Source organism: Sphingomonas echinoides ATCC 14820, from assembly GCF_000241465.1.
In the GTDB taxonomy this organism is placed as follows: Bacteria; Pseudomonadota; Alphaproteobacteria; order Sphingomonadales; family Sphingomonadaceae; genus Sphingomonas; species Sphingomonas echinoides.
Genome location: NZ_JH584235.1, coordinates 1,198,758 through 1,249,485, shown reverse-complemented (window position 1 = coordinate 1,249,485; position 50,728 = coordinate 1,198,758). Strand labels below are relative to the sequence as shown.

Annotated in this window: 51 protein-coding genes (1 of these 51 running past the window's edge); 30 read left to right on the top strand and 21 right to left on the bottom strand. The window is 64.7% G+C overall.

The window, feature by feature from the left end:
* Positions 1-66: 66 nt before the first annotated feature.
* From ON00_RS05975 to ON00_RS05950, 6 genes are all read left to right on the top strand, one after another.
* On the top strand, positions 67-996 hold the full coding sequence (locus ON00_RS05975; RefSeq protein WP_010403999.1) for a D-alanine--D-alanine ligase: 930 nt from the start codon (positions 67-69) through the stop codon (positions 994-996).
* Entirely contained in the window at positions 993-1,955 is a 963-nt protein-coding gene (locus tag ON00_RS05970; protein ID WP_010403997.1) for a cell division protein FtsQ/DivIB, read from the top strand. The genes ON00_RS05975 and ON00_RS05970 overlap by 4 nt, the downstream gene beginning before the upstream one ends.
* A 33-nt stretch (positions 1,956-1,988) precedes the next feature.
* Complete coding sequence (gene ftsA / locus ON00_RS05965; protein WP_010403994.1) at positions 1,989-3,251, top strand: cell division protein FtsA; 1,263 nt, start codon at positions 1,989-1,991, stop codon at positions 3,249-3,251.
* A gap of 112 nt (positions 3,252-3,363) precedes the next feature.
* Positions 3,364-4,833 carry a cell division protein FtsZ gene (gene ftsZ, locus ON00_RS05960; RefSeq protein ID WP_010403991.1) on the top strand — a complete coding sequence of 490 codons (1,470 nt, stop codon included), beginning with the start codon at positions 3,364-3,366 and terminating at the stop codon, positions 4,831-4,833.
* A gap of 248 nt (positions 4,834-5,081) precedes the next feature.
* Entirely contained in the window at positions 5,082-7,112 is a 2,031-nt protein-coding gene (locus ON00_RS05955) for an SPOR domain-containing protein (protein WP_010403989.1), read from the top strand.
* 16 nt (positions 7,113-7,128) lie between these two features.
* Positions 7,129-8,298 carry a deoxyguanosinetriphosphate triphosphohydrolase gene (locus tag ON00_RS05950; RefSeq protein ID WP_010403985.1) on the top strand — a complete coding sequence of 390 codons (1,170 nt, stop codon included), beginning with the start codon at positions 7,129-7,131 and terminating at the stop codon, positions 8,296-8,298.
* A 68-nt stretch (positions 8,299-8,366) separates the two neighbouring features.
* On the opposite strand, the gene ON00_RS05945 is transcribed toward ON00_RS05950, so the two are convergent.
* Positions 8,367-8,654 (bottom strand): hypothetical protein, encoded by a 288-nt coding sequence (locus tag ON00_RS05945; RefSeq protein ID WP_010403983.1) that lies wholly within the window; start codon positions 8,652-8,654, stop codon positions 8,367-8,369.
* A gap of 214 nt (positions 8,655-8,868) precedes the next feature.
* Between ON00_RS05945 and ON00_RS05940 the strand changes: the two genes are divergently transcribed.
* The 4 genes from ON00_RS05940 to ON00_RS05925 all read left to right on the top strand — a co-directional run bounded on the left by ON00_RS05940 (position 8,869) and on the right by ON00_RS05925 (position 13,221).
* Positions 8,869-10,398: a DUF1800 domain-containing protein gene (locus ON00_RS05940; protein WP_010403980.1), complete on the top strand. Its 1,530-nt coding sequence runs from the start codon at positions 8,869-8,871 to the stop codon at positions 10,396-10,398.
* A gap of 4 nt (positions 10,399-10,402) precedes the next feature.
* A complete protein-coding gene (locus tag ON00_RS05935; RefSeq protein WP_010403979.1) occupies positions 10,403-11,551 on the top strand; it encodes a DUF1501 domain-containing protein in 1,149 nt (382 codons plus the stop codon).
* Between the two features lie 61 nt (positions 11,552-11,612).
* Complete coding sequence (gene ubiM / locus ON00_RS05930) at positions 11,613-12,794, top strand: 5-demethoxyubiquinol-8 5-hydroxylase UbiM (protein ID WP_029622471.1); 1,182 nt, start codon at positions 11,613-11,615, stop codon at positions 12,792-12,794.
* A 28-nt stretch (positions 12,795-12,822) separates the two neighbouring features.
* On the top strand, positions 12,823-13,221 hold the full coding sequence (locus ON00_RS05925; RefSeq protein ID WP_010403975.1) for a group II truncated hemoglobin: 399 nt from the start codon (positions 12,823-12,825) through the stop codon (positions 13,219-13,221).
* A 14-nt stretch (positions 13,222-13,235) separates the two neighbouring features.
* Here ON00_RS05925 and ON00_RS05920 read toward each other — a convergent pair whose 3' ends face one another.
* Positions 13,236-14,960 (bottom strand): aspartyl protease family protein, encoded by a 1,725-nt coding sequence (locus ON00_RS05920; protein ID WP_245535620.1) that lies wholly within the window; start codon positions 14,958-14,960, stop codon positions 13,236-13,238.
* Between the two features lie 259 nt (positions 14,961-15,219).
* Between ON00_RS05920 and argS the strand changes: the two genes are divergently transcribed.
* The 8 genes from argS to tatC all read left to right on the top strand — a co-directional run bounded on the left by argS (position 15,220) and on the right by tatC (position 21,533).
* Positions 15,220-16,944 (top strand): arginine--tRNA ligase, encoded by a 1,725-nt coding sequence (argS, locus tag ON00_RS05915; protein WP_010403970.1) that lies wholly within the window; start codon positions 15,220-15,222, stop codon positions 16,942-16,944.
* Positions 16,944-17,621, top strand: coding sequence for an SPOR domain-containing protein (locus ON00_RS05910; RefSeq protein ID WP_010403969.1), 678 nt, complete (start codon positions 16,944-16,946; stop codon positions 17,619-17,621). Before argS ends, ON00_RS05910 begins: the two co-directional genes overlap by 1 nt.
* An 80-nt stretch (positions 17,622-17,701) precedes the next feature.
* The gene (locus ON00_RS05905) at positions 17,702-18,751 is read left to right on the top strand and encodes a glycoside hydrolase family 3 N-terminal domain-containing protein (protein WP_010403968.1); all 1,050 of its coding nucleotides are present in this window, start codon (positions 17,702-17,704) and stop codon (positions 18,749-18,751) included.
* On the top strand, positions 18,751-19,482 hold the full coding sequence (locus tag ON00_RS05900; protein ID WP_010403967.1) for a segregation and condensation protein A: 732 nt from the start codon (positions 18,751-18,753) through the stop codon (positions 19,480-19,482). Before ON00_RS05905 ends, ON00_RS05900 begins: the two co-directional genes overlap by 1 nt.
* Positions 19,479-20,066 carry an SMC-Scp complex subunit ScpB gene (scpB, locus tag ON00_RS05895; RefSeq protein WP_010403966.1) on the top strand — a complete coding sequence of 196 codons (588 nt, stop codon included), beginning with the start codon at positions 19,479-19,481 and terminating at the stop codon, positions 20,064-20,066. The genes ON00_RS05900 and scpB overlap by 4 nt, the downstream gene beginning before the upstream one ends.
* 26 nt (positions 20,067-20,092) lie before the next feature.
* Complete coding sequence (locus ON00_RS05890) at positions 20,093-20,329, top strand: Sec-independent protein translocase subunit TatA (protein ID WP_010403965.1); 237 nt, start codon at positions 20,093-20,095, stop codon at positions 20,327-20,329.
* Positions 20,330-20,346: 17 nt separating this feature from the next.
* Entirely contained in the window at positions 20,347-20,757 is a 411-nt protein-coding gene (gene tatB / locus ON00_RS05885; protein ID WP_010403964.1) for a Sec-independent protein translocase protein TatB, read from the top strand.
* Positions 20,754-21,533 carry a twin-arginine translocase subunit TatC gene (tatC, locus tag ON00_RS05880; RefSeq protein WP_010403961.1) on the top strand — a complete coding sequence of 260 codons (780 nt, stop codon included), beginning with the start codon at positions 20,754-20,756 and terminating at the stop codon, positions 21,531-21,533. Before tatB ends, tatC begins: the two co-directional genes overlap by 4 nt.
* A gap of 57 nt (positions 21,534-21,590) precedes the next feature.
* Here tatC and ON00_RS05875 read toward each other — a convergent pair whose 3' ends face one another.
* The 3 genes from ON00_RS05875 to ON00_RS20520 form a co-directional block, all read right to left on the bottom strand.
* Positions 21,591-21,725, bottom strand: coding sequence for an entericidin A/B family lipoprotein (locus ON00_RS05875; protein ID WP_010403958.1), 135 nt, complete (start codon positions 21,723-21,725; stop codon positions 21,591-21,593).
* Positions 21,726-22,012: 287 nt separating this feature from the next.
* Complete coding sequence (locus tag ON00_RS05870; RefSeq protein WP_010403956.1) at positions 22,013-23,599, bottom strand: sensor histidine kinase; 1,587 nt, start codon at positions 23,597-23,599, stop codon at positions 22,013-22,015.
* A 7-nt stretch (positions 23,600-23,606) separates the two neighbouring features.
* Positions 23,607-24,008, bottom strand: coding sequence for a hypothetical protein (locus tag ON00_RS20520; protein ID WP_209613533.1), 402 nt, complete (start codon positions 24,006-24,008; stop codon positions 23,607-23,609).
* 37 nt (positions 24,009-24,045) lie between these two features.
* On the opposite strand from ON00_RS20520, the gene ON00_RS05865 reads away from it, so the two are divergent.
* The 3 genes from ON00_RS05865 to ON00_RS05855 all read left to right on the top strand — a co-directional run bounded on the left by ON00_RS05865 (position 24,046) and on the right by ON00_RS05855 (position 25,785).
* Positions 24,046-24,852, top strand: coding sequence for a response regulator (locus tag ON00_RS05865; protein ID WP_010403955.1), 807 nt, complete (start codon positions 24,046-24,048; stop codon positions 24,850-24,852).
* A 69-nt stretch (positions 24,853-24,921) separates the two neighbouring features.
* Positions 24,922-25,062, top strand: a complete 141-nt coding sequence (locus ON00_RS20850; RefSeq protein ID WP_010403951.1) for a hypothetical protein — start codon at positions 24,922-24,924, stop codon at positions 25,060-25,062.
* Between the two features lie 78 nt (positions 25,063-25,140).
* Complete coding sequence (locus ON00_RS05855; protein WP_010403948.1) at positions 25,141-25,785, top strand: sigma-70 family RNA polymerase sigma factor; 645 nt, start codon at positions 25,141-25,143, stop codon at positions 25,783-25,785.
* 6 nt (positions 25,786-25,791) lie between these two features.
* Here ON00_RS05855 and ON00_RS05850 read toward each other — a convergent pair whose 3' ends face one another.
* Entirely contained in the window at positions 25,792-25,980 is a 189-nt protein-coding gene (locus ON00_RS05850) for a hypothetical protein (RefSeq protein WP_010403946.1), read from the bottom strand.
* Positions 25,981-26,068: 88 nt separating this feature from the next.
* Between ON00_RS05850 and ON00_RS05845 the strand changes: the two genes are divergently transcribed.
* From ON00_RS05845 to ON00_RS05815, 7 genes are all read left to right on the top strand, one after another.
* Positions 26,069-28,738: a bifunctional [glutamine synthetase] adenylyltransferase/[glutamine synthetase]-adenylyl-L-tyrosine phosphorylase gene (locus ON00_RS05845; protein ID WP_010403944.1), complete on the top strand. Its 2,670-nt coding sequence runs from the start codon at positions 26,069-26,071 to the stop codon at positions 28,736-28,738.
* The gene (locus ON00_RS05840; RefSeq protein ID WP_010403943.1) at positions 28,735-29,205 is read left to right on the top strand and encodes a peroxiredoxin; all 471 of its coding nucleotides are present in this window, start codon (positions 28,735-28,737) and stop codon (positions 29,203-29,205) included. Before ON00_RS05845 ends, ON00_RS05840 begins: the two co-directional genes overlap by 4 nt.
* Before the next feature lie 223 nt (positions 29,206-29,428).
* Positions 29,429-30,622 carry a M23 family metallopeptidase gene (locus ON00_RS05835; RefSeq protein ID WP_010403942.1) on the top strand — a complete coding sequence of 398 codons (1,194 nt, stop codon included), beginning with the start codon at positions 29,429-29,431 and terminating at the stop codon, positions 30,620-30,622.
* A 62-nt stretch (positions 30,623-30,684) separates the two neighbouring features.
* Entirely contained in the window at positions 30,685-31,026 is a 342-nt protein-coding gene (erpA, locus tag ON00_RS05830; protein ID WP_010403941.1) for an iron-sulfur cluster insertion protein ErpA, read from the top strand.
* 30 nt (positions 31,027-31,056) lie between these two features.
* Positions 31,057-31,827 (top strand): exodeoxyribonuclease III, encoded by a 771-nt coding sequence (xth, locus tag ON00_RS05825; RefSeq protein WP_010403940.1) that lies wholly within the window; start codon positions 31,057-31,059, stop codon positions 31,825-31,827.
* Between the two features lie 41 nt (positions 31,828-31,868).
* Positions 31,869-32,669 carry a transporter gene (locus ON00_RS05820; RefSeq protein WP_010403938.1) on the top strand — a complete coding sequence of 267 codons (801 nt, stop codon included), beginning with the start codon at positions 31,869-31,871 and terminating at the stop codon, positions 32,667-32,669.
* 182 nt (positions 32,670-32,851) lie between these two features.
* Entirely contained in the window at positions 32,852-33,106 is a 255-nt protein-coding gene (locus tag ON00_RS05815; RefSeq protein WP_010403936.1) for a hypothetical protein, read from the top strand.
* Positions 33,107-33,169: 63 nt separating this feature from the next.
* Here the strand turns inward: ON00_RS05815 and ON00_RS05810 are convergent, their stop codons facing one another.
* The gene (locus tag ON00_RS05810) at positions 33,170-34,327 is read right to left on the bottom strand and encodes a GNAT family protein (RefSeq protein ID WP_010403933.1); all 1,158 of its coding nucleotides are present in this window, start codon (positions 34,325-34,327) and stop codon (positions 33,170-33,172) included.
* A gap of 122 nt (positions 34,328-34,449) precedes the next feature.
* Here ON00_RS05810 and ON00_RS05805 point away from each other — a divergent pair, with 122 nt between their 5' ends.
* Positions 34,450-35,550, top strand: a complete 1,101-nt coding sequence (locus ON00_RS05805; protein ID WP_010403931.1) for a fatty acid desaturase family protein — start codon at positions 34,450-34,452, stop codon at positions 35,548-35,550.
* Positions 35,551-35,647: 97 nt separating this feature from the next.
* Here ON00_RS05805 and ON00_RS05800 read toward each other — a convergent pair whose 3' ends face one another.
* From ON00_RS05800 to ON00_RS05750, 11 genes are all read right to left on the bottom strand, one after another.
* The gene (locus tag ON00_RS05800; RefSeq protein ID WP_010403929.1) at positions 35,648-37,732 is read right to left on the bottom strand and encodes a catalase; all 2,085 of its coding nucleotides are present in this window, start codon (positions 37,730-37,732) and stop codon (positions 35,648-35,650) included.
* Between the two features lie 90 nt (positions 37,733-37,822).
* Positions 37,823-38,920 (bottom strand): LPS export ABC transporter permease LptG, encoded by a 1,098-nt coding sequence (gene lptG / locus ON00_RS05795; RefSeq protein WP_010403927.1) that lies wholly within the window; start codon positions 38,918-38,920, stop codon positions 37,823-37,825.
* Positions 38,917-40,128 (bottom strand): LPS export ABC transporter permease LptF, encoded by a 1,212-nt coding sequence (gene lptF / locus ON00_RS05790; RefSeq protein WP_010403925.1) that lies wholly within the window; start codon positions 40,126-40,128, stop codon positions 38,917-38,919. The genes lptG and lptF overlap by 4 nt, the downstream gene beginning before the upstream one ends.
* A gap of 90 nt (positions 40,129-40,218) precedes the next feature.
* Positions 40,219-42,174 (bottom strand): ATP-binding protein, encoded by a 1,956-nt coding sequence (locus ON00_RS05785; RefSeq protein WP_010403923.1) that lies wholly within the window; start codon positions 42,172-42,174, stop codon positions 40,219-40,221.
* A 50-nt stretch (positions 42,175-42,224) separates the two neighbouring features.
* Positions 42,225-43,487, bottom strand: a complete 1,263-nt coding sequence (gene spt, locus ON00_RS05780; protein ID WP_010403922.1) for a serine palmitoyltransferase — start codon at positions 43,485-43,487, stop codon at positions 42,225-42,227.
* A gap of 4 nt (positions 43,488-43,491) precedes the next feature.
* Positions 43,492-43,734, bottom strand: a complete 243-nt coding sequence (locus ON00_RS05775; protein ID WP_010403920.1) for an acyl carrier protein — start codon at positions 43,732-43,734, stop codon at positions 43,492-43,494.
* Between the two features lie 60 nt (positions 43,735-43,794).
* Entirely contained in the window at positions 43,795-44,700 is a 906-nt protein-coding gene (locus ON00_RS05770; RefSeq protein ID WP_010403918.1) for an NAD-dependent epimerase/dehydratase family protein, read from the bottom strand.
* Between the two features lie 22 nt (positions 44,701-44,722).
* A complete protein-coding gene (gene proB / locus ON00_RS05765) occupies positions 44,723-45,841 on the bottom strand; it encodes a glutamate 5-kinase (RefSeq protein ID WP_010403917.1) in 1,119 nt (372 codons plus the stop codon).
* A gap of 49 nt (positions 45,842-45,890) precedes the next feature.
* A complete protein-coding gene (locus tag ON00_RS05760) occupies positions 45,891-46,451 on the bottom strand; it encodes a Uma2 family endonuclease (protein ID WP_010403915.1) in 561 nt (186 codons plus the stop codon).
* Between the two features lie 44 nt (positions 46,452-46,495).
* Entirely contained in the window at positions 46,496-47,539 is a 1,044-nt protein-coding gene (gene obgE / locus ON00_RS05755) for a GTPase ObgE (RefSeq protein ID WP_010403913.1), read from the bottom strand.
* 35 nt (positions 47,540-47,574) lie between these two features.
* Positions 47,575-48,156 (bottom strand): TetR family transcriptional regulator, encoded by a 582-nt coding sequence (locus ON00_RS05750; RefSeq protein WP_029622467.1) that lies wholly within the window; start codon positions 48,154-48,156, stop codon positions 47,575-47,577.
* A gap of 56 nt (positions 48,157-48,212) precedes the next feature.
* Between ON00_RS05750 and ON00_RS05745 the strand changes: the two genes are divergently transcribed.
* Positions 48,213-49,073, top strand: coding sequence for a metal-dependent hydrolase (locus ON00_RS05745; protein WP_010403909.1), 861 nt, complete (start codon positions 48,213-48,215; stop codon positions 49,071-49,073).
* 117 nt (positions 49,074-49,190) lie between these two features.
* On the opposite strand, the gene ON00_RS05740 is transcribed toward ON00_RS05745, so the two are convergent.
* The 3 genes in view from ON00_RS05740 to ON00_RS05730 are tightly spaced (each overlapping or abutting the next) and all read right to left on the bottom strand, a layout consistent with a single transcriptional unit that may run on beyond the window.
* Complete coding sequence (locus tag ON00_RS05740; protein WP_029622466.1) at positions 49,191-49,946, bottom strand: phosphoadenylyl-sulfate reductase; 756 nt, start codon at positions 49,944-49,946, stop codon at positions 49,191-49,193.
* Positions 49,939-50,463 (bottom strand): DUF934 domain-containing protein, encoded by a 525-nt coding sequence (locus tag ON00_RS05735; protein WP_083834067.1) that lies wholly within the window; start codon positions 50,461-50,463, stop codon positions 49,939-49,941. Before ON00_RS05735 ends, ON00_RS05740 begins: the two co-directional genes overlap by 8 nt.
* On the bottom strand, positions 50,456-50,728 hold the end of the coding sequence (locus tag ON00_RS05730; protein WP_010403902.1) for a nitrite/sulfite reductase. It continues 1,416 nt past the right edge of the window; the window shows 273 of its 1,689 coding nt (coding positions 1,417-1,689); its start codon lies off the right edge, out of view; the stop codon is at positions 50,456-50,458. The genes ON00_RS05735 and ON00_RS05730 overlap by 8 nt, the downstream gene beginning before the upstream one ends.

Below are 50,728 nucleotides of genomic sequence, written 5' to 3'. Positions count from 1 at the left end.
GTCATGAGCGTTTTTCCCGATACAGCCCCTCTCCCAACCCTCTCCCCTGAAGGGGAGAGGGCTTTCGTGCGTCTCCACGTCGCAGTCCTGATGGGCGGCTGGTCGGCCGAGCGCGACGTGTCGCTGATGACCGGGGCCGATGTTATTAAGGCGCTGGAATCGCTCGGACACCGCGTCACCGCGATCGATATGGCGCGCGATGTCGCGATCAAGCTCGCCGAAGCCGCGCCCGACATCGTGTTCAACGCGCTGCACGGCACGCCGGGCGAAGACGGATCGGTGCAGGGGATGCTCGATTTGATGGGGCTGCCCTACACCCATTCCGGCCTCGCCACCTCGGTCATCGCGATCGACAAGCAATTGACCAAGCTGCTGCTGGTGCCCGGCGGCATTCCGATGCCGGGCGGGCGGATCGTGAAAAGCGAGACGCTGTATGCGGGCGACCCGCTGCCGCGGCCTTATGTACTCAAGCCCGTCAATGAAGGCTCCTCGGTCGGCGTCGCGATCGTCACCAATGAAGGCAATTACGGCAATCCGATCTCCCGCAGCACGCCGGGGCCGTGGTTGGAATTCGAGGAACTGCTCGCCGAGCCCTATATTCGCGGGCGCGAGCTGACCACGGCGGTGCTCGGCGGCGAAGCGCTCGGCGTCACCGAGCTCAAGCCCAAGAACGGCTGGTACGATTATGACGCCAAATATACCGACGGCCTGACCGAACATGTCTTCCCGGCCGACGTGCCCGATGAAATTGCGGCGGCGTGTAAGCGGATTGCGCTCGATGCGCATCGCTTGCTCGGCTGCAAGGGCGCGTCGCGGTCGGATTTTCGCTGGGATGACCAATTGGGCGTGGACGGGCTGTTCCTGCTCGAGGTCAACACCCAGCCGGGCATGACGCCGCTCAGCTTGCTGCCTGAACAGGCCCGGCATTGCGGCATTTCCTATCCGGCGCTGGTGCAGATCCTGCTCGACGAAGCGGTGAAGGCGGTGGCGGCATGAGCGCCACGATCAAGCGCGGCACCGCGCGCCGCCCGGTGCAGCCCAAGCGGCGTCCCCCGCCCAAGGTCTCGACGATCGACCGGGTGATCGCGATGCTGCCGGTGAGCGAGGCGACGCTGCGCCGAATCGCGACCTGGACGATCATGGGCGTGGTCGGTGCGGTCGGGCTGGCGACGGCCTCCTATTTCGGGGTGCCGGGTGCAGTTGGCTCGGCGCTGGGCGAGGCGATTGGCGAAGCGGGCTTCCGCGTTACCAATATCCAGATCACCGGGCTCAACCGGATGGACCATAATGTCATCTACAAGATTGCGGCCAACCAGCCGTCAATGGCGATGCCGCTGGTCAGTCTGGAGAAGATCCGCCAGGATCTGGTCGCGCATAGCGGCTGGATCGAGGATGCGCACGTCTCGCGGCGCTTGCCCGATACGCTGATCGTGCATGTCGTCGAGCGTGAACCGAGCGCGATCTGGCAGAAAGACGGGCAATTGGCGCTGATCGCGGCGAACGGCACCTGGCTGGAGCCGGTCGACCCGCAGGCGATGCCGGATTTGCCGCTCGTCATCGGCGCGCATGCCAATGAACAGGAAGCGGCCTATCGCCAGTTGCTGGATGTGGCACCGGCGCTGCGCGGGCAAGTGAAGGCGGCGACTTGGGTCGGCAACCGGCGCTGGACGCTGACCTTTGAGACCGGCGAGACGCTGGCGCTGCCCGAGGGCGATGTCGCGGCGGGCAAGGCTTTGGTCAAATTTGCCGAGCTGGACGGCGTCAAGCCGCTGCTCGGCAAAGGCTGGCTCGGCTTCGACATGCGCGATCCGACACGGCTGGTCGCGCGCAAGCCGGGGACGGTAACGAACCGCGCGATCACCGATCCTGCGGCGCCGCTTGCGGGGGCAACCGGGGCGGCAACGCAGCCAGTGCGAATCGAAGCGAAACAATCGGGGCCAGCCGGTGAGGGATAGGGTATCGAGGCCCGGCAATAGGGGTATGGCGTAATGGCGAAGACAGCACCGGAAGGTTTGATCACCGCACTCGACATCGGCTCCTCCAAGGTGTCGGCGATGATCGCGCAGAAGGGCGATGGCGGCGAACTGATCGTGCTCGGCACAGGCCAGCGCGAGAGCAAGGGCGTCAAGCGCGGCTATATCGCCGACGCCGCCGCGACCGAAGTCGCGGTGCGCGAAGCGGTCGAGCAGGCCGAACGCATTGCCGGCACCAATATCGAGAATGTCTGGGTCAGCTTCTCGGCGGGTGGGCTGGTGTCCGATGTCGCCTCGATCGAGTTCGAGCTGGGCGGCCACCGTGTCGAGCAATCCGATATTGATGCGCTGCTGCAAGCCGGGCGGGATTCGATCGATCCGGCAGGCCGCATGGTGCTGCACGCGCAGCCCGCACTCTATACGCTCGACGGGCTGACCGGCGTGAAGCGGCCGCTCGGGCTCCATGCCGATCGGCTCGGTGTCCATATCCATGTCGTCGCTGCCGATGGATCTCCTGTGCGCAATCTCGGGCTGTGCGTGGCAAACGCGCATCTGGAGGTAAAGTCGATCATCGCGTCGCCAGTGGCGACGGGCATGGCGTGTCTCAGCGATGAAGAGCGCGAACTGGGCGTGGCGCTGGTCGAACTGGGGGCGGGGATCACCAACGTTTCCCTGTTTGCAGGTGGCATGCTGGTCGGGCTGCTGTCGATCCCGATCGGCGCGCAGGACATTACCGACGACATCGCCTCTGCTTTCGGCACGCGCCGCGCGCAGGCCGAGCGGATGAAGTGCGTCCACGGCTCGGCCAATGCAAGCCCACGCGACAATCATGAGATGATCGACGTCGCGCCGATTTCGGCCGAGGAGGATGCCAGCGACGGCACGCGCATTACCAAGGCGCAACTGATCGCGGTCATCCGCCAGCGGCTCGACAATTTGATCGGCGAAGTCGGCAAGGCGCTGGCCGAGCTGAAGTTCGAAGGCCCGGTCGGGCGGCAAGTCGTGCTGACCGGTGGTGGTGCCGAACTGAAGGGCATCGCCGATTACGCGCAGCAGGCGCTGGGGCGTTCGGTCCGGATCGGGCGGCCACGTGGCCTCACCGGCCTGCCCGAGGCGCACGCGACGCCGGCGTTTACCACGCTTGCGGGGCTGGCTTTCTATGCGGCGGCGGACCCGGTTGACCTGCGCGCCTTGTCGAGCAAGCAGCAGTTGGTGCATCGCCCGAAGGGATTCGCGCTGTTCCGCCGTTTGCTGGCGGCGGCCCGGGCAAATTATTAAAGAATTACGACAGGATTTAGCTGTTCGCGCTGGAACGACCGCAAGCGATGGTGCAGAACAGGTTTAAGCAGATTTTTCGCGCCGGGGTGTGGGCGCACGGTGGAGACGAACTATGAGCATCGAATTTTTGCCACCCGAAGTTGACGAACTGAGCCCCCGCATCGCCGTAATCGGCGTCGGCGGCGCTGGCGGCAACGCCATCGCCAACATGATGCGCGCCGATGTGCAGGGCGTCGATTTCCTTGTCGCGAACACGGACTCGCAGGCGCTGAAGCAATCGACCGCCAGCCACAAGATCCAGCTTGGCGCGAAGATCACGCAAGGCCTGGGCGCCGGCAGCCGCCCCGAAATCGGTCGCGCGGCGGCGGAAGAAACCATCGAGCAAGTCACCAAGATGCTCGAAGGCGCGCATATGTGCTTCATCGCGGCCGGCATGGGCGGCGGCACCGGCACCGGTGCGGCCCCGGTCATCGCCAAGGCGGCGCGCGATATGGGCATTCTGACCGTTGGCGTCGTGACCAAGCCGTTCGCTTTCGAAGGCACACGCCGCGCGAAGAGCGCCGAAGCGGGCATCGAGGAACTGCAGAAGTATGTCGATACGCTGATCGTCATCCCCAACCAGAACCTGTTTCTGGTCGCGAACGCGAACACGACCTTCAAGGAAGCGTTCCAGATGGCGGACGAAGTCCTCCAGCAGGGCGTGCGCGGCATCACCGATCTGATGGTCATGCCCGGCCTCATCAACCTCGATTTCGCCGACGTGCGGTCGGTGATGCAGGAAATGGGCAAGGCGATGATGGGCACGGGCGAAGCCTCGGGCGACAATCGCGCGATCGAGGCGGCGTCGAAGGCGATCGCCAACCCGCTGCTCGACGGCGTTTCGATGAAGGGTGCCAAGGGCGTCATCGTCTCGATCACCGGCGGCGACGACATGCGCCTGCTCGAAGTCGATGAAGCCGCGAACCACATTCGCGAATTGGTCGATGAAGACGCGAACATCATCTGGGGTTCGGCGTTCAATCCCGAACTCGAGGGTAAGATCCGCGTCTCGGTCGTCGCGACCGGGATTGAGGCGGAGGCGCGTCCGGTCGCCGCTCCGGCTCCGACCTCGCGGGCGTTCAGCTTCGCAGCTCCGAAAAAGGCCGAAGAGCCGGCACCTTTGGCGGCACCCGAGGCGGAAATCGCCCCGGCCGCCCCGACGGTCGCGGCCCCCGAACCGGTAGCATCGCACGATGACGAACTGGTGCTTGGCAGCGAAGCTGCCGTCGCGCCTGAGCCGGTTGCGGCACCGGTGCGAACCTTTGGGGACGACTTTGATGCGCCCGCCGCCGCTGCGGCGGACGATACGCCAACCGAAGCCCCGACTCGCCGCCGGTGGTTGTCGCCGGGTGCTGCTGCCGCCGAGGAAGCGCCGCTCGTCGCGCCAGAACCCGTTGCGCCTGCACCGCGCGTAAAGCTGGGCGGCACCTTGTTCGAGCGGATGTCGAGCGTGTCGCGCGGCGTCGCGCGCGACGAAGAGCCGTCGCCCGACAAGGACGCGCTGGACATTCCGCGCTTCCTGCACCGCCAGAACAACCAATAAGCAGCGTCCGCACGGCACCCGTTCGCGGGTGCCGCTTGCCGACCGTGCGTGTCGGTCTGTCGCAGCCAGTGGTGTGCGACATTGCCGGTTGCAGCGTGAACGGGTCTAGAGCGCGTTACGGTGGGGGGGAGATTCTTTCTACGCCGACCGGCCGGGCCTCCGCGTAACACCAGGCGGCGCTCTTATGGGTTCCTCTCTTCACCCGCAAAAAGCGGGTGGAGGAAAGCCCTTGTGATCTAGGAAACGGGATGCGCATTCGTCTTGCCAGTTCGATGATCGCGCTGGCCGCGTGCGGAACGGCGGCGCACGCGCAAACCGCCCCGGCGTCGCCCTATCCAACCACCTCCTATCCCACCACCGTTCAGCCACTGTCCGATGCCGATTTGCTTGCGAGCGAGATCCGCGCGCTGGCCGCCGACCCTAACAATCTGCAAGCGTTGGTCCGCGCCGGGGAACTGGCGCTGAAGCTCGACGACGATACCGCCGCCGCCGCTTTCTTTGCACGCGCCGAGCGGATCGATCCTCGTAACGCGCGCGTCAAAGCCGGGGAGGGGGCGCTGCTCGTCGCGGCCGAGCGTCCCGGCGATGCCTTGCGCCACTTTGCCGAGGCGGAAGCGCTTGGCGGAGACGCGCGGACCTTTGCCGCCGATCGAGGCCTGGCCTATGATCTGGTCGGCGAGCAGGAGCGCGCCCAGCGCGAGTATCGACTGGCGCTGAAGGCGGGGGCCAATGAGGAAACCCAGCGGCGCTATGCCCTGTCGCTGGGGATTTCCGGCAAGCGTGAGCTTGCGCTGGCGCAAATCGAGCCGCTCCTGCGCAAGAGCGATCGTGGCGCGTGGCGCGCGCGTGCCTTCATCCTCGCAATGGCGGGCGACAAGGCTGGTGCGGAGAAGATCGCAACCAGCATGATGCCGGCCGGCATGGCGCAGGGGCTGCAGCCCTTCTTTGAAATTTTGCCGGGATTGCGCCCGGCGGATCGTGCGTTCGCGGTGCATTTCGGCGAAGTCCGCCCCAGCCCTGAGCGTTTGGCCGACGCCCGCATGGTGCCACCGTTGGCGGCGCTTGGCCCCGATCCGACCGCGCCGGTCGCGGTCGCGGCGGTGGCGAAGCCGGTCGTCGCGGCCGACGCTCGGGAAGAACGGCGCAAGGCGCGCAAGGCCCACAAGGATCAGGGGCGGAGCGAGGTAGCCGTGGCGGCGATAGCCGCGCCGACGCCCCCAGCACAGCTGGTGCCCCCGGCTTATGCTGCCCCGCCCGCATCCTCCACTGCGGTTCTGGCCTCAAACACGGCGCGCCTACCGGTTACCCCGCCCGCGACCACGCTGCTGCATTCAACGGTCAGCGCGCCGCCCGCGACGGCAGCGCAAGGGGGTGTGCCCGTCAGAACCGCGCCGCCGCAGCCGCAGCAGCCGCAATCGCCGGTGTCGAAAACGGGGACGGCCCCCGCCGTGGCGACCAATCCGGTCGCTCAGGCGAATAGAGCGGCTATGCCGACAGCATCGCAGGCTGATGGGGCACGTTTCGCTGCGCCTCCGGCCGCAGTACCGCAGCAATCCGCCCCTGCGGCAATCGCGCCAGTCGCTGCGCAGGCACCCACACAGACCATCACGCCGACGCCCGCCCGTCCGGCACCAACCCCGGTGCGCAGCGAGGAATCGATCCTCGCGGCGATCATTTCGGAGATCAAGGTGCCCGGGACGGAGACTCAGAGCGAGGCACCTGCACCCGCTGCCGCGCCAGCGCCCGCTCGCCAAGTGCCGGTTGCGCAGCCGGTGGTCGAGCCCCAGCCCGCAGCCGACCGCGAACGACAGATGGCTGCGGATAAGCAGGCCGCCGAAAAGCAGGCCGCAGACAGACGCGCCGCCGACAAGAAAGCGGCGGCGGAGAAGAAGGCGCTTGCCGACAAGAAAGCCGCTGCGGACAAAAAGATCGCCGATGCAAAGAAGGCCGCCGCCGACAAAAAGGCAGCGGAAGAGAAAAAGAAGAAGGACCCCAAATTCCTGGAACCGGCGCGCGTCTGGGTGCAGGTGGCAGGGGGTGCCAATGTTGGGGATTTGCCCAAGCAATGGACCAAGATCCGGGCCAAGGCGACCAAGGCGTTTGGCGGCAAAAGTGCCTGGACCACGCCGCTGCGCGCGACCAACCGATTGCTGACCGGGCCCTTCAAATCGGAGGACGAGGCGCAGCGCTTCGTCAACGATCTCGCCAAGGACGACATATCGGGATTCGTCTTTGTGAGCGAAGCGGGCCAGAAGATCTCCAAACTCCCCGCGAAATGAGAAGGTGTTGGGTAGCATGACGACGCTTGCGCCATGGGCCTCGCACCCCGAGCGCAGTCGCGGTCGGCTCCACCCCGAGCCGAGCGGCGAGGGGCGTAGTGCGCGCGGCCCACGCGACGCGTTCCAGCGCGATCGCGACCGGATCATCCATTCGATCAGCTTTCGGCGCTTGCGGCACAAGACGCAGGTGTTCCTGGCCCCTGATGGCGACCATTTCCGTGTCCGCCTGACCCACAGCCTGGAGGTTGCGCAGATCGCGCGGACGATCGCGCGGGCGCTCGGGCTGAACGAGGATCTGACTGAAGCGCTCGCGCTTGCGCATGATATCGGGCACCCGCCGTTCGGGCATGCCGGGGAGGATGCGCTGCAAGCCGCGCTGGCGGGGCAGGGCGGGTTTGACCATAATGGCAACACGTTGCGCGCGTTGATGATGATCGACAGCCCCTATCCGCGCTGGAATGGGCTTAACCTGACGTGGGAAACGCTGGAGGGGCTGGCCAAACATAATGGGCCGATCGCCAATCCCGGCTGGGCGCTGGCCGAGTGCGATGCCGCATTTCCGCTGGAACTGACGCGCTGGCCGAGCCTGGAGGCGCAGGTCGCCGCGATCGCCGACGATATCGCCTATGACAATCACGATATCGATGACGGCTTGCGCGCCGGGTTGCTGACGCTCGACCAATTGCTGGAGGTGCCGGTGGTGGCGCGTGGCTGGGCCGATGTCTGCGCCCGCTTCCCCGGCATCGCGCCGGGGCGGCTGGTCGGGGAATTGATCCGCTCGCAAATTGGCGCGATGGTCAATGATCTGATCGCAGAAACCCGTTCGCGGCTGACCGGGATTGGCGACCTTGCCGATGTGCGTGCGGCGGGGTGGTGTCTGGTCGGCTTTTCGGACGAAATGCGCGATGCCGAACGCGCGCTAAAGCGCTTCATGTACGCCAATCTCTACCACCATCCGCGCCAATTGGAGGCGGCACGGGCTGCGGAGGGGATCGTGACGGGGCTGTTCGCCGCCTATCGCGCGGACCCGACGCAGATGCCGGGGGATTGGAGTGCGCGGATGCCGCAGGACGAACCGGGGCGCAGTCGGCACATCGCCGATTTTATTGCCGGCATGACCGACCGCTACGCGGTTGCCCGCTATCGTGCGGCAGTGGGGCCGATCGACTTGCCGGAGGGCTTTTAGCGCCGGCCGACAAGCGAAGCGCGTCCCCGGCCGATACCGGCGACGCGCCTCGCAATGCGATCCACCGTTTAGCGGAGGGCGATGTCGGTCTTGGTCAGCTTCGCCTGGGCGTTGGGAACGGTGAAGGAAACCGGCACGCCGCGCGAGAAGCCGGTGATATGGTCGCCACGCACCTGGAGCTGGAACGTGCCGCCCGAGGCAGCGCGACCGCTGATGACGACATATTTGCCCTTGTTCACCGTGGTGTAGGTGTAGGTGTCACCATCGCGCGTGAAGGTGCGCTGCGCGGCATCATCGGCAAAGGCAGGCGAAGCGGCGGCGAGCAGAGCCGTGGCGGCGAAGAGAGTCTTGAACATGATCGTTCCTTTCCTGGGGAGTTAAGGCCGATCGCGCATCCCCTCCGGGTGGATGTCCTGCTGTCGCGCTGATTTATATTGCAGTGCAGCAAAGTGCCCAAGCGCAAACGACGCGCACGCAGTTGCAACAAACGAACGCATAGGCCGTTTCGGGCACAATTCTGCGACATCTACGGTCCATAGACAGCGTGCCGATTCGTAAGGACGACAGTTGATGACCAAGGCGAGCATAGCTCTCAACCGCTTCGGTTTGGGTGCCCGAGGAGACCAACCCGTACCGACTGATCCGCTCGGTTGGCTGACCGGTCAGTTTGCGAAATATGATCCTGTGCCGGATGTGATCGCCAGCGCGCCGACGAGCGCAGGCGTCTCCGCCGAGCTGGCAGACTATTTCCGACAGCAGCGTGCATTGCGCGCGCAGCAAGGGGCCAAACCGGCCGCGCCGCCCGCTGCCGCCGCCGTGGCGATGCCGGGTGCGGCCCCCGTCGGTCTCCAAATGGGGGCGCAGCCGGTGCAGCCACGAACCCCGGTGCCGGGGGCTGTGCCGCCGCCCGGAAAAGACGATGCGATGCGCCAGGCCCGGCAATTTGCGCAGCGCACCGGTCGCGGCGATTACGCCGGTGCGGTTGGCGCGCGTGCGACCAATGCGTTGGTGACGGAAACGCCCTTTGTCGAACGGCTGGTGCATTTCTGGGCGAATCACTTTGCCGTTTCGGCCGACAAGCTCGAAGTGATTGGCCTGTCGGGCACATTGGAGTTTGAGGCGATCCGGCCGCATGTGCTGGGGAGCTTCCGCGATATGCTGCTCGCTGTGGAGCAGCATCCGGCGATGTTGCTCTATCTCGACCAGGCGGTGTCGGTCGGCCCGACCTCGCCGCTCGGGCTGAAGATTGCCGCGCGCGGCAACCGCAAGGTTGGCCTCAATGAAAATCTCGCGCGCGAAATTCTGGAACTCCACACACTCGGCGTGCGCACCGGCTATACGCAAGCCGACGTCACCGAATTTGCCCGCGCGATGACGGGGTGGACGGTTGCCGGCATCGGGCGCGGGCCAGGGTCGGCTGCCGCTGGCACCGACGGATTGCCGGGCGATTTCGTGTTTGCCGCGCCCTTGCACGAACCCGGCGATCGCATGATCATGGGCAAACGCTATCCGGCGGGCGGGGTCGAGCAAGCGCGCGCGGTGTTGTTCGACGTCGCCATTGCCCCGGCGACCGCCACGCATATTGCGACCAAGCTGGCGCGGCATTTCGCGGGCGATACACCGCCGCCCGCGATGGTCGAGCGTTTGCAAACGGCTTTCCTCACCTCGGGCGGCGATTTGCCAACGCTGTACCGCGCGCTGATCGCTTCGCCAGAGGCGTGGGTTGAACAGCCGGTGAAGTTCAAGACGCCGTGGGAATGGACGATTTCCTCGATGCGCGCGTTGAACGTCAAGGTCGCGGACCCCCAGGTCATCGTCGGGTTGCTCAACCAGCTTGGCCAGCCGACGTGGAAGCCGGGACAGCCGATCGGCTTTGATGACATTGCGGGAAGCTGGGCCGGGCCCGATGCGGTGTTGCGCCGGGTCGAGGCCGCCGAGCGTTTCGCCGCGCGGGCCGGCAATATCGATGCCCGCGCGCTGGCACCGAAGCTGTTGCCGGGGTCGGTCAGCCCGGCCACGCAGACAGCGCTCGCCAATTGCGAAAGTCCGGCACAGGCGGTGGCCCTGCTGCTCGTCGCCCCCGAATTCATGCGGAGATAAGAGCATGTACGATCGTCGTTCGTTCATCGGCGCGAGTGCCGCAGGAGCCCTTGCGCTCGCCTTGCCGCCGCGCATGGCGTTTGCCAAGGCCGAGACCGACAAGCGCTTTGTCTTCATCATCCAGCGCGGCGCTGCCGATGGTCTCGGGATCGTCGCGCCTGTCGGCGACCCGGCCTTTGTCGGCGCGCGCGGCGATCTCGCCGCGGATTTCGCGACCGCCGCGAAGCTCGATTCGATGTTTGCGTTGCATCCGGAATTGTCGGTGCTGGGCGGGCTTTATACCAAGAAGCAGGCGCTGTTCGCGCACGCAGTTGCATCGCCCTATCGCGACCGGTCGCATTTCGACGGGCAAAACGTGCTCGAGAGCGGCGGAACCAGCGCCTATCAAGTCAAGGATGGCTGGCTCAACCGGCTGCTCGGCGTGTTGCCGCCGACCGAAGCGAAGGCGATTGCGGTTTCGGCGACAGTGCCGCTGGCGCTGCGCGGACCGCATGATGTGTCCTCTTATGCGCCGTCGGGTCTGCCACAGGCCTCCGACGATCTGATGCAGCGCGTGACGATGCTGTACCAGGGCGACAGCCAACTCCACGCTTTGTGGAGCGAAGCGATGAACACGCGGCAATTGACCAGCGATCTGGCGGGTGGCGGCGGGGCCAATGCCGCCGCGACGGGCGCGCTCGCCGCGCGCTTGCTCGCCCCGGCCGACGGCGCGCGCATCGCGATGATCGAGACCGGCGGCTGGGATACCCATACCCAGCAGCGTCAGCGCCTGGCGGGGCAGCTCAAGGGGCTGGATGCGATGATCGCCGCCTTGCAAACCGGGCTGGGGCCGCTGTGGAACGACACGATGGTGCTGGTGGCGACCGAATTCGGCCGGACGGTGGCGGTCAACGGCACTGGCGGCACCGATCACGGAACGGGCACCGCAGCAATGCTGATCGGCGGCGGCGTGCGCGGTGGGCGGGTGCTGGCGGATTGGCCGGGGTTGAGCCCGGCGGCCTTGTTCGAAGCGCGCGATTTGAAGCCCACGCTGCAGCTCGACGCCTTTATCGGTGGCGCGGTCGCCGGGCATTTCGGGGTCGACCCGGCGCGGACGATGGCGGCGCTGTTCCCGGAATCGAAGCGTGTCGCGGCGGTGCGCGGGCTGGTGTGATTTTGCGGGGCGCTTGATCTCGCGCAAAGCGCGCCGGGCGATCCCGGGCGAAAGCCACGCGATGACCCTGTCGCAACCTTATGACGTCCTCATTGCGGGTGCGGGCCCCGCCGGGCTTGCGCTGGCACGCGCGCTGGCCGGTACGCGCCTGCGTATCGGCATCATCGATCGGGCCCCGGCGGAGACACTGGCGGCACCGCCGTGCGACGGTCGCGAGATTGCGCTGACCCACCGCTCGATCGCGACGCTGCAGCGGCTGGGTGCCTGGCAACGTCTCGACCCGGCCGAGATCGCGCCGCTCCGCGAAGCGCGTGTGCTGAATGGTGGGCAATCCTTCGCCTTGTCCTTTGCTGGACCCAATCCGGGCGACCGGCTCGGCTCGCTCGTGTCCAACCAGCAGATCCGGCGCGCGCTGTTCGAGGCGATCGACGGGCAGGCCGGTCTGACGGTGCTGGCGGGCGCGTCTATCCGGGGCGTGCGGACCGACCTGGACTGCGCGACGGTGACGCTGGATGACGGGCGCTCGCTGTCGGCGCGGTTGCTGGTCGGCGCGGATTCGCGCTTTTCCTTCGTGCGGCAGCAATTGGAAATCGGCGCGCAGATCAACCCGTTGGGCCGGTCGATGCTGGTTGCGCGTGTCGCCCACGCGGCGGCGCATCGCGGCGGCGCCACCGAATGGTTCGGCCATGGCCAGACGATCGCGATGCTGCCGCTTGCGGACGGTCGCACATCCTCGGCGGTGCTGACCTTGCCGTCAGCCGCGATCGACGCGTTGGCGGCGCTGGATTGCACCGCGCTGGGTAACGAATTCACGCGCCGTTTCCGGGCGCGTCTCGGGCCGATGCAGGTGCTTGAAGGGCCGCATGTCTATCCACTCACGACGACCTATGCCCACCGCTTCGTCACCCGGCGCGCAGCCTTGATTGGCGACGCGGCGGTCGGGATGCATCCGGTGACGGCGCATGGCTTCAACCTGGGGTTGCAGGGGGCTGCGAAACTCGCGGAGTTGATCGCCCAGGCCGCGCAGAACGGACAGGACATTGCCGCAAACATGCTGCTGCGCCGCTATCAGGCGGCGCATCGGCTGGCGAGCGCGCCGCTCTATGCCTCTACCAACCTGCTGGTACGGCTCTATACGGATGACGGGCCGGTCGCGCGGGTGGCGCGTCCGCTTGCGCTGCGTGCGGCCGCGCGCCTGCCGATGGTGCGGGCGGCGATCACGCGGCGGCTGATGCAGCAATGACACCCCACTGCCGACCGGAGCCTCAGACATGACTGCCACTGCCGAAGCGACCGCACCCTCTTTGTTCGAGCGGATTGGCGGCACCGAGGGCGTGCGAACGGTGGTCGAACGCTTCTACGATCTGATGCAGGACGATCCGCGCTACGCCCCCTTGCGGGCAATGCACGAGGAGGATCTGTTCCCGATGCGCGTGTCGCTGACGCAGTTTCTCTCCGCTTGGCTCGGTGGGCCGCGCGACTGGTTCGATGCGCGGCCGGGCACCTGCATCATGTCGATGCACCGCGCGATGGGAATTACCCCCGAGACGGCAGCGCAGTGGGTGGAAGCGATGAGCCGGGCACTGGCCGACGCGCGCGTCGAAAAGGCGCTTGGCACCCAGATGCAGCAAGCCTTTCTCCGCATGGCAGGCGCGATGATGAAGGCGTAGCGCGGGCGCTTCGCCTAGTCGTCGAAGCCGATCTTGCGCGCTCGCTCTGCGACCTTGGGATTGATGCTGAGCGCCGCCGTGCGATCGGCCGCTGCCTGGGCGGCGTTGCCAGCCCGCTTGTTGGTCACTCCGCGCATATAGAGCGACCATGCGGTGCGCGGCGCGAGCGCCAGCGCGGCATCATAATCCGCCAGTGCCTGTTGCAGCTCGCCACGCCGCAGCCGCACCAGAGCGCGGCTGTCGAGAAAGGTGGAGCGCTTGGGATCGGCCCTGATCGCGGCGTTGCAGTCCGCCAGCGCCTTGTCGAGGTCGCGATTGAGCAGTCCCCGGGCCCAGCAGCGGCCGTTGAAGGCGCTGCCGCGCGCACTGTCCTCAGGATGACTCTTTAGCCACAGGTCATAGTTGCGCAGCGCGTCGTCAGGACGATCGAGATCGTTGAAGAAGCTCGCCACGGTCAGGCGCTTCTCCGACGACGGCGCAAGCGCGGCATCGGCCGCCTGGACATCGTCATTGGCACCGGCCTGATTGCCGCGCCGCATCCGCATCGAGGCGCGCGTCAGCCGTGCGTCCACCAGGGTTGGATCAAGGGTGATGGTCTTGTCGAGATCAGCCACGGCCTTGTCGAATTGCAGACTGGCGAGATGCGCCAACGCGCGCTGGTAGAAATAGCGCGCCTCGGTCGGTGCCAGTGCGCAGGCCTTGTCGAAGTCCGCCAACGCCTCGGGGAAGTGTCGATTGGAGGCGTAGACCGCGCCGCGCCGACTATATTCGTCTGCAGTGGTTGGCTCGGCGGCCTTGTTGGTCAAGTCGAGCGCGGTGCCGTCGGCAGAAAACACGGTCTTGGGCGACAGGCCGAAAACAGGGCCGCCTTCATAGGTAATGAAAAGTCGGCGCAGTGTGTTCGAAACAAACATGCGATGGGTGAGGAAGAAATCGACCCCGATCAGCATGTCGGCATGGCCCAGATCCACTTGCGCGATCCGAATTTTGGGGTGGCGGATCGCCTCGCCGCCAATGTCGATCGTGTCGAACGTCGCTCGCCAAGCCGGCACCGAATGCTGGCCCAGGCCGTGGCTTGACCCCACCGCAACCACCCCGGGCGTTTCGGGAGTGACGCCGAGACGCTTCGCCATCGCCAGCGACAGCATCGAGCTTTGCGCGCCGCTGTCGAACATCGCGCGCACTTTCATGCCATTGATCAGGACCGTGCCAATCGTGTGCGGCTTGAACCGGCTGTCGGGTTCGGTTTCAAGCGAAACGATCGTCACCGGCTTGGTACCCGCCCAATAAGCGAGATTGCTGGCGCGGCAGCCCTGCGTCTTGATCAAGCGGACGACGCCGTGCGGCAGATCATATTCGACATCGGCCAGGCCCAGAATGTTCTGCCCGATCAAGCCGGTGGTGCCGGTATCGCTGCCGCCAACGACGAAATCGATTTTCGGGATGGTGACGCCCGCAAGCGAAAAGTTCGTGGCGACGGCAACCCCTGCTGAGGTGTCGCCACCAATGCCTTTGGGGCGAAACCAGAGCGGGGCGGGGGTGACGCGCAGGCCGAACTCCGCTGCGCTGGCGGCAGAAAGGGTGCTGTAGAACGCCCCGCTGTCGAGGATGAAGCGTGCCGCTTTATTGCCGAACTTGGCCTCCACCATCGGCTCCGGTCCCGCCATGGTGACGGGGAAATCGACGATCTTGCTGGCTTCGCAGGCCGCCATGGCGGGAACGGGAGCCAACACCGCCATCGCTGGCAGAAGCAATCGCAACAGTCGCATGGCAGGCCTCGGGCGGAACGCGGGGACGCTTATCATCGCGGGGGATTGGAAAGAAAAACACAACGCCATTCCAAGACGAAAATCAGCATAACGCGGTGTGTCGCCTCAGGAAATCGAAATCACGAGGGCATCGGTATGCCGGGTAAAGGCGGGTTGCCCGCCAGCCATGTTTTGCCCAGCGGGGCGAACTCGGCTAAGGCCCGCGCTCGCTTACATGACCGGACTTGCCATGACCCTGTACACCCGTTTCGCCGCGCATATCGATGCGGTGCTCGATGCCCTTGAAGCCAGCGGTGATTTGCCGAGCGGGCTGAGCCGCGCCAATGTCACGGTCGAGCCGCCGCGCGATACCACGCATGGCGATCTGGCGACCAATGCCGCGATGGTGCTGGCCAAGCCCGCCGCCACCAATCCGCGCGCGCTGGCCGACAAGATCGCGGCGAAGCTGGGCGAGCTGGACGAGGTGGCGAGCGTCGCCGTGGCGGGCCCGGGCTTCATCAACATGACGCTGACCGACGACACCTGGCGCGCCGAATTGTCCGCGATCCGCGATGCGGGCGACGATTATGGGCGCTCGTCGCGCGGCGCGGGCCTTACGGTGAACGTCGAATATGTCTCGGCCAATCCGACCGGGCCAATGCACATGGGGCATTGCCGCGGCGCGGTGGTGGGCGATGCGCTGGCGAGCCTGCTCGAATTTTCCGGGCACAAGGTGATCCGCGAATATTATGTCAACGATGCCGGTGGGCAGGTCGATGTGCTCGCGCGCTCGGTTCACATGCGGTATTTGGAGGCACTGGGCGCGACGATCGAAATCCCCGAGGGCCTGTATCCGGGTGATTATCTGATTCCGGTCGGCCAGGCGTTGGCTGCCGAATTTGGCGATGCCTATGTCGGCAAGCCCGAGGGTGACTGGCTGGTGTTGTTCCGCACGCGCGCCGTCGCGGCGATGCTGGAACTCATCAAGGCCGACCTTGCCTTGCTCGGCATCCATCACGACCTGTTCTCGTCCGAGGCGGAATTGCAGGCGGCGGGCAAACCCGAAGCCGCCGAGCATGACCTGCGCGCGCGGGGGCTGATCTACGATGGTCTGCTCGAAGCGCCGAAGGGCCAGGAACTGGACGATTGGGAGCCGGTCGTGCTGCCGCTGTTCCGCTCGACGCAATTTGGCGATGATCAGGATCGGCCGATCAAGAAGTCGAACGGGCAATGGACCTATTTCGGCGCCGATCTCGCTTACCATTACCAGAAGGCGCAGACGGCGGACGCGCTGATCGACATTTGGGGTGCCGACCATGCCGGTACGGTCAAGCGCATCGTCGCGGCGGTGCAGGCGCTGACCGGCGGCAAGACGCGTTTCGACGTCAAGCTCGTCCAGATGGTGCGGCTGATGCGGAATGGCGAGCCGATCAAAATGTCCAAGCGCGCGGGCAATTTCGTCACGCTGGCCGATGTCGTGCGTGAAGTCGGCAAGGATGTCGTCCGCTTCACCATGCTGACGCGCAAGGCCGATGCGCAGATGGACTTCGATTTTGCCAAGGTGGTGGAAGCCTCGAAGGACAATCCCGTTTTCTACGTCAATTACGCCCATGCGCGCGTCGCATCGCTGCACCGGCGTGCGGCGGAGGCGGGGATTGTGTGCGATTCGGTCGACCTGTCCCAACTTGATACGGAAGACCTGGCGCTGGTGAAGTTCGCCGCGCAGTTCCCGCGCATCGTCGATACGGCAGCGGCGGCACGCGAACCGCACCGGATTGCCTTTTATCTCTATGACTTGGCAGCCTCGCTCCACGCTTTGTGGAACGTCGGAAACGACCGGCCCGACCGCCGCTTCCTGCTGCCGGACAATCCTGCCATGACATGCGCACGGCTTTTCTTGGCCGACGCGATCGGGCAGATTATCCGCAACGGGTTGGGGATCATGGGGGTCCAGGCGGTCCAGGAGATGAACTGATGGCGACCGGCGAATTCGATGTCCGCGATGAGGATCGGCTCCCCTGGCTGGAGACGGTCGAAGACGATTATGACGATGGCCCGTCGATCGTGCGGATCATCCTGCTGGTCGTGGTCGCGCTGGCGATCGTTGCGGCGGCGATCCTCGGCTACCAATATTATAAGAAGCACCAGAGCGTTGACGGCAATGGCGCGCTGATCACCGCCCAGGCGGGCGACTATAAGGTCAAGCCGGATGATCCCGGTGGGCTCAAGGTCGAAGGCGAGGGCGATACCGCGATCGCCACCAGCAATGGTGCCGGAACCGCCAATGCGTCGATCGACATGAAGGCACTGCCGGAGAAACCGGTCGAGGGTAAAAAGGTCGCGCCGGCCCCGGTTGTCACCGGATCGGACAAGGCCGTCACCGCAATCCCGTCGGCCAAGGGCGCGTCGTCGGGCGGAGCATTGGTCCAGCTCGGCTCCTTCCCCGATGAAGCCGAGGCGAATGCCGCCTGGGGCAAGATTTCGAAGAGCTACGCCTATCTCGCGCCGCTTGGGAAATCGGTGCAGGCGGCGCAGGTCAACGGCAAGACGGTGTATCGTTTGCGCGTGAATGCGGGCAGCGCGGGGCAGGCGAGCAGCCTGTGCGGCAAGCTGGCGGCGGCGGGACAGGCGTGCTTCGTACCCCACGATTGAGGCACCCCGCTGTTCCGCTTTTTGACCGGTTGCGCCGGTAGGGGCTACTCAGGCCGGCACCGGGCTTGTAGGCAACGGGAATGAAGCCCGTCATCTTCGGCCTTTCCGGCCTTGCCCTGACCCCCGCCGAGCGCGCCTTTTTCACGCGCGCTGACCCGGCTGGGTATATTCTGTTCAAGCGCAACATCGAGACGCGCGCGCAAGTGCGGGCGCTGACCGATAGCCTGCGCGACCTGTCGGGCCGCGACGACGTTCCGATCCTGATTGATCAGGAGGGGGGGCGCGTCGCGCGGATGGGGCCGCCCGAATGGCCGAGCTTTCCCGCCGGGCCAGCGTTCGGCGCTTTGTACGACATTGCGCCCATTTCCGCGATCGAGGCGGCCAACGCCAATGCCGAGGCGATTGCGCTGATGCTGGCCGAGGTTGGCATCAACGTCGATTGTATGCCCTTGCTCGACGTGATGCAGCCCGACACGACCGAGGCGATCACGATCCGCGCGCTCGGGTCGGAGCCGATGCGCGTCGCCGCTTTGGGGCGCGCGATCCTGCAGGGGTTGCAGCGTGGCGGCGTGGTCGGCGTGGTCAAGCATATGCCGGGGCATGGCCGCGCCAAGCTCGACACGCATTACCACCTCCCGACGGTCACCGCTTCCGATGCCGAATTGGCGGTCGATCTGGAGCCGTTCGCCCGGTTGAACGACGCTCCGATGGGGATGACCTCGCATATCGTGTTCGAAGCCTGGGACGCCGAACGCCCGGCGACGCTTTCGCCGGTAGTGGTCGAGCAGATCATCCGGCAGCGAATCGGGTTTGACGGACTGTTGATGACAGATGACATCGACATGAAGGCGCTGTCGGGCACGGCGGGCGATAAAGCCGCCGGGGCGATCGCGGCCGGGTGCGACCTGGTGCTCGATTGTTGGGGACGGATGGATGAGATGGAGGCCATTATCGACCGGCTCGACCCGATGTCGGCGGTATCGCGCGCGCGGCTCGATCGCGCGATGGCGACGGTTGCGGGCGTCCGGCCTGCGGGTGACATGGCAGCGTTGATTGCCAAGCGCGATGCCCTATTAGCGCTGACGTACAATCCTCCCCGGCCCGGGGAGGATTTGCTAGGCTTCGGGTAATGACCGAAGATTCCGCAACCCTCACGCTTGATTTGGAAGGGTGGGAAGGCCCGCTCGACGTGCTGCTGGCGCTTGCGCGCAACCAGAAGGTGGATCTGAAAGCCATTTCGATTCTGGCGCTGGTCGATCAATATCTGCGCTTCGTTGAGCAGGCGCGCGCGATCAAGCTGGAGCTGGCCGCCGATTATCTGGTGATGGCGGCGTGGCTTGCCTATCTCAAATCGGGCCTGCTGCTGCCGCGCGATCCCGAAATCGAGCCGTCGCCCGAGGAATTGGCGCTGCGGCTGCAACTGCGGCTCGAACGGCTGAGCGCGATGCGCGAGGCTGGCGCGCGGCTGGTGGCGCGCGACCGGGTCGGGCGCGATGTGTTTCTGCGCGGGGCACCCGAGGGGTTGCGCACGCAGCGCAAGGCGCTGTGGCAGGCCGAAATCTACGATCTGATCGCGGCTTACGGCGTCATCAGTGCACGCACCCGCCCGGTGCTGCATGTCGTGGCGCACCGTGCGGTGATGACGCTGGAGACCGCGCTGGAGCGGGTGTCGGCGTTGGTCGGCACGCGCGTCGATTGGGCGACGATCGAAAGCTTCCTGCCTGAGCAAGCACGTGGGACCTTCCGCAAATCGGCGCTCGCCTCCAGCTTCCTGGCGGCGCTCGAACTGGCCAAGCAAGGCAAGATCGAACTCCGCCAGCAATCGCCCTTCGCGCCGCTCTATATCCGGGCGCTGGCATGAGCGCGCCCGACCCGTTGGTCCGCGCGGTGGAGGCGGTACTGTTCGCCGCGACCGAACCGATGACCGTCGATGCGATCCGCGCGCAGTTGGAGGGCGCGGAGGTGCGCCCTGCGCTCCGCACGCTTCAGGCCGATTATGCCGGGCGCGGCATCGAACTGGTGCAGCGCGGCGAGCGCTGGCATTTCCAGACTGCCGCCGACATGGCGCATTTGCTGCGTCGCACGCATGAAGAGCCACGCAAGCTCAGTCGCGCGGGAATCGAGACGCTGGCGATCATCGCCTATCACGAGCCGACGACTCGCGCCGAAATCGAGGCCATTCGCGGCGTGGCCATCTCCAAGGGAACGCTCGACGTGCTGATGGAGGCGGGCTGGATTCGCCCCGCCGGGCGGCGCGAGGTGCCGGGGCGACCGTTGCTGTACGCGACGACGCCGGGCTTCCTTGCGCATTTCGGTCTCGCCAGCAGGCGGGACTTGCCCGGGATCGACGATTTGCGCGCCGCAGGCTTGCTCGATCCGGTCGATCTCGCCTTCGAACGCGCCGATACCACTGGAGAGGTGGAAGTTTCGGACGAGGAGGACTAGATAGGAGGGAATTCAGGAGATCGATCATGGGTGGTTTGAGTTTTGTACACTGGCTGATCTTCGGCGGGATCGCGATCCTCGTCCTGGGCGGCGGCCGGTTCTCGAACATGATGGGCGACGTTGCCAAGGGCATCAAGTCGTTCAAGAAGGGCATGGCCGAAGACGACGAACCCGCACGCGAGCCGAGCCGGATCGAAGCCAAGAAGGCAGCAGAGCCGGTCTTTGACCGCGACGGCAATCGCATCCGCGAAACCGAAATCTGATTTAGCGCCGCGTTGCCATGTTCGATGTCGCATCCTCCGAGGTGATCCTGCTCGGGGTCGTGGCCCTGCTCGTCATCCCGCCCAAGGATTTGCCCAAGGCGATGCGGATCGCGGGGCAATGGGTCGGGCGTGTGCGCGGCGTCGCCAATCAGTTCCGCTCGGGCTTCGACACTATGGTGCGCGAGGCCGAATTGGCGGAAATGGAAAAGAAGTGGGCGGCGGAAAACGCGCGGATCATGCGCGAACATCCCACTGAGCCCATCCAGATGCTGCCGATGGCGGATACGCCCGCAGTGGCGGCGGATGAGCAGCATGACGGCGAGGCACCGCCGGTAATGGTCGAGCCGCCCGTGGTGCATAGCGCCGCCGCCGCCATCGCACCGCCGATGACCCCGCCGAACGACCCCGAGCCCAAGGCGCATCCGTGAACGTTCCGATTGACGACCTCGAAGCGAGCCGGGCCCCGCTGCTCGATCATCTGGTGGAATTGCGCAAACGGCTGTTCTTCTGCCTCGTGTCGGTGCTGCTCGTCTTCATCGGCACCTACATTTTTTCGCGCGAAATTTTCACGGTGCTGGTGCATCCGCTGCTGCTGGCGGGGCAGACCAAGCTCGTCACTGTCGGGGTTTTCGACGGCTTTTTCGTTCAGTTGAAAGTGGCGCTGTTCGCGGCGTTGATGATCGCCTTTCCGGTGATCGCGATGCAGCTCTGGGCGTTCGTGTCGCCGGGCCTGTACATGAAAGAAAAGCGGGCTTTGCTCCCCTTCCTGTGGGCGACCCCGGTGCTGTTCATCACGGGCGCGACGATGGCCTATTTCATCGCCATCCCCTCGGCGCTGCGGTTTTTCTACAGCTTCCAGGGGAATCTCGGCGGGGTACAGCAGGAGGCGATGACCTCGGTCGCCTCCTATCTCGATTTCGTGATGCAATTCCTGTTCGCCTTCGGGCTCGCCTTCCTGTTGCCGATCCTGCTGATGCTCGTCGAGCGCGCGGGTCTGGTGACGCGTAAGCAGTTGGTGAGCGGACGGCGCTATGCGATCGTTGGCTGCTTTGCCGTGGCGCTGGTGCTGGCACCGCCCGATGCCGGGTCGATGATCATGCTCGCCGTGCCCCTGGTCGGGCTCTACGAACTCGCGCTGATCGCGATCTGGTTCACCGAGCGTCGACGGGTGAAAAACGCTGCGACCGAGCTGGTCGAAAGCTGATCGGCAAAAGGCCGCCCCGCATCATCGGGGGCGGCCTTCAACATCCCAGTGATGGGCTTATTTGGCGCTGTCAGCCGTTTTGGCGACGGTGTCGCCTGCCGATTTCACATCTTTGCCAACACCTTCGACAGTGTTGCACGCGCCAAGCAGCAACGCAGTGGCGGCGATAGCGATCGTGGTGATCTTGCGCATGATACTCTCCTGAAGACTGTCCGGGGTAGCCCGGATGCCTCGCTCCCAATGTTTGGGGCTACGCTTGGTTCCACACGGTCGCGCTAAGCCGTGCGGTCAGGAGCAAGCGATAAAAAAGCTAGGGCCTGGACGCGCTACCGGGGGGGGGGGAAGGAAGCGCGGCCAGGCCCGTGTCTTGGATAGCGAGAGCGGGGGGGCATAAAATCACTATCCGAACCTAAAAACGGGCGTCTCGCGCTTCGGTTCCGAAAAAAATCCAGGCGCGCGTTTTTTTTATGGCGCGAAGGTCAATCGCGCCCGGTCACCGCAACCGCGATCTCATAAGCGCCGACCAGCGGATCGTAGTGCAGCTTCGACCGCAATTGCCGCGCCAGCCCTTCGATCACTCGACCATAGCGTTCGGCCACCAGCGCCCGCATGGTGTCATCATCGACCAGAGCGGGCGAATTGACTCTCAATATGGCGCGATCCTCGGTGGGGCCGGCACTGATCGAGATCCGCACTTGCGCCGTCGGGCTGACGGTCATCGCCAATTCGACGATCTCGGTCAGCAGGAACGCGATCGCAATCGCGACATCCTGATTGGCCAGATAGGGCGCGATATCGAGCGTAACGCCGATCGGGGAATCGTCCGGCGCGGTGGCGCGGAGGTTGGAGGCCAGTTCGCCGATAACCGAGCGGAGCGACAGCCCGCGATTTTCCTCGAGTTCGGCAAAATGGTTGCGGTGGACGACGGCGAGCGCATCCACGCGCCGCTGGATCGAGGCATAGGCTTGCGTTGCCTCTGCGCTCCGCGCGGCGCGGGCGTGGAAATTGATCAGGCTGGAAATGACCTGAAGATTGTTTTTGACGCGGTGATGGACTTCGCGCGTGAGCTTCGTCTGGCGGACCAGGCCCTCGGCCAGCCCGGCTTCATGCTCGGCGACGGTTCGGCTGATCGCGCGGAAGGTCTCTCCCAATTCGCGGATTTCCTGCGCAGGAAGCGCATGCATTGCGCCGGGATCGATTTCTTCGCCGGGCACGAAATTGGCGACGCGCGACCGCAATTGCCGCAAGGCGCGGATCAGCAGGCGATCCACCACAAACCACCCAATGCCCGCCGCCGCCGCCCACATGATGATCGGCAGGATCAGCGACACCAGAACAGGCGAGGTGATCGGCGCGCTGCGCATACGCGTGGTCAGCGCGATCTCCCCAAGCCCGACTGGCATGCTCAAGCCTGCGCGCCGTTCCAGCGGGGCTTGCGGCGGCAGGTCGGACAAGACCAGCGCGTCGTCGCCCAGCACCAGCCGCGCTTCATAGGGCATGGCATAGCCGCTCGGCGCGGCGGTGGCGGCCAGAACGTCGACCGGAAAAAAGGCGGCGGCGCGCGTTCGCCCGGAGGCGCTGGTAGTAGCGAGGGTCAGCCCGCGCCCTGGATAGACCCGGGCCACAACCGTCTTGTCGGGACGGGTTGGCGCAGACCAAGGCACCACCGGCAGTTGCTCGCCGCAAATAACATGACCGCGCGCATCCATGATCATGAAACGCGTGCCAGCGGCGATTTGCGGCGCGAACACGCCCTGCGCGCGGGCGCAACTCGGCGCATCGCCGGGGTCTGCCTCAAGCGCGTTCAGCGACACGCGCAGCGCCGTCATGTCGCCGACCAGCTCGATCGCGAGCTTGCGGGCGCTTTCGGTGGTGGTGACGCGGAGTTGGGCCTGTGTCGCTTCGTCGGCCAGTTCGGCGGTGCGCAACGTCGCAAAGAAGGCGATGATCGCGAGCGGCAGTAGCGCGGCACTGAGAATCAGGAAAATTTTCGCACCCGTCGGGATGCGATCGACCAGACCGCCTCCCGGACGCGCAGGGGCGGTATCCCCGGCGATATCCGTCATCTGTAAATCAGTCCAATTTTCCGAGAAGGTCCAACATCTCCGGCGGAATCGCTTCCTCCACCGTGCGTTGATATACGGTGCGCAAAGCCGCGCCCATGTCGCGGTCCTTGCTTTGAACCTTCGCGCCAGAATCGGCCGCGCGTGCCGCACCCGGCTTTTTTGAAGATTCGTCGCCCGAACGCAATGCCGTCCCCCTGAAAACCCGGATGTGCCGGATAGAGTTAAAATGCTGCCGTAACAATCCGGCATGAACCATATGATACGCTAAACCCGGAAAAACAGATTGCATCGGTCCGAGTTCCAGCATGAAACCAAATTGCGCGTCGATGGTTCCATGCCCAATGCGAATTAACTCCGATGCCGTCGGAGCAACAAAACGCGTTGCATATGCGGGGGGCCGCTTCCACAAGGCCCTTCGAGATTATCTCAGGGAGACTCCGACAGTCATGTCGCTAGGACAGCAACTTGCCCCCCATCTTCCGTTCCTGCGCCGCTATGCGCGCGCCCTGACGGGCAGCCAATCGCATGGCGATCGTTATGTGCGCGCCACGCTGGAAGCGATCGTCGCCGCACCCGAGGAATTCCCGCGCGAGGTCGATCCACGCCTGGGCCTCTATCGGATGTTCCACGCCATCTGGAACTCGACCAATTACGATGAGAGCCCGGAAAATATGAGCGCGGGTGACGGTGACAGCCAGGAAGCGATCGCTCGTGCACGCCTCGCGCGGATGACGCCGTTGTCGCGCCAGGCTTTGTTGCTCACCGCGATGGAAGGGTTCACCCCCGAAGACGCCGCTTATCTGATCGATGTCGACACCAGCGAAGTTGAGGCACTGGTCGCCGAAGCGCTGAGCGAAATCGAAAAGCAGACGCGTGCTCGCGTGCTGATCATTGAGGACGAGCCGATCATCGCGATGGATATCGAGACGATCGTTCGTGACCTTGGCCATGAAGTGACTGGTGTTGCCGTCACGCGCGACGAAGCGGTCGCGCTGGCGATGGAGGATCGCCCCGGCCTGGTGCTCGCCGATATTCAATTGGCTGACGACAGCTCGGGAATCGACGCGGTCAAGGATATCCTTGCCGAGTTTGAAGTGCCGGTTATTTTCATCACTGCTTTTCCCGAGCGGTTGTTGACGGGCGAACGCCCTGAGCCGACCTTCTTGATTACCAAGCCGTTCCAGCGCTCGACCGTGAAAGCGGCGATCGCGCAGGCTTTGTTCTTCGACCAGGCGACGGTTCCCGCCGCTTAAGGGAACCGATTCGTGCCCCCGTGGGTTGGGTTCCATACGATACGGAGCCACAACGACACGGGGGCGCGCATGGCCGACGACGAAAAGATAGAAGTAAGTGCGCAAGACGCCCGCGCTGGCGCGACTCCGCATGTTACACGCTACGTCCTCGCCATCTCGCTGACGCTCACTGTGGTCGCGCTTGCCGCGCTGCTGATTTTTTACCGCTGAATTTTTCGATGCCGCTGGCGTGATGGACTTCGCTGTCTGTCGGGCCCATCTGTGTTCCGCTACGCGAGACTATATTTCATGACCGACGCGATCGACCAGGACGAAGACGAAACCGTGCCCGAGGTCGTCGAGCACGTTTCGCTTTCCGACGCCGAGTTCAAGACGCAATTGGCCCAGGTCATTCCGCATTTGCGCGCCTTTGGGCGCTCGCTTTCGGGAAATCGCGACCTTGCCGACGATCTCGTGCAGGAAACGCTAATGAAGGCGTGGGCGGCGCGGTTGCGCTTCCAGGCCGGGACCAACATGCGGGCATGGACCTTCATCATCCTGCGCAACCTCTATCTCAGCCAGATGCGTCGCGCGCGTTTCAAAGGCGAGTGGGACGATCTGGTGGCGGATCGTATCCTTGCCGCGCCAGCCAGCCAGGATAAGCACGTCGAACTGGGCGATATGCAGCGTGCCTTGCTGCATTTGCCGCAGCCACAGCGCGAAGCGCTGATCTTGGTGGGTGCCGGCGGCTTTGCTTATGAGGAGGCCGCAGAGATTTGCGGTGTTGCCGTCGGTACGATCAAGAGCCGTGTCGCACGCGGGCGCGTCGCATTGGAGGCGGTGATGAGCGACAATACGCTGGCGTCGCGTCGCACGCATACCAACGAGCCGGGCATGACCGCGCTGGATACCATCATGGGGGAAGTGGACGAACTCAGCCGCGATCGCGGCTGAGAACCACTATTTCACGATTTTCGGTGCGATCGAAACGCGGTCGAGCGCCTGCAGCAGGTCCGAGAAGCCCGCATCTGCGTCCGGCGTGGCGTAGGCAGCATGAAGCGTGACCCTCAACACGTCTGAGCGTGACGGAGCAGCGACCACATAGAGCCGATCACTCTGCTGCTGCTGCTGATAAGGGCTATCGAACATTGACATAAGTCAATAACGGATGATGCCCCCTTTTGTTGCTTGTCTATTGTGCCATATCGGCCTGAAATCATGGCGATACAGGAAAGATATGGTTTTCGACTCGCCTATCATCGATGCCGTGACGCGTGCGCGCCGATGGTCGCCGTTCCTGAGTGTCGTGTTGCAGCGCGAGCCCGAGATGGCTGCGATCTTGGAAAAGGGAGCGCTCCCGGCGCTTGAGACGCTGGCGCGCGATCTGACGGATATGGCGATGCCGCGACGCCTCAGGCTCGAGCGGCGGCGGCTGGCGCTTCGGGTTGCGATTGGCGATCTGGCCGGACTGGACGATCTAACGGCAGTGACGCATGCCCTGTCCGATTTCGCCGATCGCGCGCTCGATGCCGCAATTGTCACCGCCATCGCGGAACGGACCCCCGATGCCGCCCCGCAAGGTTTTGTGGCGATCGCGCTGGGCAAGCAGGGCAGCCGCGAGCTCAACTATTCGTCGGACATCGACCCGATCTTCCTGTTCGACCCCGTTACCCTCCCGTGCCGCCCGCGCGAAGCACCGGAAGAAGCGGCCGTTCGCATCGGCAAGCGCGTGGTGGAAATCCTGCAGGCGCGCGATGGCGATGGCTACGTCCTGCGCGTCGATTTGCGCTTGCGCCCGTCGCCCGAGGTGACGCCGATCGCCTTGTCGGTCGATGCGGCGCTGTCATATTATGAATCTCTCGCGCTGCCGTGGGAACGCGCGGCGTTCATCCGCGCCCGTGCTGCGGCTGGCGATATCGCACTCGGCACGCGCTTTCTCGAAGCGGTGAAGCCGTTCGTGTGGCGGCGCGCGCTCGATTTTGGGGCGATCGGCGAAATTCGCGGCATCTCGCGCCGAATCCGCGATCATCACGCGCGGGGGCAAGCGTTCGGCCCGGGATTTGACCTGAAACGCGGCCGTGGCGGTATTCGCGAGGTCGAATTTTTCGCGCAAATTCACCAGTTGATCCATGGCGGGCGCGACCCCGCGCTGCGCGTACCGGCCACGCGGGATGCGTTGGAGGCGCTGGCGACGGCAGGCTGGGTTGATGCGGAAGAAGCAGCGGCGCTGGTGCGCGCCTACACACTGTTCCGGACGATCGAGCACCGCGTGCAAATGGTCGATGATCGGCAGACGCACCATCTGCCGACGGGCGACGCGCTCGACGGTGTTGCGAAGCTGCACGGATTGGAAAATGCCGACGCGGTGCTGGAGCTGTTGCGGCCACATGTCCGGGCGACGGCGGCAAGCTATGATGCGCTGGACCCGGAAGACAGCGATTCGCTGTCTTTCGACCGCGACCATCTTGCGTCCCAGCTAAGCCTGGCCGGTTTTGGCGATGCGGACGTGGCAACGCAACGCATCGAGCAGTGGCGGAGCGGCACCTATCCGGCTTTGCGCAGCCCGGCGGCGCGGTCGGCGCTCGAGGCGGTTTTGCCCGGCCTGGTTGCCGCGCTGGGCAAGGCACCCGACCCGCAAGGCGCGATCGTTCGGCTGGACAGGATGCTGGCGCGGCTGTCGAGCGCGGTCAATTTCTTCCGCCTGCTGGAGGCGCGGCCTGCACTGGCGCGGTTGCTGGGGTTGATTCTCAGCCATGCCGAGACGCTGGCCGAAGAATTGGCACGGCGGCCGGAACTGTTCGACGGACTGATCGACGCAACCGCACTCGATCCGGTGGCCGATACGGCGACGCTCGCTCGCGAAATGGCGGCGGGGGCGGATTATCAGGCACGGCTCGATCATGTGCGACGCGTCGTCGGCGAGAAGCGCTTCGCCCTGGGCACGCAAATCGTGTCGGGTGCGTCGGATCCACTCGTGGTTTCGGCGGGCTATGCGCGTGTGGCGGAGGCGGCGATCGAGGTGCTGGCCGAGGCGACGATCACCGAGTTTTCGGGCAGCCATGGTACCGTGCCCGGCAGCGAGCTGATCATTCTGGCGCTTGGGCGGATGGGCGGGGGCGCACTGACCCATGCCTCTGACCTTGACCTCATCTATCTCTTCACCGGCGATCATCTGGCCGAATCCGACGGACCCAAGCCGCTCGGGGCGGTGCTCTATTACAACCGGCTGGCGCAGCGTATCAGCGCCGCGCTCTCGGTGCCGACTGCTTCGGGACCACTGTATGAGATCGACACCCGCTTGCGGCCATCGGGCACGCAGGGTCCGCTCAGCGTCTCGTTGGAAGGTTTTGCACGCTATCAGCGCGAAAGCGCGTGGACGTGGGAGCATATGGCGCTGGCCCGGGCACGGCCGGTGTTCGGATCGCCCGCTGCGCGCGCCGCCGTCGACACGGTGATCGGCGACGTGCTGCGCGGCGATCGTCCGGTGCGCAACGTCGTGGCCGATGCGATCGCGATGCGCGCCGAAATGGCGGCGCATAAGCCGCCGCTCGGGCCGCTTGATGCAAAGCTGCTGCCGGGCGGTTTGGTCGACCTCGAATTCGCCGTCCATATGGTGCAACTTGAGAGCGGCCTTGGCCTCGATCCCAATTTGCGCAGCGCGATCGCGGCGTTGGTCGCTGCAGGACGGGCCCCGCCTGAAATGCTCGCCGCGCAGGATTTCCTGACGCGGCTGCTGGTCACGTTGCGGCTGGTTGCGCCCGATGCCCAGCCGCCGCGGCCAGCGACACAGACTCTGGTCGCGCGGGCGCTGGGGCTGGCGGACTGGGCCGACGTTCTTGCATCGCTCGATCGGACTCGGCAGGAGGTTGCAACCTGGCTGGCGGATGTGGAGGGTGCGCGACCGTGACGATCATCGAAGAAGGCGGGGCGCTTCCCGCAATTGACCTTGCCACCCCGACCGGAGATCGCCTCAACCTGCGCGACTATGTCGGAAAGATTTTCGTCCTGTATTTTTACCCCAAGGACGACACCTCGGGCTGCACGCGCGAAGCGCAGGATTTCAGCAGCCATTATGCGGAGTTCCAGGCGCTGGGAGCCGCCGTTCTCGGCGTTTCGCGCGACACGCCGGCCAAGCACCAGAAGTTCATCGACAAATATGATCTGACGGTGCCGCTTGCCACCGACGATACCGATGCGGCGATGCAGGCGTTCGGCGTGTGGGTCGAAAAGAAGCTGTACGGCAAGACCTATATGGGCATCGATCGCTCGACCTTCCTGTTCGATGCGGCGGGCATTCTGGTGCGCGATTGGCGCAAGGTGAAGGTGCCCGGGCATGTCGTAGACGTGCTCGAGGCGGTTCGCGCGCTCGGGTGACCGATTCGATTCGCGGGCTTTACGGATAGCCTTAACGATTTGCCCAACGACTCGGCGCAACGATCAGCCGCTTCAACGTGACCTGTCGCGGAAGGCCTTGCCCGAGTGTCACAAACTCCGTCACACACTGGCCGTCCGGATGCAGGGGGGCTGTATGCGGGCGATAGAGGGGCGGGCGCTGGCGTTTTCCGGCATTCGCATAAAAATAGGTCGCCGGGGTCACATGAACTCAATTTCGATTGCGTCTGGCGTGCGGCTGGTGTCGCGCCTCAAGGCCTATTTCAAGACCCGCGACTTTATCTTTCATGATGGGCGCGACCTGAAGCGCTTCAGCCTCGGCGCGCGTGCGCAGGCCACGATGGCGGGCGTTGCCGGCGTTACGCTGTGCTTCTCCGCCTATGGCGTGGCGCAGGCCGCCGTTGGCGCGGTCGCGATGACGGGCATCGTCGGTGCACCGCTGTCGCCCGAAGCCAAGGTCGCCCAGATGCAGGTCCGCGTTCGCAAGATGCAGGCCGATGTTGCCTCGATCAAAGCCGCCGCGCAGGCACACGCCAAGCGCGTCGAACAGCGCCAGGCGCTGCTGGTTGCGGTCGTTTCCGGCAAGGGGGACGTCGCCGCGCTGTCGCAGCCGACGCCGACGATCGATCCCAAGGCCGACGCTTTGGCCGCTGATGTGGTCGCACCGCTCAAGAAGGTCGAGCAGCAGCAAGTTGCGGTCGCCGCGCGCGCGCAGCGTGTTGCCGAGCAGCGTTTTGTCCGCGCCGTCGCGCATGTCCGCAGCCTTGGTCTGGCACCGGAACGCCTGATGCCGCGCCAGCCCGCCATGGGCGGCCCGTTCGAAGCGGCCGATAGCGCAGCGGCAGAGGCCGATTTGCGCGCCGACACCCAGTTCCGCTCGCTGTTCATGACCTGGAAGAAGCTGGATACGCTGGAGCATGGCGTCATCGCGATCCCGTCGGCGCAGCCGGTCGAGCATCTGGCGTTCACCAGCAATTACGGCATCCGGTCCGATCCGTTCCGCGGGACCGCCGCAATGCATGCCGGTGTCGATATCCCAGGTCCGGTCGGCACGCCGGTCTACGCGACTGCCGATGGTATGGTCGATCGCGCCGAGCGTTCGGGCGGCTATGGCAATCTCGTCGAACTCGACCATGGCAAGGGGATCCAGACCCGCTACGGCCATCTGTCCAAGATCCTGGTCGAGGCAGGCACGCGCGTGCATCGTGGGCAGTTGATCGCGTTGATGGGCTCGACCGGGCGTTCGACCGGGCCGCATCTGCATTATGAAGTGCGGATCGATGGCCATGCGGTGAACCCGGTGCCGTTCCTGCAAACCGCCGATTATCTGCTCGCGGCGCAGGATCGCTCGATCCACACGATCCCGGTGGCGGTGGGCGGCCCGGCTGCGGCGGACTGATCGCGCAAAACGTTGGGCGGCGCGCGGTTGCCGATCCCGGCACGAGCGCCTATCTCTTGCGCATGGATGCTATCCTCGCCCCCGACATCATCTTGACCCCGTCCGCCGCCGCACGCGTTGCGACGATTGCGGCGAAACAGGGCAAGCCCGCCATTTTGCGCCTGTCGGTTGATGGCGGCGGATGCTCGGGCTTCCAGTATAAATTCGGTTTTGCCGAATCGGTCGACGCCGATGATGCGATTGCCGAGCAGGACGGCGTCCGGCTGGTGGTCGATTCGATCAGCCTTGATCTCGTGCGCGGATCGGCGGTGGACTATGTCGAGGAACTCGGCGGTGCTGCTTTCAAGGTGACCAACCCCAATGCCGCGTCGGGTTGCGGTTGCGGTTCCAGCTTCTCGGTGTAACGTCCGCCCCGGACAAAGGGGCGCTGCTGCGTGAAGATCGTTACCTACAATATCAATGGCATCAAGGCGCGCCTGCCGCGCCTGCTGGAGTATCTTGCCGAACAGCAGCCCGATGTGGTGTGCCTGCAGGAGCTCAAGACCAGCGACGAGACCTTTCCCGAGGCCGATATCCGCGCCGCCGGATATGGCGCGGTGTGGCATGGGCAGAAGAGCTGGAACGGCGTGGCGGTGCTCGCCAAGGGGCAGGACCCGATCGAGCGGCAGCGCGGCCTGGCGGGCGAGACCGAGGACGATCACAGCCGCTATCTCGAAACCGAGGTGAATGGCGTGACGATTGCGTCGCTCTATCTGCCCAATGGCAATCCCCAGCCAGGGCCCAAATTCGACTATAAACTGCGCTGGATCGATCGGCTGGCGGCGCGCGCGCGCGACTTGCTGGCGGAGGAAACGCCGGTCGTGCTGGCGGGCGACTACAACGTTATTCCCAATGATGACGACACCTATTCGGTGCGGGCAATGCAGGACGATGCGTTGATGCAGCCCGAAAGCCGGGCGGGCTTCCGGGCATTGCTCGCGCAGGGCTGGACCGATGCATTGCGCACGCGGCATCCCGGTGGGGGCGTGTGGACCTTCTGGGACTATCAGGCGGGCGCGTGGCAGCGCGACGCGGGTTTCCGAATCGATCACCTGCTGCTGAGCCCGGTTGCGGCCGACCGTCTGATCGATGCCAGCGTCGACAAGGCCTATCGCGGGCGTGAAAAAGCAAGCGACCATGCACCCACTTGGGTAGAACTGCGTTAGACCCGCAACGGCCCGCACGGAGGTCGTGCGGAGGATGCTGCATGACGCTACGCTACGGGGGATTGGCGGCCATCGCGATGCTGGTGCCGGGCGTGGCACATGCCGAGGACCGAAGCTATTGCCCGACCCGGCCAAGCCTGGGCACGACCGCATGCACGATCGCGCCGAAGCACGTCTCGGTCGAAACCGCGATCACCGACTGGACGCTGGACAATCAGCCCGATCGGCGCACCGATACGGTGCTGCTGGGGGACACGTTCGTGCGCGTCGGCGTCACCGATACGATCGAGGCGCAATTCGGCTGGACGCCCTATGGCCATGTCCGCACCCGCGACAAGGCGACGCAGGCTGTCGAAAACGCCGGGCGGGTTGGCGATGCGACGCTGGGTTTCAAGGCGAACCTGCTGCATCCCGACGGCAATGGGGCCTCGATTGCGGTGCAGCCCTTCTTCAGCATGCCGGTTGGCCGCGCGCCGGTGGGGGCGGGTGATTGGGGCGCGGGCGTCATCGTCCCCGCAACCTTAGATCTCAGCAAAACCGTCAATCTGGTCACCACCAGCGAGCTGGATGCCGCCGTCAATCTCAGCGGCCATGGTCGCCATATCGCGTATTCGGAGGTCTTCGGTGTCGGCGTGAAGTTGGCGCATCACCTGACCGTCACGCTGGATAGTCAGGTGCTACGCGACGAGGATCCCGAGGAAAAGACCACACAAGTGCTCGGATCCGCTTCACTCGCGTGGAAGGCGAGGAAGGATCTGCAATTCGACGTGGGCGCGGTCGCCGGGCTCAATCGCGCGGCACCGGACATGGAACTTTATGTCGGGATTTCGCGGCGCTTCTGACCCAGGCCCATCCCATCAAATCGGACGAGTTGCCGAAAGTTGGCGGGCATTGCTATTCATTTCCGGTTCAAGAATATCGATAAGTCTCTGAAAATAGGCCCTTTCAGTGTTTGGCATGAGTAATGCACTAACACGGTTGCGGGCCGACCACCGGAACCCGCCGATCTAGCGGAGGACCGACCATGACCAACCTTTTCCTGATTGCCTCGAGCGCCTTGCTGAGCGTCACCGCATCGCCCGTCGTGGCACGCGATGCCAAGCCCGTTGCTGCCGAAAGCCAGCCAGTGGGATCGACCCAGCGTGCACCGAGCGAAAAGACCGCGCAGAAATACTGCGTGGTCGATACCGTGACCGGATCGCACCTGTCGCATAAAATTTGCAAGACGCGGCAGGACTGGATCAGCCAAGACGGTTTCGACCCGCTTGCCAAGCAGTGAGCACATCGGGAGGGCGGTGCCGCGACCCTGCGCGGCACCGCAACCCGGCGGCAGGTACGGGCGCTACAGCGTCTTGCCGTAGATCCAGTAACGCTTGTTGATGGTGCATTCGATCGCTTCGGCGATCGAGCGCATGCCTTGATTGTCTTCCAGGATCCAGCCGATCTCGCCGCGCGTGGCACCATAATTGGCGACCGACGCCTGCTTGATATATTCGATCATCATGAAGGCGAGCTGACTTGCCAGGCGCGAGGATTGCAGTTCTTTCAGCACCCCCATCAGCGGCACGCGCATCGTTTTTACGCGCGGCCGACGCAGCCACAGCAGCAGCTTTGCCCAGCCGAAGGGCAGCAAATTGCCGCGCAAGGGCATGATCGCCTCGTTGAGATCGGGCAGTGTGATCATGAAGGCGACCGGCTTGCCGTCGACTTCCGCGATGCGGATCAAGTCGTTGAATACGATCGGCTTCAGCTTGACGCCAACGTCCTTGATCTCGGGCGGCGTTAACGGCACGAAACCCCAATTGTCCGACCAGGCATCGTTCAGGATCGTCAGGATGATGGCGGCTTCTTCGTCGAACTTGGTCTTGTCGACGTTGCGGATACGGATGCGCGGGTTTTTCTCACCCGAGGCGATGATTCGCTGCAGCAGCGGCGAAAACGGCTTGGTGATATCAAGCTCATAGGTCAGCAATTCCTTGGCCTGGGTATAGCCTGCCGCCTCGATCCAGCCGCGATATTCGGGCTTGGCATGGCCCATCATGATCGTCGGCGGGTGATCGAACCCCTCGACCAGCAGACCGGGCTCTTCCCAGATCGACATGCTGATCGGGCCCAGCACGCGCGTCATCCCCTGGTCGCGCAGCCATTCCTCAGCAGTGGCGATCAGCGCTTTTGCGATATCGCCATCCTCGGCATCGAGCAGGCCGAACTGGCCGCAGCCGGGGCCGAAGCCCTTGGCCGGGTCCATCTCCAGCGCCAGCGTGTCGATATGCGCGGAAATGCGGCCGACAACCTTGCCGTCGCGCTCGGCCAGGAACAGTTGCGCCTTGGCATGGCTGAACCAGCCATTCTTGGCGGGGGTGATCAGCCCGAGCGCTTCGCCCTTCAGGGGCGGCACCCAATTGGGATCGTTGGCGTATAAGCGGAAGGGCAGGTCGACGAAGCGCTTACGATCGGCTTTGCTGTCGATCGGGCGAATGGAAAGCGGAGCGTTGGCCACGGGCAGGTCACCTCAAGGAAAGCGAGCGAGCAGTCTCGCGTGCAGCGGCTGGTGTCAAGCGTGCCACTGCCCCCCTGTTGCTGCCACCATCTAGCCACTATCTTCCTGCAATGGCGCACTCCATGAACACTTCGCTTTCCCTGCAGCGCGACGCTGCGGTGCCCGCTGACATCGCACCGCGCGTGCGATTGTCGACGATTGCCGATGACAAGGCGATGCTGCGTACTGCGGCGGAACTGACTCGCGATTTGAACGCGCCCAACCCGGCGATCTATTGGACCGACCTGCTGGTCTCGTCCGCGATCGGCTATGGCGCGCTTGCGGTCGCGCTGAGCGTCGAATCGATCGGATGGGCGATCGTGGCGGGTGTGGTTGCGGTGCTGGCGCTGTATCGCGCGGGCAGCTTCATTCACGAAGTGACGCACATCCGGCATACCGCGCTGCCGGGCTTCCGCTTGGGCTGGAACCTCATTGCGGGCGTTCCGTTGCTGGTGCCCTCGTTCATGTATGAAGGCGTCCACAATCTGCATCACGCGCGCACGCGCTACGGCACGATCGACGACCCGGAATATCTGCCGCTCGCCTCGATGAAGCCGTGGACGCTGCCCGTGTTCATCCTGACCTCGATGCTGGCACCGGTTGCGTTGCTGGTGCGCTATGCGGTGCTGACGCCGCTGTCGCTGGTGATACCTGGCATGCGCCGCGTGCTGATCGAGCGCTACTCGTCCTTGTCGATCAATCCTGCCTTCCGGCGCCGCATGCCCGAGGGCGCGGCGGCCGTGCAGTGGCGGTGGCTGGAGGCTGGATGCAGCGTCTGGGCGATCACGCTGGTCGCGCTGGTCGCTACTGGGGTGTTTCCGCTCGGCAAATTCGCGATCCTGCTGGCGATCACTTCGGGCGTCTATGTCCTCAACCAGATCCGCACGCTGGTCGCGCATCTGTGGGACAATGACGGGGAAGTGATGACCGTCACTGCGCAATATCTCGATTCGGTCAACGTGCCGCCGCCGGCCACGCTGCCGCTCTTGTGGGCACCGGTCGGCTTGCGCTTCCACGCGCTGCATCATTTGCTGCCGGGCGTGCCGTATCATCACCTGTTGGAGGCGCATCGTCGGCTGGTCGTCGCGCTGGGTGCTGATTCGCCGTATCATAAGGCGAATTATGCGGGGCTGCCCGGTCTGGTTGCGCGACTGGTGCGCAGCACGATGGGGCGGCGCGCTTAACCCGCCCCGGACATTCACGGCGCGCACCCTGCGCCGGACAACAAAACGGCTGCGGCGAGGGTCTCCTCGCCGCAGCCGTTTTTCGTTTTCCCATTGATTAGGCGAGCGTGCGCACCTTGGGTTCGCGGTCCCAATAGCGGCGCTTGGCCGCCTCGACGAAGCCGTCGAGATCGGTCACGCCTTCATCCGCTTCGACGCCGGCCTTGTCGAGCAACGGTTGCGCCGCGGCACTTGCGCCAATCGCCTTGAGGTGCCCGAACGCGTCCATCACCCATTGCACCGCCGCCGCTTCCTTCAGCAGCATCGCGCAGCCCTCCTTGGACAGCACCACCGCGCAGGCATCGACCGTCACGGATGGCTGTCCGGCCAATTGCGCATCAGCCTTCACCGTGCTGCCGTCCGACAGTTTTACCGCGCCGACCTTGGGCGCGATGGTCAGCGGGTGCCCACCTGCGGCCTTCACCGCCTTGGTCACCGTGTCGAGTTCGCCCGCATCGCTGCCATCGGCGAACAAAATGCCGACCGTCCGCCCTTCGAGCGTCGCCTTCTCCAGCGGCCCGCGAATGATGCGGAGCGCAGGCGAGGGATCCATGTCGAGCACCGGTGCCGCTGTGGCGGACGCCTTGGGCAGTTTCATGCCTAGGCCGTCGGCGACGCGCTGCGCGAGATCCTCATCAACGTTGCGCAGATTCGCCATCATCGCGATGCGGATATGCTCGATCGATACCTTTGAAAGTTCGAACACGAAGGCCGAGGCGATATGGGCTTGCTCGGCCGGGTCCATCGAGCGGAAGAACAGCCGCGCCTGGCTGTAATGGTCGGCAAAGCTTTCCGGCCGGATCCGCAGCTTCTGCCCGTCTTCGTCCGCGGGGAAGGTCTTATACCCGTTTTCCGGGTCCTCGCGCGCGCCACCCGGCTCGCCCGCTTTGGCAAGGCTGTTCGGCTCATAATTCGCCCGGCCCTTGGGCACTTGCATTTGCATGTGTCCATCGCGCTGCTGGTTCAGGAACGGGCAGCCTTCGCGCCCCTTGGCCGCGTTGATCGGCAATTGGTGGAAGTTGACCGAACCGAGGCGCGACAATTGCGTGTCGGTGTAGCTGAACAGGCGCCCCTGCAGCAGCGGATCGTTGGAGAAGCCGATGCCCGGGACGACATGGCTCGGCACGAAGGCGACTTGCTCGGTTTCGGCGAAGAAATTGTCGGGATAGCGGTCTAGCACCATCTTGCCGACGATGCGCACCGGCAGCACTTCCTCGGGGATGATCTTGGTCGCGTCGAGCACGTCGTACGGCTGGCTGCTGGCGAAATCCTCGTCGAACAATTGCAAGCCCAATTCCCATTCGGGATAATCGCCGCGGCCGATCCGCTCGAACAGGTCGCGACGGTGGAAATCGGGGTCGGCACCGGCGATCTTCACAGTCTCGTCCCAGATCGTCGAGGCAAGCCCGGCTTTGGGCTTCCAGTGGAATTTGACGAAAGTGCTCTTCCCCTCGGCCGAGATGAAGCGGAAGGTGTGGATGCCGAACCCCTCCATATTGGCAAGGGTGCGCGGCAGCGTGCGGTCCGACATCGCCCACAGCGCCATATGCGTCGCCTCGGGCATCAGCGAGATGAAATCCCAGAAGGTGTCATGCGCGGACGCCGCCTGCGGGAAACCACGATCGGCCTCCATCTTCACGGAATGGATCAGGTCGGGGAATTTGATCGCGTCCTGGATGAAGAACACGGGGATGTTGTTGCCGACCAGATCCCAATTGCCCTCGCGGGTATAGAATTTGACCGCGAAGCCGCGCACGTCGCGCGGCGTGTCGACCGATCCCGCGCCCCCGGCGACCGTGGAAAAGCGCGCGAACACTTCGGTGCGCTGGCCCTTTTTCTGGAACAGGTCGGCGCAGGTGATGTCGGCCAGGCTGTCGGTGCATTCGAAATAGCCATGCGCTGCGCTGCCGCGGGCGTGGACGATGCGTTCGGGAATGCGCTCATGGTCGAAATGGTTGATTTTCTCGCGGAAAATCTCGTCTTCCAAAAGCACCGGGCCGCTTGCACCCGCCTTCAACTGATTCTGATTGTCGCTGATCGGGATGCCGTGGTTGGTGGTGAGTACCGGATGTTCGTCATCCGTCACCTGATGGGTTTCGCCGCCAGTGCCGGCGTTCAGGGCAGTGTCCTTGGTCATGATCATCCTCGCCTTGTGCGGGGATCTAACGGCCTGAAAGCGCAACGGGTTTCGGTGAGCGAGAATTAAATACGACGATCGCTCGTTTTATCGAGGCTATTCCTCGGTGCGGATCAACACCGCTTCGCCGATCATGAAGAACAGCAGGAAAGGGGCCCAGGCCGCGAGAAACGGGGGGTAGGCCCCAAGATTGCCCATCGCCAATGCAAAATTGTCGGCGACGAAATAGAGGAAGCCGAGCATCATCCCGATCACCGCGCGGACGAACAGCTTGCCCGATCGCGCCAGACCGAACGCTGCAACGGCACCCAGCAGCGGCATCAGCACCGAGGACAACGGCCCCGCCAGCTTATGCCACATCGCGCCCTCCAGCGCCTTGGTCGGGCGACCACCGGCCTTCAGATCAGCGATGGTATCGCGCAGCGCGCCGAACGACAGCCCATTGGCATCGATGTTCGACAGCGCAAATTGATCGGGCCGCACATCGCGGCCAATCACCACGGTTCCGACCTTCGCCAACTTTCCGCTCGCAACGTCAAAATGTGTTGCCGGGCTGACTTTCCAGCCGCCCGCGACCCGCACGCCGGTCTTGGCGGTAATGATGCCGACCAGATTGCCGCCGGTGCGATCAAACAGCGTAATGCCCGACAGGCGTGTCGCATCGCCGCGTCCCCGCACTTGATCGACTTGCAGCAGATCGTCGCCGTCGCGCACCCACACGTTGGTGCGGTCGCCCCGGTCTACCGGCACCGGGCCATATTCGACCTTCTGCCATTGATCGAGCGTGGCGGTCGCGCGGCTGACGATACGGTCGTTGAAGGTGAAGGAAATGAAGGCGACGCCCAGGCTGGCGATCAACAGCGGGGCGAGCACTTGATGTGCCGACATGCCCGATGCCTTCAGCGCGATCACTTCGCTATTCTGGTTGAGCGTGGACAGCGTGATGATCGTGCCCAGCAACACCGAGAAGGGCAGGAATTGCGCAATGATTTCGGGGATGCGCAGCGACAGATAGCGCAGGATCTCGGGCTGGCCATTGCCCGCATGCGCCAGAATGTGGCCCGATTCGGTCAGCAGGTCGAGCGCCTGCAACACCAGCACCAGCATCATCAGCACAGCGAAGGTGCGCGTGAGGAACATCTTGCCCATGTAGAGCGCGACGGTGCGCGAGGGGAAAAGGTCGAGTGCGGTCATGCCGCCGCTTCCTTGGATCGGTTGGCGTCGCGCCGTCCGGGCATCAATTTGCCAATCGCCTTGCCGAGCTTGGAGAAGACCCGCTCCAGCGCGCCGATCGGTTGCCCGCCGGGGACGAAGGCAATGGTGTAGAACATCCAGAGCGTCAGCCCGGTAAAGACAGTGAACGGAATCCAGATCGCCAGCACCGGATCGATCTTGCCGAGGCCGCCCACCGCCTGCGCATATTCGTTCACCTTGTGATAGGCGACGATCATGATGATCGCGAGGAACACGCCGAGCGCCGATGTCGAGCGTTTGGGGGGGATGCCGAGTGCGAGCGCAAGCAGCGGCAGCACCAGGATCGAGAGCACCTCGGCGGTGCGGAAGTTGAAGGCGGCGCGGCTGGTGTCGCGTTCCTCCTTGGTCGCCCCGTGATCGGTGCCGACGCGAACCAGTTCGGGTAAGGTCCGCTCCAGATTTTGGCCCCCGCGGATGCGGAAGTTCTCGGTCTTGGGCAGGGAGATTGGCAAGCTGAACGCGGTGAAGCGCAGCACACGCGGCGACGCAACGCCCGCTTCGGTGCGGATCAGCGTACCATCGTTCAGGCGGAAAATGATTTCGTCGGGATTGTCGATCGCGAAGAATTGTCCGCTGGCGGCAGTCACGGCAATCGAGCCACCCTTGCCGTCGTCGCGCCGCAGGAAGATGCCCGAGAGCTTGCGGCCATTGTCATGGCTCTGCTCGATCCGGAGCGTCATGTTGTTGCCGAAATGGGTGAATTCCCCGACTTTGATCGACGCACCCAGCGCGCCGGTGCGCAATTCGAAGCGCAACTTTTCGTAATTGTAGCGCGCATCGGGCTGCACAAAGCCGACGATCGCAAAGTTGAGCAGGCCGAGCGTGATCGCATACATATACGGCACGCGCAGCATCCGCGGATAGCTCATGCCGACGGCGCGCATCACGTCGAGCTCGGAGGACGTCGCCAGCTTGCGGAAGGCGAGCAGCGTGCCGAGCAGCAGCCCGACTGGAATGCCGAGCCCGACATATTCGGGCAGCAGATTGGCGAGCATCCGCCATACCACGCTGACCGGGCCGCCCTCGGTCGCCACGAAGTCGAACAGGCGCAACATGCGGTCGAGCACCAGCAACATCGCGAAGATGACCAGTGTCGAGAACAGCGGCACCGCGATCAGTCGGGCCATGTAGCGGTCGATGGACTTCATGATGGGAGGAAGCTGGCCTCTGGCCGGAGGGGAGGGGGAACCCGCATGATGCGGCTATATCGGTGTGTGTGCCGTCCGTCAGCTACGAAATCATTCGGCGGCGACTGCGGTGGGCGCGGCGCGTGCCGATCGCGCGTCCAGCGCTGCGGCAATCGCCCGTTCGAGCCCGGCCAGGGTAAAGGGTTTGCGCAGGACGTGATGGCCGCCAAATTCGACCTCACCACCGGCTTCGCCAGCATAACCGGTGACGAACAGCACCGCCATATCGGTGTGGCGATGCTGGAGCGCCGCGACCATTTCGGGGCCGGTTTGCCCCGGCATCAGCACGTCGGACATCAGCAGGTCGACATGCGCGAGCTGATCGAGCGCCGCCGGAGCCGCAAGCGGATCGCTGCAGGCAACGGGGCGATGCCCGAGTTCGCGCAGGGCACCGATCGTCGCGGTCAGAACGCGCGGATCATCCTCCACGACAAGGATGTCCAGCGTCGGGGTGTCGGGCAGGTCGATCGCGGCATTTTCGGAATGCGGCTCAGCAACGGTGCCGTCCGCATAGCGCGGAAGATAGATCGTAACCGTGGTGCCCCGCCCGACCTCCGAACGCAGTCCAACCTCGCCCTCGGCCTGGCGGACAAAGGCGAAGACCTGGCTGAGGCCGAGGCCGGTGCCCTTGCCGGCGGGCTTGGTGGTGAAGAAGGGTTCGAATACGCGCTCCAGCAGCTCCGGCGTCATGCCGCAGCCGGTGTCGGTAACACTCAGCGCGACATATTCCCCGGCGCGGCACGTGCCGACCGCACCTTCGGCCAACGTTTCGGCGGCAGCGGTAATGGTCAACTGGCCGCGCCCGTTCATCGCGTCGCGGGCATTGACGGCGAGGTTCAGGACGGCGTTTTCAAGCTGGTGCCGATCCGACCGCACCAGCCATGCTGCGTCATTGGCGGCGTTGACCGTAACCTTGATGCCGTCGCCGAGCGTGCGGTCGAGCAAGTCGGACATGCCCTTGACCAGCGCGACCGGCTCGAGCGGCTCTGACCGCAGCGCTTCTTCGCGCGAGAAGGCGAGCAATTGCCGGGTCAGCGCGGCGGCGCGATTGGCACCGTCGGCAGCATTGTCGATATGGCGGCGCGCGGCGGCGGGATCACCGTCGATCTGCCGCTTGGCGAGTTCGAGACCGCCCAGAACGACCGCCAGCATATTGTTGAAATCGTGCGCGATGCCTCCGGTCAACTGGCCGACCGCCTCCATCTTCTGGACCTGGCGCAACTTGCTTTCCTGCGCCAGCAGCACAGCGGATGCGCGGGCGACCGCCGCTTCCAGCTCGACCGCGCGGTCGCGCTCGGCCTCGGCTTCGGCGCGGGCGGACGCGCGTTGGCCAAGTGCCGTGACCGTCAGCCAGCCAAGCGCAATCGCCCCGAGCACGAGCAAGACGCCGAACACCGACAAGGCGCTGGCAATGGCGCTTGAGCGCGCGACCGAACTCATCGCGTCGCCCGTGCGACTGGCCAGCAGGGTGCGTTCCTGCGTTCCGATCTGGTCGAGCAAGGTGTCGATTTTGGTCAGCGACGGCGATTCGCGGGTCTTGTAGAACAGTGCGAGCGCCTGGGCGTTCTTGCCATAAAGCGTGCTGCGCGCGGTGAGCGACAATTCCTCGCGCCGCGCTTCGAAGGCCTGGCGCAACTGCTTCAGCAGCACCTGCTGTTCGCGATTGTCGTGCGTGATCTGGTCGAGCCGCGCCAATTGCTGCCCGGCCAATTGCCAGTCGGCCGAATAGGCCTGGCCCAGCGTGGTATCGGCGCTGATGACATAGCGGCCCAGCGCCGCCTCGGCATGCGCCATCGTCCCGGCCAGATTGGCCGAGAGGATCATCACCTCGTAACTGTGCGTCTGCAATTTCAGCGCGCGGTCGCGCTGCCGATTCGCTTCTGCAAGCGTCAGGTTGAGCGCAACCAGCACCAGCGCCCCCAGCACCGCCACCACGACCAAGGTGACGGTGCGCCAGGCTGCGCCAGGCGCATCCGCTTCGGTTGCCTCGGCCACTGTCCCGCTCATGTCAGCTATTTAGCCCAAGGGAACATTATTGAACAGGCGGTGGAGGCAGGTCAGCCGATCGCACCGGTGGCACGGCCTGCAGCGGCGAACATCGTCAGCACCGTGGCGATCTGCGCGGGCGTATGTTCGGCGCAGAGCGAGCAGCGCAGCAGATAGGTGCCAGCAGGCGTCGCCGGTGGGCGCGCCATGTTGACGTACAGCCCGCCGTCGAGCAGCGCCTGCCACATCGCCACGGCCTGTTCCTGGTCGTTGAGGATGATCGCGATGATCGCGCTGTCGGGGTTTTCGGTGCCGAGCTTGAAGCCCAATGCCTTCAGCCCACCATGCAGCGATCGCGCATTCTCCCACAATTGCTGGCGCTTCTTGTGGGCGTGCTTGAGCTTGCGGATCGAGGCGGCGGCGGTGGCGACGACCGACGGCGGCAGCGAGGCGGTGAAGATATAGGGACGGCAAGCGAGGCGGATCGCCTCGAACTTCGGATGGTTGGAAATGCAGAAGCCGCCAACCGTGCCGACCGATTTGGAGAAGGTGCCGACCACGAAATCGACATCGGCTTCGCAGCCCTGTTCCTCATACACGCCGCGGCCATTAGGGCCGTAAAAGCCCATCGAATGCGCTTCGTCGCTCAGCACCATCGCACCATGCTTCTTGGCGACGGCGACCATTTCCTTCAGCGGCGCAATGTCGCCGAGCATCGAATAGACGCCCTCCAGCACGACCAACTTGCCCGGCTCCTTGGGCAGGCGACCGAGCCGCTTGTCGAGATCCTCCACGCTGTTGTGGCGAAAGCGGACGATCTCGGCATTGCCCTGCTGGCAGCCATCATAGATCGAGGCATGGCTGTCGGCGTCGAGGATGACATATTCGCCCTTGCCGGCGAGCGTCGAGATCATGCCGAGATTGGCCATGTATCCGGTCGAAAACACGATCGCGCCCGATACGCCGTAAAAGTCGCGCAGCGCATCCTCGACCTCGATATGGTCGCGGAAGGTGCCGTTGAGCATGCGGCTGCCATTGGTGCCGGAGCCAAACTGGTCGAGCGCTGCGTGGCCGGCGGCGATCACGTCGGGGTCGAAGGTCATCCCCATATAATTGTAAGTGCCGAGCAGGATGGTGTCGCGCCCAGCGATGACGGCCTCGGTCGGGGATTTCACCTGCTGCATCACGATCGCGAAGGGATCGGTCACGCCGGTGTCGATCAGCGCCTGGCGTTCGGCGATCAGCGCGTCGAACTTCGACATCAGGTCGCGCTCGGGCGCGATCGTAGCGGGATCGGCGGGGAGGCTTTCGGTCACAAGGCCGGCATCGGTCATCGGATCAGCCCTTCAGCTTCGCGACGGCATCGACCAATTGGCCGACGGTTTCGATTTCCGCCTGCATGTTCATCGTGATGATGATGTCGAACTCATCCTCGATCGCCGCGACGAAATCCATCACGGTCAGGCTGTCCCATTCGAGATCGCCCTGAAAGGTCGTCGCATCGCTCAGCGTGACGCCCTTTTTGTTGAAAGGTGCGATCTGTGCGGTGACGGTATCGTAAATGGCCTGGCGGTCGCTCATGGTCAGTCCTTGAAGTGTTGTAGCGCTGTGCCGCCAAAATGCGGCGGCTTTATAGCACGCCTATAACAAGCCGTTCGCGCGATACCATGCCGCCGTTTCCGCAAGCCCTTGGGGTGTCGGCACCTGCGGCACCCACATCGCCGGATCTGGGCGCTTGGTGGGGGAGGCGGTCCAGTCCGGATGGCAGAGATAGCCGACGCGATCGGCGGTCAGCTTTGCGCCCTTCCCGCGGAACATCTGGTCGATATGGGCGGCAAGCGACAGGATCGCCTTGGGCAGCGCCACCGGCAGCACCTTGTGGCCGACCGCGACACCAACCGCGCGGGCCAATTCGGCGTAACTCCAGCCGTCCGGTTGGCCATCGTCCGGTTCGTAGATTTCGTGGGACGGGCCTGCCTCGGCAAGCGCGAGCAACAGCGCCGCGACATCGCCGACCTCGATCAGCGATACGCGGCCCGCCGGAGGAAGCAGCGCGATCCCCATCCTGGCCATGCGGAACAGGTCGCGCATTTCCATGTCGCCGGGGCCATAGATGGCGGGTGGCCGCACCATCGCCCAATTGAGGCTCGACTTGGTGACGACTTGCTCGGCTTCATCTTTGGACCAGCCATACAGGGACAGGTCCGGTTCGCGCGCCGCCAGCGACGAAACATGGATGAAGCGGCGGGCACTCGCGCGCTCGGCGGCGTCGACGACCGCTTGCGTACCCGTGATATTCCCCGCCACAAATCCGGCGCGATCGGGCGCGCTGACGACACCGGCGACGTGGATCACCGCGTCCGCGCCGGTCATCAGCCGACCGAGCGCTTCGGGCGTGTCGAGTGCGCCCTCGATCCACACGACGCCAGCCCGCGCGGGTTGCGGACGACGGGTAAGCGCGCGCACCTCATGCCCGGCCGCGAGCGCGAGATCGATCAGCCGCGATCCGACGAAGCCGGTGCCGCCGGTGATGGCGAGTACGCTCATCGTTGTGCTTCCTTCGCGCGGATCACACCAGCGCCATATGGTTGCGGTGGATCAGCGCGGCGCGCGGCGCATAGCCCAGGATCGCGGCATGTTCGTCGCTGCGCTTGCCGGTGATTGCGGCGGCGTCGGCGGCATCATATTCGCTGAGGCCCCGCGCCAGCGTGCGCCCGTCCGGCCCGATCACCGCCAGCAGATCGCCCCGCGCGAAGCTGCCCGAAACGCGGGTCGCCCCGGCGGCGAGCAAGCTCTTGCCGTCGGCCAGCGCGCGCGCGGCACCTGCGTCGATCACGATCTCGCCTTTGGCGGTGAGCCCGCCCGCGAGCCATGCTTTGCGCGCAGGCGCGGTGCGTTCGGCAGCGAACACCGTGCCCCGCGCGGTTGTATCGAAGGTGGCGAGCGGATGCTCGGCATGGCCCGACACGATCGCGAGCTGCGCCCCGGCGGCGGTGGCGATGCGCGCGGCGGCGATCTTCGACACCATCCCGCCCGATCCCATGCCCGATCCCGATCCGCCATCGGCCATCGACTCGATCCGTGCATCGATTCGCTCGACGCGCGCGATCAGTGTGGCTCCGGGGTTTGTATTGGGGTTGGCGTCGTACAGTCCGGCCACGTCCGAGAGCAGGATCACGCCTTGCGCGCCCGCCGCCTGCGCGACCCGTGCGGCGAGCCGGTCATTGTCGCCGAAGCGGATTTCTTCGGTCGCAACGCTGTCATTCTCGTTGATCACCGGCACCACACCCAGCGACAGCAGCCGCCCAAGCGTCGCCGCGGCGTTGAGATAGCGGCGGCGATCTTCGAGATCGTCGAGCGTGACCAGCATTTGCGCCGCAGTCAGCCCCTCGGCGGCGAGCAGTTCGGCCCAGACGCCCGACAGGGCGATCTGCCCGGTGGCGGCGGCGGCCTGTGCGTCTTCAAGGCTCGCGCGGCCGCCCTTGGGCAGCTTCAACCGCCGCGCGCCGAGCGCGATCGCGCCCGAGGACACCACCGCAATTTCCTGCCCCAACCGCGCACGCGCCGCGATATCGGCCACGAGGCTCGCCAGCCATGCCCGCCGCACCGTGCCATCGGGCGCGACGAGCAGCGAGGACCCGACCTTGACGATCAGCCGTGGCGTGGAGGCGGGGGAGAAGGCGGACATTGTGACCGCGTTAGCGCGCGTAACCGCCCACGCCAACCGTCGCGTGGCTTCAGTCGCGCGCGAAAATCTCGGCGTGAGGGATGGTGAGGTCGAGCGACGGCACCGGAATGCCCCGCTCGCCTGAAAACGTCTGATCGAACCAGCCTTTGTCGGTGCGCTCGATCGTGCGGCACATTTCGTTCGACGTATCGACGAACGCGATCGTCCGAACGCTCGGTAACGCCTGATATTCTTCGAGCTTCGTGCCTTGGTCAAACATCGCGGTGGTCGGCGAGAGGATTTCGATCACGACGGTCGGGTTATCGAGCAACTTTGCTTGCGTCAGGGCATCGCGTGGTGGCTGGTCGCAATAGATGCTGATATCGGGATAGCGGATGTCGATATCGCTGATCCGCATCGCCATGTCCGGGCCATAGGGTCGGCATCCTGTGCCGCGCAATCGAGCGCGAAGCCAGGAGAAGATGTTGCCTTGCACCCAGGCGTGCGGTTCGCTGCCGCCCGCCATCATATAGATTACGCCGCGATGCAGTTCGAACCGCTTGTCGGTGCCGAAATCCATTTCGAGGAATTCGTCAGCCGTGATCGGACGATAAACGGGATCGTGTCGCATCGCCCGATAATATCACCTCAGCGGCAACCCACCAAGGACGATCCTCAAACAGGCGACCATTCGCCCGGCGGCGTATCGTCGTCGCGCGCGGGGGCACCTTCAGCCGGGCCGATCACTTCGATCAGCCGGTCGACCACCGCGTCGATCCCCGCGCCGCCCGCGCCCGACATTGGCAGGACGTCCGCCTTGCTCGCGCGCTTGAGCTTGGTGACGAGCTTCTTCACGTCGGCGGGATCGAGCGCGTCGATCTTGTTGAGCCCGATCACCTGCGGTTTATCCACAAGCCCCGCGCCATAAGCATCGAGTTCTGCACGGACGATCCGGTAGTTTTCCACAGGGTTATCCTCGGTCGCATCGACCAGGTGGAGCAACACCTTGCAGCGTTCGATATGGCCGAGGAAACGGTCGCCGATCCCGGCACCGTCCGCCGCGCCCTCGATCAGGCCGGGGATATCGGCGACGACGAATTCGCGATTGTGGCGGCTGACCACGCCCAATTGCGGACGCACCGTGGTGAAGGGATAGGCACCGACCTTGGCCTGGGCATTGGTCACCGCGTTGATGAAGGTCGATTTGCCGGCATTGGGGAGGCCCACCAGGCCCGCATCGGCGAGCAGCTTCAGCCGCAGCCACACCCACATTTCCTGATAGGGCCAGCCCGTGCCGTGCTGGCGCGGGGCGCGGTTTGTCGAGGTCTTGTAGGTGGCGTTGCCGCGACCGCCATCGCCGCCGCGCAGGAACACGATGCGCTCGCCGGGAACGGTAAAATCCGCCAGCACTTCTTCCTTGTCCTCGCTCAGCACCTGGGTGCCGACGGGGACGCGGATGATGAGGTCGTCGCCACCGGCACCGGTGCGGTTCGAGCCCGACCCGCCATGCCCGCGCGGGGCACGGAAATGCTGGGTGTAGCGGAAGTCGATCAGCGTGTTGAGACCGGCAACGGCCTCGAACACGATGTCGCCACCCTTGCCGCCATTGCCGCCGTCAGGGCCGCCATATTCGATGAACTTCTCACGCCGGAAACTGACGGCACCGGGGCCGCCCGCGCCCGATCGGACGAAGATCTTTGCTTGGTCAAGAAAATGCATGACCGCTCTTTAGCGGAAATTGCGATTTTAGCCAGTCAGGCTGGCAGCACGCTGCGCGAGGCGATCAAAGCGCGCGTCGCGATGGTCCGCGCGGCCTCCGGCGGCAAGCCCAAAGCGCTCGCCATCGCCTTGCCGAGCAACGCATCGCCCATCGCCATCAGCACGAGTTGGAGCGTGTCCTCATAGATCAGCTTTCCCGAATCCGCGTCCTCGGCGAGTTCGTCGACCAGGCGGTGGATCGCGTTGAGCACGGGATCGAGCGCATCGTGATTGCCCGACAGGATCATCCAGGTGGCCATCGCGCCTGCGCCGTGAGCGAAGGCGTCGAAGGTAAGGTCAACCACTTCGCGTGGATCAGCATCGCCGACGCGCGCGCGCTTGGCCGCAGCGCCAATCTGCGCGGTGATCGAATCCGCGAGATGCGTGATCAGCGCCTTTTGCAAATCCGCCGCCGAGCCGAAATGATGCAGCAAATTGGCATGCGTTCGCCCGATCCGCGCCGCCACTGCTTTGAGCGTAACCGCTTGCGGACCTTGTTCGACCAGCAGCGCACGGGCAGCGTCGATCGCGGCGTCCCGTGATTCTTCCGGGGTAAGCCGTTTGCGCACTATTGACACGAGTGTAAGTAGCTCATAGTTTCAGACCTGTTCTTCCACGCTGTACGGAGTTTTTTGTGGCGAAAGCAACAAGTCCTGCAGATCTGTCGATTACGCCGCGTGATTTGCGCTTCGGGCGCGGCATGGCGATGCGGCGGTGGTGGCTCAACAACGATCCGTTCGCGACCGCCTTTTACAATGCGCTGTCGGTAACCTTTCCCAAGGGGGAGGGGTTTTTCATCGAAAGCGTGCGCGCTTTTCGCGAAGGTACGCCGCCGCGCCTGCACGCCGAAATTCAGGCTTTCATCAAGCAGGAAGTGATCCACACGCGCGAACATGTCGCCTTCAACCGCCATGTCACCGATCAGGGGTATGACGTGACATTGCTTGAGCGGCATATCGACGAGGCCCTGGCGCTGACCAAGGGGCATCCGCCGATCGCCAGCTTGGCCGCGACGATGGCTTTGGAGCATTTCACCGCGATGCTCGCGCATCAATTGATCGCCGATCCGCGTCATCTGGCAGGCGGGGATGAACAGGCGGCGGCATTGTGGCGCTGGCACGCCGCCGAGGAGATTGAGCATAAGGGCGTCGCCTATGACACTTGGCTCCACGCGACGCGCGACTGGTCGCGGTGGCAGCGCTGGAAGATCAAGGCGCTGGTCATGATCGGCACGACGCAGAAGTTTTTCGCCGGGCGGTATAAGGGTATGCTAGACCTGCTGCGGCAGGACGGGATTACCGGTGCCCGGGCGCATTTCGGGATCCTGTGGTATGCGCTCGGGCAGCCGGGCATGGCGCGGAAAATCCTTGGGGCGTGGCTCGCTTTCTTCCTGCCCGGTTTTCATCCATGGAAGCATGATGACCGCGCGCTGATCGCTCTGGCGGAGAGCGACTATGCCGCGGCGGTCTTGCCGCGGGCGGTGGTTGCGGCCTGAGCGGCCGACGATACCTTGGTTTGCCCTGAACTTTTCAACGGGCAGACCTCCAGCCTTCAGCCGTCATTCCCGCGCAGGCGGGAATGACGATCATGGGGTAAGACGACGTCGTCCTGTTTAAAACACCGGCTCCTCGCCCGGCTTTTCGGGCACGTGGATGCCGCATTCCACCTTTTGCCAGCCGCGCCAACGCCCGGCGCGCGGATCTTCGCCGGGAAGCACCTTGCTCGTGCACGGCGCGCAGCCGATCGAGGGATAGCCCTCGGCCTCGAGCGGGTGGCGCGGCAATTGGTGTTCGGCGAAATAGGCGTCGAGCCGCGCTTTGTCCCAATTCGCCAGCGGGTTGAGCTTCAGGCGACCTTCGTCTTCCTCGAAGCGTGGCATCGCCTTGCGCGTGCCCGCCTGGAAGCCCTTGCGTCCGGAAATCCACGCATCGAACGGGCTGAGCGCGCGGCGGAGCGGCTCGACCTTGCGCAGGTCGCAGCAGCCATCGGGATCATAATTCCAGCGCAAACCCGTGCCGTCCTTGGCCGCGAGCAAGCGAGGATCGGGCCGGAACACGCGCAGGTCGGTGAAGCCAAGCTGCTCGGACAGTTGGTCGCGATAGGCGAGCGTCTCACCGAAAATCTTCTGCGTGTTGAGGAATATCACCGGAATATCGCGGTCGATCTGCGCGATTAGGTGGAGCAGCACCGCGCTTTCCGCGCCAAATGACGAAACCGCCGCGACGCGCCCTTTGAGCTCACCGGTCAACAGTTCGCCCAGCATCTCGCTGGTGCCCACCCCGGCGAAACGCGCCTCCATTGCTGCTGCATCAGCGGCGGAAAAGGGCGTGACGTCGATCAGGTCGAGCGTGCGGGCACTACTAGCCATGCCGCAGCGCCCAGACCGGCACGCGCCCGTCAGCGGCCTTTTGATAGACATTCTCGTAGCGCGTGAGCGCGGCCTCGAGCGTGGCGGGATCGATCTCGGCTTGGGGCGCGAAGCTGTCAAAGCCGCAGCGCTTCATCAACGGCATCTGGTCAACCAGCACATCGCCCTGTGCGCGCAATTCGCCGGTATAGCCCGCCTCGCGCAACACGCGCGCGGCGGAATAGCCACGGCCATCGCGGAAAGTTGGAAAGCTCACTTCGACCAGCGCGATCCGGTCGAGATAGGGCAGCAGCGCGCGCGCATCGTCGCCCGCTTCGAGGCGAACGGCGGTGGCGTTGGTCTGCGAGTCCAAGAATGCGTCGAGCGTGACGGCGGGCTCGTCTCCTTCGGTCCTGTCCCCCTCCCGCTTGCGGGAGGGGTTAGGGGAGGGGCTATCGGCTGGATTTGCAGGAGCGTCCGCGACCGGCCCTCCCCCAGCCCCTCCCGCAAGCGGGAGGGGAGTATTGCACTTATCCATAAAGCGCCTCCTTAAAGGGTTCCATGCCGACGCGGCGATAGGTGTCGAGGAAGCGCTCGCCCTCCGCGCGTTTGGCGAGATAGACGTTGGTCACGGTTTCGACTGCATCGACGATACCGTCCTCGTCAAAGCCGGGGCCGGTGATCTTGGCGAGGCTGGTATCCTCCGCGCCCGATCCGCCGAGCAGCAATTGGTAATTTTCGGTGCCCTTCTTGTCGACGCCGAGGATGCCGATGTGCCCGGCATGGTGATGCCCGCAGGCATT

Excerpts from the sequence above, each read along its gene's own strand:
- ON00_RS05970 (WP_010403997.1), top strand. The coding sequence starts at position 993 with ATGAGCGCCACGATCAAGCGCGGCACCGCGCGCCGCCCGGTGCAGCCC.
- ftsA (WP_010403994.1), top strand. The coding sequence starts at position 1,989 with ATGGCGAAGACAGCACCGGAAGGTTTGATCACCGCACTCGACATCGGC.
- ftsZ (WP_010403991.1), top strand. The coding sequence starts at position 3,364 with ATGAGCATCGAATTTTTGCCACCCGAAGTTGACGAACTGAGCCCCCGC.
- ON00_RS05955 (WP_010403989.1), top strand. The coding sequence starts at position 5,082 with ATGCGCATTCGTCTTGCCAGTTCGATGATCGCGCTGGCCGCGTGCGGA.
- ON00_RS05950 (WP_010403985.1), top strand. The coding sequence starts at position 7,129 with ATGACGACGCTTGCGCCATGGGCCTCGCACCCCGAGCGCAGTCGCGGT.
- ON00_RS05945 (WP_010403983.1), bottom strand. The coding sequence starts at position 8,654 with ATGTTCAAGACTCTCTTCGCCGCCACGGCTCTGCTCGCCGCCGCTTCG.
- ON00_RS05940 (WP_010403980.1), top strand. The coding sequence starts at position 8,869 with ATGACCAAGGCGAGCATAGCTCTCAACCGCTTCGGTTTGGGTGCCCGA.
- ON00_RS05935 (WP_010403979.1), top strand. The coding sequence starts at position 10,403 with ATGTACGATCGTCGTTCGTTCATCGGCGCGAGTGCCGCAGGAGCCCTT.
- ubiM (WP_029622471.1), top strand. The coding sequence starts at position 11,613 with ATGACCCTGTCGCAACCTTATGACGTCCTCATTGCGGGTGCGGGCCCC.
- ON00_RS05925 (WP_010403975.1), top strand. The coding sequence starts at position 12,823 with ATGACTGCCACTGCCGAAGCGACCGCACCCTCTTTGTTCGAGCGGATT.
- ON00_RS05920 (WP_245535620.1), bottom strand. The coding sequence starts at position 14,960 with ATGGCGGTGTTGGCTCCCGTTCCCGCCATGGCGGCCTGCGAAGCCAGC.
- argS (WP_010403970.1), top strand. The coding sequence starts at position 15,220 with ATGACCCTGTACACCCGTTTCGCCGCGCATATCGATGCGGTGCTCGAT.
- ON00_RS05910 (WP_010403969.1), top strand. The coding sequence starts at position 16,944 with ATGGCGACCGGCGAATTCGATGTCCGCGATGAGGATCGGCTCCCCTGG.
- ON00_RS05905 (WP_010403968.1), top strand. The coding sequence starts at position 17,702 with ATGAAGCCCGTCATCTTCGGCCTTTCCGGCCTTGCCCTGACCCCCGCC.
- ON00_RS05900 (WP_010403967.1), top strand. The coding sequence starts at position 18,751 with ATGACCGAAGATTCCGCAACCCTCACGCTTGATTTGGAAGGGTGGGAA.
- scpB (WP_010403966.1), top strand. The coding sequence starts at position 19,479 with ATGAGCGCGCCCGACCCGTTGGTCCGCGCGGTGGAGGCGGTACTGTTC.
- ON00_RS05890 (WP_010403965.1), top strand. The coding sequence starts at position 20,093 with ATGGGTGGTTTGAGTTTTGTACACTGGCTGATCTTCGGCGGGATCGCG.
- tatB (WP_010403964.1), top strand. The coding sequence starts at position 20,347 with ATGTTCGATGTCGCATCCTCCGAGGTGATCCTGCTCGGGGTCGTGGCC.
- ON00_RS05875 (WP_010403958.1), bottom strand. The coding sequence starts at position 21,725 with ATGCGCAAGATCACCACGATCGCTATCGCCGCCACTGCGTTGCTGCTT.
- ON00_RS05870 (WP_010403956.1), bottom strand. The coding sequence starts at position 23,599 with ATGACGGATATCGCCGGGGATACCGCCCCTGCGCGTCCGGGAGGCGGT.
- ON00_RS05865 (WP_010403955.1), top strand. The coding sequence starts at position 24,046 with ATGTCGCTAGGACAGCAACTTGCCCCCCATCTTCCGTTCCTGCGCCGC.
- ON00_RS20850 (WP_010403951.1), top strand. The coding sequence starts at position 24,922 with ATGGCCGACGACGAAAAGATAGAAGTAAGTGCGCAAGACGCCCGCGCT.
- ON00_RS05855 (WP_010403948.1), top strand. The coding sequence starts at position 25,141 with ATGACCGACGCGATCGACCAGGACGAAGACGAAACCGTGCCCGAGGTC.
- ON00_RS05850 (WP_010403946.1), bottom strand. The coding sequence starts at position 25,980 with ATGTTCGATAGCCCTTATCAGCAGCAGCAGCAGAGTGATCGGCTCTAT.
- ON00_RS05845 (WP_010403944.1), top strand. The coding sequence starts at position 26,069 with ATGGTTTTCGACTCGCCTATCATCGATGCCGTGACGCGTGCGCGCCGA.
- ON00_RS05835 (WP_010403942.1), top strand. The coding sequence starts at position 29,429 with ATGAACTCAATTTCGATTGCGTCTGGCGTGCGGCTGGTGTCGCGCCTC.
- erpA (WP_010403941.1), top strand. The coding sequence starts at position 30,685 with ATGGATGCTATCCTCGCCCCCGACATCATCTTGACCCCGTCCGCCGCC.
- ON00_RS05820 (WP_010403938.1), top strand. The coding sequence starts at position 31,869 with ATGACGCTACGCTACGGGGGATTGGCGGCCATCGCGATGCTGGTGCCG.
- ON00_RS05815 (WP_010403936.1), top strand. The coding sequence starts at position 32,852 with ATGACCAACCTTTTCCTGATTGCCTCGAGCGCCTTGCTGAGCGTCACC.
- ON00_RS05805 (WP_010403931.1), top strand. The coding sequence starts at position 34,450 with ATGAACACTTCGCTTTCCCTGCAGCGCGACGCTGCGGTGCCCGCTGAC.
- ON00_RS05800 (WP_010403929.1), bottom strand. The coding sequence starts at position 37,732 with ATGATCATGACCAAGGACACTGCCCTGAACGCCGGCACTGGCGGCGAA.
- lptG (WP_010403927.1), bottom strand. The coding sequence starts at position 38,920 with ATGACCGCACTCGACCTTTTCCCCTCGCGCACCGTCGCGCTCTACATG.
- lptF (WP_010403925.1), bottom strand. The coding sequence starts at position 40,128 with ATGAAGTCCATCGACCGCTACATGGCCCGACTGATCGCGGTGCCGCTG.
- ON00_RS05785 (WP_010403923.1), bottom strand. The coding sequence starts at position 42,174 with ATGAGCGGGACAGTGGCCGAGGCAACCGAAGCGGATGCGCCTGGCGCA.
- spt (WP_010403922.1), bottom strand. The coding sequence starts at position 43,487 with ATGACCGATGCCGGCCTTGTGACCGAAAGCCTCCCCGCCGATCCCGCT.
- ON00_RS05775 (WP_010403920.1), bottom strand. The coding sequence starts at position 43,734 with ATGAGCGACCGCCAGGCCATTTACGATACCGTCACCGCACAGATCGCA.
- ON00_RS05770 (WP_010403918.1), bottom strand. The coding sequence starts at position 44,700 with ATGAGCGTACTCGCCATCACCGGCGGCACCGGCTTCGTCGGATCGCGG.
- proB (WP_010403917.1), bottom strand. The coding sequence starts at position 45,841 with ATGTCCGCCTTCTCCCCCGCCTCCACGCCACGGCTGATCGTCAAGGTC.
- ON00_RS05760 (WP_010403915.1), bottom strand. The coding sequence starts at position 46,451 with ATGCGACACGATCCCGTTTATCGTCCGATCACGGCTGACGAATTCCTC.
- obgE (WP_010403913.1), bottom strand. The coding sequence starts at position 47,539 with ATGCATTTTCTTGACCAAGCAAAGATCTTCGTCCGATCGGGCGCGGGC.
- ON00_RS05740 (WP_029622466.1), bottom strand. The coding sequence starts at position 49,946 with ATGGCTAGTAGTGCCCGCACGCTCGACCTGATCGACGTCACGCCCTTT.
- ON00_RS05735 (WP_083834067.1), bottom strand. The coding sequence starts at position 50,463 with ATGGATAAGTGCAATACTCCCCTCCCGCTTGCGGGAGGGGCTGGGGGA.